This is a genomic window from Bacillus sp. 7705b (assembly GCF_002289525.1).
GTDB lineage: Bacteria > Bacillota > Bacilli > Bacillales > Bacillaceae > Bacillus > Bacillus halotolerans.
In genome coordinates, this window is sequence record NZ_NSDH01000026.1 from 1 (window position 1) to 57,671 (window position 57,671).

The window sequence follows — 57,671 nt, forward strand, 5'->3', positions numbered from 1 at the left end:
TATCCAGGTGCTTTTTTATATGCTCAAAAAACGGTGTTCATCCTCGTCATATCGTATTGGGGCATGTCCGTATTCTTGTAAATCAAACTCGGTTCTAAGGGGTTCTTCTATCGCAAGGCTGTAGATTCTGCTTGCTTTAATATCCAGATCGAGAGCAGGGTGGGAAAAGGAGGCCAGCTTGCTGACAAGCGGAACGGACAGCTCCTTTTTCTTTTCTGATAAAAAGGCCTGTCCTTTTTTCGTCATCCCAAGTAGTCTGATATAAGGCACCTCCTCGACATTGAGCAGACGGTGAATCTCCTGTTTTTTCGTTCTCGTTAAAATGTGTGTACTCATCCGCTGAAGCCTCGTCCACGTATATCGCTTTGTTTTCAGAAACTCCATAAATTCCTGATAGGAGCTGGCTTTTCTGATTGAACGGAGAATTCTGTTCTCCAGCCCTTCCTCAACCTCGTATATTTGCTGTAATTCTAAGGCTGTGAGAGTCGAAAGACTATATTTTAAGTAAGAAAAATAGCTTTCTGGTGTATGCCACAGCCCGAAAGACTTGCGGTAATCCGCTAATTCCCGTGCAGCTGCTGCGGGAAGAAACGTAACGCAGTCTTCAAAAGGCTTTTCAATCAGGGCTTTTCTGATGCTGGTCGCGCTGGCGATATGGCTGTCTTCATCAGGAAGGTCGGCATCATGATAATCCGAGGAGATTCTCGATGTCGTATAGGGTTTCATTTCATATCCGCCGGAAAGAATCGATTTCACATAATGGTACCCCAAAATATTGTTCGGCTTCGACATATCAAGTCCGTTTTCTGTATGTAAAATCGATTTGAAGGCGATAGCAGCAGCAGATGGATAACTGGCACCCTTTTTAAGCTCTTCTTTGATACATTGATCAAACGAATCTTTATGCTCATCCATTACCTTTGCGGTTTCTAAAAACGGCTCAATTTGTCCGTTCTCACTCCCGAAAAACAGTGCCTCGCATCCCAGTTTGTTCAAAGTGGAGACGCTGCCGTGTGCAAAAATCTCCGCTTTTTGCACCGCGTAAAGATAAGGCAGTTCGATTACGAGGTCGACTCCGCTTTGAAGCGCCATTTTTGTGCGGGCCCATTTGGATACAACAGCAGGCTCCCCGCGCTGCAGAAAATGTCCGCTCATCACCGCAACAGCTGTGTCACATCCGGTTTGCCGCTTGGCTGTTTGGGCATGATAAAGATGTCCGTTATGAAAGGGATTATACTCAACCACCAATCCGACAGCTTTCATATTTTTTCCGCCTTTCTTGCTATGTTTAAAAACGTATGGTACATTTGCAATTGAAAACTCTTACGTCTTTTTTGATTTAAGTGTATGCATAGTATATTCAGCTGTCAACGATGCTTGGCTGGCAGCATTATGCTGTAAAGAAAAAATATTGACAAAAACATTCTTAAAAGCTATAATCATGTTTGTTGCTTTCCTGAGGTGATACAAATGAAATGGACGATTTATCAGTTGCATCAAATGAAAAAACCGAGTTTTGAGTTTGATGAGACAGTTGAGTTACATGAGCTGACAAAGCTGAATTCTGACATTCGCCGCATTTCTCCTGTAAGGGTGAAAGGCAGAGCGGATATCAAATCTAAGCAGGTTTCGTTTGATTTTACGATCTCAGGCGAAATGATTTTGCCATGCTCAAGAACACTCGTTGATGTTCCGTATCCATTTACAATTTCGACAAAAGAACTGTTTATATTTCATCAGACGGATGATATAGAAGATGATGACGTTCACACTGTTGAGGACGATACTATCGACTTAACTCCGATCGTGAAAGAAGAAATTCTTTTAGAAATCCCTATGCAAATCTTTTGTGAATCTGAACAAGAAAAAGGAGCTGCTCCTCAAGAAGGAAAGGACTGGCAAGTCATTTCAGAGGAAGACAAGAAGAACAAAGTCGATCCGAGACTTGCAGCCCTTGAAAAGCTCTTAAAACAAGATGATGAATCTTAACTCTTTAAGGAGGTGGGAATAATGGCTGTACCTTTTAGAAGAACTTCTAAAATGAAAAAAAGATTGCGCCGTACACATTTCAAACTTAATGTACCTGGTATGACAGAATGTCCGTCATGCGGAGAGATGAAATTGTCTCACCGTGTATGCAAAGCATGCGGATCATACAACGGCAAAGACATAAATGTAAAAAGTAACTAATAAGAAAAGCGCAGGGTGAAAACCCTGCGCTTTTTCTTTTTTTCTTCCTGTCAGCTTGAGAAAATTTGTGAGTGCAAATAGTCTATCTAATCTATTACCGGCATATGTATGAGATAAATAAGCTGACATGGAGGGAGATTGATTTGACCATTACAAGACAAGATGCTTGGACACAGGATGAGGATTTGCTGCTGGCAGAAGTAGTGCTTCGTCATATTCGCGAGGGCGGAACACAGCTTTCTGCCTTTGAGGAGGTCGGAAGGGCACTGACCAGAACAGCCGCTGCCTGCGGATTCAGGTGGAACTCTTATGTGAGAAAGCAATACCAATCAGGCATAGAACTGGCAAAAAAACAGCGGAAAGAACTAAGGAAACAAATTGGGGTTCATTCCGTCAATATGCCGAATTCCGTCAAGCAGGCTGCCCCGGCAGCTTCAGAGGGGAAAAGAGATTTGTCCATTCAGGATGTGATTGAGTTTCTCGAACAGTTTAAAGAAGCGCCGTCCGCGCAAGAATTCCACGTTGAAAAGGAAAAAATGAAGGAGCAAATTCAGTCGCTGCAAAAAGAACTTGAGGATTTACGGAGTGAAAACCAAACATTGAGAAACCAGCTGGAGATGACAGAAGAGGACTACAAGGCACTGATCGATATTATGGATCGAGCCAGAAAAATGGTTGTTTCGAAAGAAGACGGGAGACTGAAAAAAACAGCTCAAGAAACGTAATGAACCCTCAAATGAACCGGCCCTAGAGTCATCAAAGGCCGGTTGTTTCATGTTTATGCTGATTCACCCGGTGTCATTTCACCATCCATATCCGGATGCCAGATGAGCGGGTTTTCCCCTTTGTCCCGCGCCATGTCATATTTGACTGGTTCAAAGTTCATTTTACTAAAAAACTCTGCTGATTTAATCCGAGAATTTGTTCGAATCGGCATTCTGAATGATTTGGCGAATTCAACCAATGCTGTACCGTAGCCCCTGTTTTGATAACCTGGAAGGACCTCAAGCTTCCAAAGCTCTAAGTAATCCTGATGTTGGTCGAAGTAAGGATTTGATTTGCCATTAACTTGATACAGACTCATTCGCGCTACCAGTTTATCCCCGAAATAAATCCCGTAAAAAGGCGAAGTGCTGTCATTTTCAATGATATTATCTTGAAGATCTTCAAGCATTGAGAGCTCTTGTATACCGTATTCTTTGAATTTCTTGAATTCTTCAAGCGTTTTATAGTTGACGAGCAGACGTTCTACCTTAATCAAATTAATCTCCCCCTTTGTTGTTCTCTACATATATTGTAAACGCTTTATTTAAAAAATCCAAATATTTAAACTTTAATTTAAGTGTTTTGAAATCTCTGTGAAGTATTTTTTTCATACTTCTGCTATGATAATACGTAAATGTTAAATTGGGTGTGACATCATGAAAATTGGAATTATCGGCGGGGGCTCCGTCGGTCTTTTATGTGCCTATTATTTATCTTTGGATCATGAGGTGACTGTTTTGACAAGGCGGGATGAACAGGCCGCAGCGATTCAATCGGAAGGGATTCAGCTTTATAAAGCCGGAAAAGCGTTCAATGCTCATTGCAGCGCGGGCACAGCTATTGATTCATGTTTTGACCTTCTTGTCGTGACAGTGAAACAGCATCAGCTTCAGACTGTTTTCCCGATGCTTGAACGAATCAAAAAAACAAATATTTTATTTTTGCAAAACGGTATGGGCCATATACACGGCCTTAAAGACTGGGGTGCTGACCATTCCGTTTATGTTGGGGTTGTTGAGCACGGAGCTGTAAGGAAATCGGATACAGCCGTTGAACATACAGGCATTGGTGCGATAAAATGGAGCGCGTTCAAGCAAGCTGAAACAGATCTCCTGAACGCGGTGCTTCAGCATAACCATTCCGAATTCCCAATTCGCTATGAGATGGATTGGTATCGCCTGCTGACGGGCAAGCTGATCGTAAACGCCTGCATCAATCCGTTAACTGCGCTGCTGCGTGTGAAAAATGGAGAGCTGTTGACTGTGCCTGCTTATTTTTCTTATATGAAGCTCGTTTTTCAAGAGGCGTGCAGCATTTTGCGGCTGGAAGATGAAGAGGCGGCCTGGGAGCGTGTACGTGCAGTTTGTGAGCAAACGAAAGACAATCGCTCTTCCATGCTGGTCGATGTGGCCGCCGGACGGCAGACGGAGGCTGACGCCATCCTCGGATATTTGCTGAAAGAAGCACAGCTTCAAGGCCGCGACGCTGTTCACCTTGCGTTTTTACATGGCAGCATCAAAGCTTTGGAGCGAAACCCAAACAAAGTCTTTTGAGCTTTTCTGGTAACATGCTATACTCATTTCGGATAACTAACTATTTATTGGAGAAAGGAAGTTCTAGAAGATGCAGCTAACTGAACTTTCCATCAAAAATCAGAATGTGTTTGTACAGCACTATATAGATGGTAAAGAAGAAATGTCTTCTTTTTTTGATTACAGCATTCATCATAAGGATATGTGGCAAGAAAGACTGAAAGATTTATCCTCGCGGGTTTTCGCAAGAGAGGAATTGACAGCCTATTTATCCTCTTATCACAACAAATTCGGCTCAAGTGCCATGCAGCATTCTATTGAGAAGCTGAAGGATCCGTCAAGTGTTGCTGTTGTCGGCGGACAGCAGGCAGGGCTTTTAACAGGACCGCTTTACACCATACATAAAATCATCTCAATTATTGTTTTAGCAAAGGAAAAGGAAGAACAGCTGCAAGTGCCTGTTGTACCGATCTTTTGGGTTGCCGGAGAAGACCATGATTTGGATGAAATTAATTTTGTCCACACGTCAGAAGAAAGCGGTCCGGTGAAAAAAAAGCTACCGCAGTCTTACTGGAAAAAGTCATCTGCCGCCAACACACCGCTTGACCAAGACAAATGCGCCGCATGGATAGACGATGTGTTTGCGGCTTTTGAAGAAACAGACCATACGAACACACTTCTAGAACATGTGAAACGATGTTTAAGGGAATCTGTTACGTTTACTGATTTCTTTGAACAGCTGATTGCGGATCTGTTTCAAGAGGAAGGCTTAGTATTGTTAAATTCCGGAGACCCGGGAATTAAAAAGCTGGAAACCGCCATGTTCCAAAAGATCCTCCGTGACAATGATGAACTTGCACACGCTGTTTCTAAACAGCAGGACTTCATGCGCGGAGCGGGCTACAAGCCGATTATCGAGTCTGGAAAAGAGCAGGCAAATCTGTTTTATGAATATGAAGAGGAACGCTTTTTAATTGAGAAGGACAACGGCCGCTTTGTGATTAAGGAGCTTGATCTGGCATGGTCGATGGATGAACTTTATACGCATATGGAAGAACATCCTGAACGCTTCAGCAATAATGTTGTAACGAGACCGTTAATGCAGGAATTTTTGATTCCTACCTTGGCATTTATCGCGGGCCCCGGTGAAATCAACTATTGGGGTGAGCTCAAACAGGCTTTTGCAGTGATGGGCTTTAAAATGCCTCCTGTTATGCCGAGGCTGAACATCACGATAGTCGAGCGCCATATTGAGAAAAAACTGGTTGAACGAAAGATATCATTACAAGAGGCGATAGAAGGCGGGACGGAAAACCAAAAAGAAAAATACTTTGAACACCAGATTCCGGAAGAGTTTACCGCGGTGATTGAGCAAGCAAAAAACCAGATTGAAGCAATTCATAAAACCGTCCGGCAGGAGGCGCTTAAGGTTGATCAGAGCATGGAGCCTTTGCTCCTGAAGAACGCGGCGTTTATTCAGGACCAGCTTCAGTTTTTAGAGCGTACAGTGACAAAACGAATTGAAGAAAAAGAAGGCTATGTCTTAAGGGATTATGAGAGAATCCAAAATAGCATTAAACCGCTGCTCGCACCGCAAGAGCGAATTTGGAATATCATGTATTATTTAAACAGGTACGGTCCAAAATTCTTCACATCATTCAAGAATCTGCCATTTTCTTTTCAAAATCAACATCAAGTTGTCAAACTTTGAAATAAAGTTTTAAAGAACCCTGAATAGTTCAGGGTTTTTTTTTATGTATAAACAGTGTAAAATGAAGTTGTGGAGAGAAGTGGTGGATAGTGGTGAGTTAAGGAGAGAAAGTGGGGCAAAAGATCATGTTTATGGGTGAATACCAGCATACAATCGATGCGAAAGGCCGCATGATCGTACCCGCTAAATTCAGAGAAGGCCTCGGTGAGCAGTTTGTGCTGACAAGAGGACTTGATCAATGTCTCTTCGGCTACCCTATGCACGAGTGGAAACAGATTGAAGAGAAATTAAAAGCTCTTCCTCTCACAAAAAAAGATGCCCGCGCATTTACCCGTTTTTTCTTTTCAGGTGCGACAGAATGCGAACTGGACAAGCAGGGCAGGGTGAATATCGCATCATCTCTATTGAATTACGCAAAACTGGAAAAAGAATGTGTTGTTATCGGGGTTTCGAATCGAATTGAATTGTGGAGTAAAGTAATTTGGGAACAATACACAGAAGAGCAAGAAGATTCATTCGCTGAAATTGCTGAAAACATGATTGGGTTTGATATATAATGAATCTTCGTGTATAACACTCTAAAAACAATTTAAATTCATCCTGATAAAAGGTGGGACCAACACAAATGTTTCAACACAAGACAGTACTTCTTCGTGAAACCGTTGACGGCCTAAATATTAAACCGGACGGTACATATGTAGACTGCACACTCGGCGGAGCTGGGCACAGTACATATTTATTACAGCAGTTATCAGAGAAAGGGCGTTTAATCGCTTTTGACCAAGATGACACGGCATTACAGCATGCAGAAGAAGCGTTGTCCGATTATCAAGGACAGCTTATTCTGATTAAAAGCAACTTTAGGTATTTAAAAGAATGTTTACATGAACACGGCATTACTGAAGTAGACGGTATTTTATTTGATTTAGGGGTGTCTTCCCCGCAGCTGGATACACCGGAAAGAGGATTCAGTTACCATCATGACGCACCTTTGGACATGAGGATGGACCAGTCGGCCACGCTTACGGCGAAAGAGGTCGTAAATGAGTGGCGCTATGAGGATCTTGTCCGTATTTTCTTTAAATACGGTGAAGAGAAGTTCAGCAAACAGATCGCCAGAAAAATTGAGGAGGCAAGAAGCAAATCTCCTATTCAAACTACGGGCCAACTGGTCGATCTAATAAAAGACGCGATTCCCGCTCCGGCCAGAAGGAGCGGAGGACATCCCGCAAAACGCGTGTTTCAGGCAATCAGAATTGCTGTGAACGATGAACTGAAGGTTTTTGAAGAGGCTTTGGAGCAAGCGATTGACGTGTTAAAGCCGGGGGGCAGGGTATCAGTGATTACCTTCCACTCACTTGAGGACAGAATTTGTAAATCTACGTTTAAAGAGAAGTCGTCACTTCCGGAACTTCCTCCGGGTCTTCCTGTTATACCGGAAGAGTTTGAACCGGAGCTCAAGCTTATCACAAGAAAACCGATCACGGCATCTGAAGAAGAGTTGGCAGAAAACAATCGTGCTCGTTCTGCGAAGCTTCGAATTGCTGAAAAAAGAAAATAACAATACGCGAACGCAAACTTAAAAGGAGGTCATCAGCCTATGAGCAATTTAGCTTATCAACCAGAGAAACAGCAACGGCATGCGATCAGTCCTGAGAAAAAAGTGATTGTCAAGAAAAGGGCTTCCATTACACTCGGAGAAAAGGTGCTTCTCGTCCTCTTCGCTGCGGCAGTGCTGAGCGTATCGCTTTTGATCGTATCGAAGGCATATGCGGCTTACCAAACAAATATAGAGGTGCAAAAGCTTGAGGAGCAAATTTCTTCCGAAAACAAGCAGATTGGTGACCTCGAAAAAAGCGTTGCTGATTTAAGCAAGCCGCAGCGCATTATGGATATTGCGAAAAAGAACGGCTTGAATTTAAAAGATAAAAAAGTGAAAAACATACAGGAATGATTCAAATGCCAAAAAAGAATAAATTTATTAACAGAGGAGCGGCGATTCTAAGTATTTGTTTCGCTCTCTTTTTCTTTGTCATCCTTGGGAGAATGGCATATATTCAAATAACCGGAAAAGCCGACGGTGAAGTGCTTGCGACAAAAGCGACAGAGCAGCATGAAAAGAAACGGACAATCGAAGCGAGCCGGGGCTCTATTTTAGACCGAAATGGAAAAGTGATTGCTGAGGATACAGCTACGTATAAGTTGATCGCTGTTCTTGATGAAAAAATGACAACTGACAAAAAGCATCCGCAGCATGTCCAGAACAAGGAAAAAACAGCGGAAGAACTGTCTACAGTGATAGATTTGGACAAGGCTGAAATCCTTGATATCTTAAATAAGAAGGGTGCAAAACAAGTTGAGTTCGGGTCAGTAGGCCGGGATATTACCTATTCCCAAAAACAGAAAATCGAAAAGCTGAAACTTCCGGGAATTTCATTTTTGCGCGATACAAAGCGGTACTATCCGAACGGCATATTTGCGTCCAACTTAATCGGCTATGCCGAGGTTGACCAAAAAACAAATGAAATTACGGGCGCGATGGGCTTAGAAAAAGTGCTGGATCAGTATTTGAAGGAGCGGGACGGATACGTAACATATGAAAGTGACAAATCCGGCTGGGAGCTCCCGAACAGCAAAAATAAAATTACAGCGCCAAAAAATGGTGACAATGTATATTTAACCATTGATCAGAAAATTCAAACCTTTTTAGAAGACAGTATGACAAAAGTGGCGGAAAAGTATAAACCGAAAAAAGTCATGGCCGCAGTTGTTGATCCGAAAACGGGCAAAGTGTTAGCAATGGGTCAGCGTCCAAGTTTTGACCCGAATACGCGTGATGTGACGAATTACTATAACGATTTGATTTCATATGCGTATGAGCCCGGGTCAACGATGAAGATTTTCACACTCGCTGCTGCCATACAGGAGAATGTGTATAACGGCAATGAAAAGTACAAGTCCGGAACATATAAAGTTGGCGGAGAACCTGTAAAAGACCATAATGATGGTGTAGGCTGGGGGCCAACAACGTATCATGACGGTGTTGTAAGGTCTTCAAATGTTGCTTTTGCCAAACTGGCTAATGAAAAATTGGGCTATTCCCGGTTTAATGAGTATCTTCATAAGTTCAATTTCTATCAAAAAACAGGTATTGACTTGCCGGGTGAAGTATCAAGTAAAATCAATTTTAAATATGAATTTGACAAAGCATCGACTGCATATGGCCAAGCCTCTGCTGTTACACCAATTCAACAGCTGCAGGCTGCAACTGCAATAGCAAATGACGGTAAAATGATGAAACCCTATGTCATAGACCATATTGTTGATCCTGACAAGAAAAAAACCATTTATCAAAATAAACCTCAGTCCGCCGGTACCCCAATTTCTGCGGATACCGCTAAAAAGGTTCGTAATATTTTAGGTGATGTCGTTACATCTGATATCGGTACTGGACAGCCATATAAAATTGAAGGTTTTGATGTGGCTGTTAAAACCGGAACAGCGCAAATTGCCGGACAGAACGGTTATCTATCTGGACGCGATAATTACGTATTTTCCGTAATGGGAATGGCGCCTAAAGATGATCCTGAGCTGCTGATCTATGTTGCAGTGCAGCAGCCGCAATTAGAAAATGATGAAACAGGTTCTAATCCAGTATCTGAAATCTTCAACCCAACAATGAAAAACAGCCTGCACTACCTGAACATTGAACCGACTGAAACGTCTGATTCAAATAAGGAAGAAACGAAAGCGCAGGCGATGCCTGACTTAACAGATCAAACTGTAACAGGTGCTCAAAAGAAAGCGAAAGACGAAAACCTCACACCGATTGTGATCGGAAGTGATATTGCAGTAAAAGAGCAATATCCAAAAGCGGGTGAGGAAGTTTTGACCAATCAGAAGGTCTTCCTGAAAACGGGGGGCAAAATCAAGATGCCTGATATGACAGGCTGGTCGAGAAGAGAGGTTCTTCAATACGGCGATTTGGCAGGAATTCATATTGAAGTGAGCGGACAAGGTTACGCTGTGAGCCAAAGCGTTAAGAAGGACAAAGAAATAAAAGACGGAACCGTGATCAAGGTGAAGTTTAAGAATCCTGATTAAATAGAAAGAAAGCTTACCCCGTCGGGTGAGCTTTCTTTTTTTATATCTCCAAAGAGGAGCGCCGTTCTACCTGTCCACACGCAGGCATAAAATGAAACAAGCCTAAATAAGGAGTGAACGGTGCCTTGCGCGTCTCGAATGTAACGGTTAGAAAACGTTTATTATTTGTTTTGCTTTTTGGAGTGATCGTATTTCTGATCATTGATACAAGGCTGGGGTATGTTCAGTTTGTCATGGGAGAGAAACTGACTTCTCTGGCGAAGGATTCTTGGAGCCGGAACCTGCCGTTTGAGCCGGAACGGGGAGAGATCCTTGATCGGAACGGCGTTAAGCTTGCCACAAATAAAAGTGCACCGACCGTATTTGTCGTGCCGCGCCAAGTCCAGAATCCGCTGAAAACGAGCAAACAGCTGGCTGCGGTGTTAAATATGTCTGAAGAAAAAGTATATAAGCACGTCACGAAAAAAGCATCGATAGAAAAGATTACGCCAGAAGGGAGAAAAATTTCAAATGAGAAGGCAAAAGAAATCAAAGCGCTCGATTTAAAAGGGGTGTATGTAGCGGAGGATAGTATCCGCCATTATCCGTTCGGCAGCTTTTTATCTCATGTGCTTGGGTTTGCCGGTATTGATAACCAAGGACTTCTTGGGCTTGAAGCCTATTATGATGATGATTTAAAAGGAGAAAAAGGCTCTGTTAAGTTTTATACAGATGCCAAAGGGAAGAAAATGCCCGATGAAGCGGATGACTACACGCCTCCTAAGGATGGACTCGATATGAAGCTGACTGTGGATTCGAAGGTGCAAACCATAATGGAACGAGAGCTTGATAATGCTGAAGCTAAATATCATCCAGACGGTATGATTGCAGTCGCAATGAATCCGAAAAACGGAGAAATACTTGGAATGGCAAGCAGACCTGACTTTGATCCGGCTGATTACCAATCTGTTGACCCGTCCGTTTACAATCGGAATCTCCCTGTATGGAGCACATACGAGCCGGGTTCTACCTTTAAGATTATTACACTTGCGGCGGCTCTGGAGGAGCAGAAAGTCAACCTGAAACGTGACCAATTTTATGATAAAGGGCATGCAGAAGTAGACGGAGCAAGACTGCGCTGTTGGAAAAGGGGCGGCCACGGGCTGCAAACGTACCTTGAAGTTGTGCAAAACTCCTGTAACCCCGGCTTCGTTGAATTGGGCGAGAGATTGGGCAAAGAAAAGCTATTCAAATATATAAAAGGCTTTGGATTTGGCCAAAAAACCGGGATTGACCTGCAGGGGGAAGGAACAGGGATTTTATTTCCGCTTGACAGAGTAGGCCCGGTTGAGCAAGCGACAACCGCCTTCGGACAGGGAGTATCCGTCACGCCGATTCAGCAGGTTGCAGCCGTTTCTGCCGCTGTTAACGGCGGCACGCTCTACACACCTTATATAGCAAAAGAGTGGCTTGATCCGGTAACCAAAAAAACTGTCAAAAAACAATCGCCAATCGCCAAGAAACAAGTCATTTCTAAGGAAACATCAAAACAAATCCGCTATGCTTTAGAAAGCGTCGTTGCAGAAGGCACCGGACGCAATGCGTTTGTCGAAGGCTATCGTGTCGGCGGAAAAACAGGAACAGCACAAAAGGTTAAAGATGGAAAATACCTCGAAAACAACCACATTGTATCATTTATCGGTTTCGCTCCGGCTGACGACCCGAGTCTTGTCGTCTATGTCGCGGTGGATAACCCGAAAGGCACGATTCAGTTTGGCGGAACCGTTGCAGCGCCTATTGTGGGAAGTATTATGAGAGACAGCCTGCCGGAGCTTGGTGTTAAGCCTAGGAAAAATCAAATCGAAAAAAAATACCAATGGAACGACACAAAAACAATAGAAGTTCCGAATGTTGTAGGGATGTCTGTCTCAGATCTTGAGTCACTCTTGGTGAATCTGAATATAGATGCTTCCGGAAAAGGAAGCAAAATCGTCAAACAATCACCAGCTGCAGGAACAAAAGTAAAAGAGGGCTCTAAGATACGTGTTTATTTGACTGAAGAAGATGAAAAGGAGGCAGCCGATTGATTCGGGCTGCCTATTATTTTATTGCAGAAAAATGCTGATATCTTTCAAGATTAGCTGGATGTATCCTTTTTTTTACGCTAAAATATGAACTGTATGCTTAAAAGTCATTATCACATTATTTGATGTGACTTCAATGATAAAAAGAACGAATAGAATGTTGAGAGGTTTGATACGATGAAACTTACAAAGCTGCTTACATACTTAACAACCGAACCTTCTGTAAATGACTCACAAGACCCTGAAATAACTTCAATTGAGATGGACTCCAGGGAAGTAAAGAAAGGGAGTCTTTTTGTATGTGTAAAAGGGTATACGGTAGATGGCCATGATTTTGCGCAAAAAGCAGTTGAAAACGGCGCAGCGGCTATTGTGGCTGAAAAGGAGCTCGATGTGGATGTGCCTGTCATCATTGTCCGGCAGTCACTGCGGGCGCTCAGCGTTTTGTCTGATGCGTTTTACGGACAGCCGACAAAGAAACTGCAGCTGATCGGAATAACGGGCACAAACGGAAAAACATCAACGACCCATATGGTTGATGAGATTCTCAAAAAAGCGGGGAAACGAACAGGCTTAATCGGCACGATGTACATTAAAATCGATGACGAAACACTTCCTGTTAAAAACACGACACCGGAAAGCGTCACGTTGCAGCAAACATTTAAAAAAATGAATGACAAGCATGTCGACACGGCCATCATGGAGGTTTCTTCTCACGCTTTGTCACTGGGACGGGTTCACGGCTGTGATTATGACATTGCCGTGTTTACGAACTTAACACAGGATCACCTTGACTATCACAAAACGATGGATGAGTACCGACAGGCAAAAAGCCTGCTGTTTTCTCAGCTTGGCGGGGCATTCAACCATGAAAATCCCAAACGGGCTGTTTTAAACGCGGATGATGAGGCAAGCGCTTATTTTGAAAAGGTCACTGCGGCACATATTTCTACATATGGAATTAAAAACAATGCTGATGTAATGGCGAAAGATATCAAAACTACTGCACAGGGCACAAGTTTTGAACTGGTGACGAACAAAGGCACTAAGCACATCACGATGTCGCTCGTTGGACAGTTTAACGTGTATAACGTGCTCGCGGCTGTTACGACATGTATTGCGGCAGGCATTCCGTTTGAAACCATTACAGAAGCTGTGGAAGAATTGCATGGCGTAAGAGGCCGTTTTGAACTGGTTAATCAGCAGCAGGAGTTTCCGGTTATTGTTGATTACGCGCATACGCCGGACAGCCTTGAAAACGTGCTGAAGACATGCAGAGACATGGCGGAAGGAAAGCTTTTTGTTGTTGTCGGCTGCGGCGGAGACAGAGATAAGACGAAACGCCCGAAAATGGCGAAAATCGCTGTTGAGCTGGCTGACGAACCGATTTTCACTTCAGATAATCCAAGAAGCGAAGATCCGCGTGCCATTTTAAGAGATATGGAAGCAGGGGTAGAGAACGAATACTACCACAGCATTGCAAATCGCGAGCAGGCGATCTTCTTTGCCATTGCCAACGCCAAAAAAGGCGACGTTGTCCTCATTGCCGGGAAAGGCCATGAAACCTATCAGCAGATTGGGAACGAAACCTTTGACTTTGACGATGCTGAAGTGGCAGCAAGAGCGATTGTCGAACTGAATAAAAATAAGACGAATTCATAGGAAAGAGATGTTATTGAATGATGGAGCTTGAAAAGATTTTTCATATGGAAAAAAATCATGAATATGATAACTACGTATGTCGTTTGAAAGAAACAGGAGGAGAAAAGGACAATGCTTGAGCAAGTCATTCTGTTTACAATTTTAATGGGTTTTTTAATCAGTGTTCTGCTCTCTCCGATTCTTATTCCGTTTTTAAGAAGATTAAAATTCGGCCAGAGTATTAGAGAAGAAGGACCGAAATCACACCAGAAAAAATCAGGGACACCGACAATGGGCGGAGTCATGATCATACTGTCTATCATTGTGACAACTATTGTGATGACACAGAAGTTTTCAGAAATAAGTCCGGAAATGTTCCTGCTGCTGTTTGTCACGATCGGTTACGGTTTACTCGGCTTTTTGGATGATTACATCAAAGTCGTAATGAAACGAAATCTCGGTCTGACGTCAAAGCAAAAACTGATCGGACAAATTATCATCGCAATTGTGTTTTATGCGGTGTATCATTACTACAATTTTGCGACGGATATCCGCATTCCTGGGACTGATCTGTCATTTGATCTTGGATGGGCTTACTTTATCCTTGTGCTATTTATGCTTGTCGGCGGATCAAACGCCGTCAACCTGACTGACGGTCTTGACGGTTTATTATCAGGGACGGCAGCTATTGCTTTTGGCGCCTTTGCCATCCTGGCTTGGAATCAATCCCAATATGATGTTGCTATTTTCTCAGTCGCGGTTGTCGGAGCGGTGCTGGGCTTCCTGGTATTCAATGCGCATCCAGCCAAAGTGTTTATGGGAGATACAGGATCACTTGCATTGGGAGGAGCAATCGTCACCATTGCCATTTTAACGAAATTAGAAATCCTGCTGGTCATTATCGGCGGTGTATTCGTCATTGAGACATTATCCGTTATTCTGCAGGTCATCAGCTTTAAAACGACAGGTAAACGAATCTTTAAAATGAGTCCGCTTCACCACCATTATGAGCTTGTCGGGTGGTCTGAATGGAGAGTTGTTGTAACATTTTGGGCTGCGGGACTTTTGCTTGCCGTATTAGGAATTTACATCGAGGTGTGGTTATAAGTGGAAAACGATCTATTTTTGCAAAATCAGCATTTTTTAGTCCTTGGGCTCGCGAAAAGCGGGTTTGCGGCGGCGTCTATTCTTCATGAAAAAGGTGTTTATGTTACAGTCAACGACCAAAAGCCTTTTGATGAGAACGAACCAGCCCAGAAACTTTCTGAAAAAGGGGTCGAAGTTGTCTGCGGAGAGCACCCTGTTTCTCTGTTCGATCAGCATCAGATTACTGTACTGATCAAAAACCCGGGAATTCCATATGAAAATATTATGGTTCAGGAAGCAGAAAAAAGAGGCATCCCGATTTGGACAGAAATTGAGCTTGCCTACCATCTGACTAATGCCAAATTTATCGGGATTACCGGATCGAATGGAAAAACGACAACGACAACGCTGATTTATGAAATGCTGAAGGCAGACTCTCAAAAGGCGCTGATCGCCGGAAACATCGGTACAGTCGCAAGTGAGGTTGCCTATCACGCTGATGGAGATGAATGGATCGTAACGGAACTTTCGTCATTTCAGCTGATGGGAACGCACGACTTCAGGCCTGAAATCAGCCTGATTTTAAACGTGTTTGATGCCCATCTGGATTATCATCATACGAGAGAAAACTATGAAAAAGCGAAACAGAAAGTGTATCTGCATCAGAAAGCTTCAGATAAAGCAATTGTCAATCAGGATGATGAAACAGTCGTCCGCCTGGCTGAAGCCGGAGAAGCCGGAATTGTTCCTTTTTCAGTACACAAACAGCTTGAACACGGCGCTTATGTAAAAGACGGCATGATTATGTACAGCGGCGAAGCTATTCTTCCTCTGGAAGAGGTTGTGCTGCCAGGTGCGCATAATCTGGAGAACATTTTAGCTGCGATTGCGGCAGTGAAAACGGCTGGAGCGTCCAACGAGGCCATCAAAAAAGTGCTGACAAGCTTTACCGGCGTCAAGCACCGTCTCCAGTATGTCACAACGGTGAAGAACCGTAAGTTTTATAATGACAGCAAAGCAACAAACGTTTTGGCGACAAGCAAGGCGCTTTCGGCTTTTGAAAAACCTGTCATCCTGCTTGCAGGCGGACTGGATCGCGGAAACGGCTTTGACGACTTAAAGCCTTATATGAAGCATGTCAAAGCGGTGCTTACATTCGGACAGACAGCACCGAAACTCGAACAGCTCGGAAATGAGCTGGGAATACAACATGTCAAACGTGTCGATAATGTTGAACAAGCAGTATCTGCGGCGTTTGCGCTCTCAAATGAAGGAGATGTCATTCTGCTTTCACCTGCGTGTGCGAGCTGGGATCAATTCAAAACATTTGAAGAACGCGGTGACATGTTTATAGACGCCGTGCATATGCTTAAGTAAGGGCTTGTCTTGGAGAAATCGGCAGCCCTAATGACTTTAAGCTTGGGGTGTCGATTGATTTGACTACTAAAAAAACATCGCCTGATTTGTTATTGGTCATCATTACGTTATTATTATTAACAATTGGATTAATTATGGTGTACAGTGCGAGTGCGGTATGGGCGGATTATAAATTTGACGACTCATTCTTTTTCGCGAAACGGCAGCTGCTGTTTGCGGGCATCGGAGTTATTGCCATGTTCTTTATTATGAATGTTGATTATTGGACATGGCGGACATGGTCTAAATTGCTGATGGTTATCTGTTTTTTCTTGCTGGTGCTTGTTTTAATACCAGGCGTAGGCATGGTGCGGAACGGCTCAAGAAGCTGGATCGGAGTCGGCGCATTCAGCATACAGCCTTCAGAGTTTATGAAGCTTGCGATGATAGCATTCCTTGCTAAATTTCTCTCTGAAAAGCAAAAAAACATTACATCATTCAGACGTGGATTTGTCCCGGCGCTCGGCATCGTGTTTTCCGCATTTTTGATTATTATGTGCCAGCCTGACCTCGGAACAGGAACGGTAATGGTCGGTACTTGTATTGTCATGATTTTTGTAGCCGGTGCGCGAATCGCCCATTTCGTCTTTCTCGGGCTGATCGGCCTGAGCGGATTTGTCGGGCTGGTACTGTCGGCTCCATACCGGATTAAACGGATTACCTCTTACTTAAATCCGTGGGAAGATCCGCTTGGCAGCGGCTTTCAAATCATTCAATCGCTTTATGCGGTAGGGCCTGGCGGATTGTTCGGAATGGGGCTTGGCCAAAGCAGACAGAAATTCTTTTATCTGCCCGAACCGCAAACGGACTTTATTTTCGCCATCTTGTCAGAGGAGCTTGGGTTTATCGGCGGGTCGCTTATTTTACTTCTGTTCAGCGTGCTGCTGTGGAGAGGAATCAGGATCGCGCTCGGTGCACCAGATCTATATGGCAGCTTTGTCGCTGTGGGGATTATTTCAATGATCGCGATCCAAGTTATGATCAATATCGGCGTTGTGACGGGCCTTATTCCGGTAACTGGCATCACGCTGCCGTTTCTAAGCTACGGAGGTTCATCGTTGACCCTGATGCTGATGGCTGTCGGCGTGCTGCTGAACGTGAGCCGGTACTCGAGGTATTAATGAATTTTATTAGTAAAGCGATCCTATGAAACAGGAAGCTGGGAAACAATTGAAGCGATAACCCTGTCCATAAAAACAGGGTTATCGTTATGTTATAGAGAAACTGAGACTGGGGGAAGAGTTATGCGAATTGCAATAAGCGGAGGCGGCACAGGGGGACACATTTATCCTGCGCTTGCCTTTATCAAAGAGGTGCAGCGCCGCCATCCTGATACGGAATTTTTATATATCGGAACAGAAAACGGATTAGAGAAAAAAATTGTAGAACGGGAAAATATACCGTTTCGTTCCATTGAAATTACAGGTTTTAAAAGAAAGCTTTCATTTGAAAACGTAAAAACGGTGATGCGTTTTCTAAAGGGCGTTAAAAAAAGCAAATCGTATTTAGCGGAATTTAAGCCGGATGCCGTGATTGGAACCGGCGGTTATGTGTGCGGACCGGTTGTATACGCTGCTGCAAAAATGGGGATTCCGAGTATCGTTCATGAACAAAACAGCCTGCCGGGCATCACCAATAAGTTTCTTTCAAAATATGTTAATAAAGTAGCAATATGTTTTGAGGAAGCAAAATCACATTTTCCAAGTGAGAAAGTTGTATTTACGGGAAACCCGAGAGCCTCTGAGGTCGTCTCAATAAAGACGGGCCGCTCAATGGCTGAATTCGGACTCTCTGAAGAGAAAAAAACCGTATTAATCTTCGGCGGAAGCAGAGGCGCCGCACCGATTAACCGAGCGGTCATTGATATGCAGGATGCGCTGAAAACAAGAGCGTATCAAGTACTGTATATTACGGGCGAGGTTCACTATGAGAAAGTAATGACTGAGCTGAAAAACAAGGGTGCAGCTGACAATATGGTCACAAAACCGTTTCTCCATCAGATGCCAGAATATTTAAAGGCAATTGATGTGATTGTAGCAAGAGCGGGTGCGACGACCATTGCGGAAATTACGGCACTAGGAATCCCAAGTGTGCTGATTCCAAGTCCGTACGTAACGGCGAATCACCAGGAGGTCAATGCGCGATCTCTCGGTCAGCATGATGCTGCGATTGTGTTGAAAGAAACAGAACTCAGCGGGGAAAAGCTGATTGAAGCGCTTGACCGGATTGTGCTTGATGAACAAACATTAAAGGATATGAGCGAACGGACAAAGTCACTCGGTGTTCCTGATGCGGCTGCCCGTTTATACAGCGTACTCGAAGATTTGAAAAAATAATAGAAAAGCAAATGGAATGCGGAGGTTTACGATGGAGAAAGTGATACAAGAATTAAAAGAACGCGAAGTCGGCAAGGTGCTTGCAAATGAACCGCTCGCAAATCATACAACAATGAAAATCGGCGGTCCTGCGGATGTATTGGTCATTCCAAGCAGTGTAGATGCTGTCAAGGACATCATGGATGTTGTGAAAAAATATGAAGTAAAGTGGACAGTCATCGGCCGCGGGTCAAACCTTCTTGTATTAGATGAAGGAATCAGAGGCGTGGTCATCAAGCTGGGCGCGGGTCTTGACCACTTGGAGCTTGACGGGGAACAAGTCACTGTCGGTGGCGGTTATTCAGTCGTGCGTCTTGCTACATCGTTGAGCAAAAAAGGCTTGTCGGGATTAGAATTCGCTGCCGGAATTCCGGGATCCGTCGGAGGAGCTGTTTATATGAATGCAGGCGCTCACGGGTCTGATATGAGTAAGATCCTTGTCAAAGCGCATATTTTATTTGAAGACGGCACGATCGAGTGGCTGACAAATGAGGAGATGGAATTCACCTACAGAACGTCCGTATTGCAAAAGAAACGTCCTGGTGTTTGTCTTGAAGCCGTTCTGCAGCTTGAACAAAAAGATAAAGAATCAATCGTTCAGCAAATGCAAAGCAATAAAGACTACAGAAAGAATACACAGCCGTATTCAAGCCCTTGTGCAGGAAGCATATTCAGAAACCCGCTTCCAAACCATGCCGGCAATCTAGTGGAAAAAGCAGGCTTAAAAGGATATCAAATCGGCGGTGCGAAAATATCGGAAATGCACGGGAACTTTATCGTCAATGCGGGCGGAGCATCAGCAAAAGATGTGCTTGATCTGATCGACCATGTGAAAAAGACGATCCGTGAAAAATACGAGATTGAGATGCACACAGAGGTTGAAATCATCGGTGAAAATCGCTGATTCAAGTTCTGAACTGAAGCTGTTCATATGATATACTGTAAGCAAACGACAAACGGCATCATAGTATGCCGTTTGTTTTGGAATAGGCAGACTTTTAAGGCTGTTTCATTTGAATGAGGTGAACAGGCAATGAATCCGGGGCATGACCGAGAAAAAATCGTAAATATTGAAGAACGGATCCCTAAAATTAAAGAGCAGAGAAAACAGAAGGCAAACCGCCGGCTTATTTCATTTATTATGCTCTTTTTTATGATGGTGCTGATCATCGTGTATCTGCAGACACCGATCAGTAAAATTTCATCAATCTCTGTTACCGGCAATGAGAATGTTTCCAAAAAGGAAATTATTGATCTTTCCGATATCAAAAGCGGAGATACTGAATTTTGGAGTCTGGATAAGAAAAAAACAGCAAAAAAGATTCAGCAAAATAAATTAGTAAAAAAAGCAGAAATCAGCAAATCCCTTCCTAATAAAATCAACATTGCGATCGAAGAATATAAAGCGATTGCTTATTTAGAAAAAGACAATGTGTATTATGAAGTCCTTGAAAACGGTTCAGTTTTGCCAGACGAAGTAACGCCGGATGATGCGGGACCGATTTTGGTGAATTGGACAGACGCTAAAAAACGTGTTCAGATGGCCAAGCAGCTCGATGCTTTGTCAAATTCTATAAAACAATCGATTTCAGAAGTGTATTATACTCCTGTCAAAATGGATCAAAACCGGATTAAATTATATATGAACGACGGGTATGTCGTCACTGCATCCATCAAAACCTTTGCAGACCGAATGAAAACGTATCCTTCTATTATTTCACAGCTCAGCGGCAGTAAAAAAGGGATTATTCATTTAGAAGTTGCAACCTATTTTGAGGAGTTTGGAAAAAGCGATTCGTCTGCCAAAAAGGAAGATGAAAATTGAGGGGCAAATCAGCCGTCCTTCTTTCTTTGATTATGCTTATCGCCGGCTTTTTAATTTCTTTTTCTTTTCAGACGACAAGAGAAAACCACAAAAGCATGACAGAGACGGAAGAATGGAAAAAAGAATATGCCCTGCGGGATGAACTGCTGAAACAAGAGAAAGAAAACAAGGACCTTGAAAAAGAACTGTATCAAAAGCAGAACAAAGTCCGTCAGACTGAAAATAAGATGAAGAACGAAAAAACAGAATACTATAACGTCCTGGAAGATGTAGAAAAGTACAGAATGTATATTGGGGAAGTCGGTGTACAAGGAGAGGGCGTTCAAGTGACTTTGGAAGATGCTTCTTACATACCGGAAGGAGAGAACGTGAACAGCTACATCGTTCACGAAAGCCATCTCTTTCAAGTCATAAATGAACTGTATATATCTGGTGCGGCAGCCGTCTCCGTCAACGGCCAGCGGCTGACCCATGATTCCTACATCAAGTGCAACGGGCCGGTCGTAACGGTGGACGGGGTGCAGCACCCCGCCCCGTTTGTCGTTTCTGCCATCGGAGATCCTGATGTCCTGCTTCCTTCGTTAAATATAGCAGGAGGCCTGATCGATCAGCTTTCTATGGATCATATTTCTGTTACCGCAGAAAAAAAGAAAAATGTACAAATGGAACCCATTCTGAAAACGAAGGAATGACTGGAAAAGCGGGTGAAGTGATTGAAAATAAAGCGTTCCTTCATTAGCATCAGCGTGCTTATGGTTATATTCGGCCTTATGATATCTGTTCAATTTAATTCTTTAAAGCATCCACAAGTCCGAGATACAAGAGATATGTGGGATATAAGAGAAGAGCTTACATCAGAGCAGAAGAAGCAGGAAGAGCTGCTGGCTGAAATTAAAAAGTATGATAAATTGCTGAATACCTATACACAAAACAAAGAATTGACAAAAGAAACAGCGCTCAATAATACATTACAAACCTTAAAAAAAACAGCCGGCATGACCGATATAACAGGTAGCGGAATTGTCATCACCCTTTCTCCGCTTTTTTCTGAAAGCGTAACTGGAGAGGCGATCAAAAATCCACCGCCGGATTTACTAAAGAAGCTGATCAATGAACTCAACTCCTATGGTGCTGAGCATATCTCAATAAATGAGCGAAGAGTTGTGAATTCTTCAGTGATACGGGACATAAACGGCACAACAAAAATAGACGGATACAGCCTTGATGATTATCCTTTAACAGTAAAAGTGCTTGCTGAAGATCCGGACAAGCTGTACAGCAGGGTAAAGGGGTCCGATTTAGAGGATATCTTTGCTTCTGAAAATGTAGCGTTAAAAGCAGGTAAATCTGACAGCAGCCTGACTTTAAAAGCTTATGACAGAGCAGTGGACGTACAACAGCTAAAACCGCTGAAAGACTAAAAGGGAGGAGAATTGTCATGTGGCTGCCCGTGCTTGGACTCGTGCTCGGAATAACGATCGGATTGATGACAAACTTAACGATACCGAGTGAATACTCAAATTATTTATCACTTGCGGTGCTTGCTGCACTTGATACTCTAATCGGCGGAATCAGGGCGCATTTACAAGGTACATATGATGAAATGGTATTTGTTTCCGGTTTCTTTTTTAATATTATATTGGCAATAAGTTTAGCTTTTCTGGGAGTCCATCTTGGTGTAGACTTGTATTTAGCAGGTATATTCGCATTTGGAGTCAGGTTATTTCAGAATATAGCCGTTATAAGAAGAAATCTACTAACAAAGTGGACTCTTTCTAAAAAAAATAAAAAAAATGTGATATAAAAGAGGATATACATAGGATATAACGAATATTTTCAATAAACATAAAATGTGAAAAGCACATAAGGAATATTCCGTTGTTATTTTTTGTTACACACTTGTAAAGCCACATTCATTGTATTGTTGTTCCGCAAATAATAGAATAGAAATGATCGAAATGTGAGGAGGTGCCATAGAATGAACAACAATGAACTTTACGTCAGTCTTGACATCGGTACGTCCAATACAAAAGTGATCGTCGGAGAAATGACAGATGATTCCCTAAATATTATCGGTGTGGGAAATGTACCGTCTGAAGGGTTGAAAAAAGGCTCAATCGTTGATATAGATGAGACCGTTCATTCTATAAGAAAAGCGTTTGACCAAGCTGAAAGAATGGTAGGTTTTCCGCTTAGAAAAGCTATTGTCGGCGTTAATGGAAATTATATCAATATTCAAGATACAAACGGTGTTGTAGCAGTTTCCAGTGAAAATAAAGAAATTCAAGTAGAAGATGTCCGCCGCGTCATGGAAGCGGCTCAGGTTGTTTCAATACCGCATGAACAGCTGATAGTCGACGTCATTCCTAAACAATTTATCGTAGATGGAAGAGATGAAATTACCGACCCGAAAAAAATGCTAGGTGTGCGTTTAGAAGTAGAGGGCACACTGATCACCGGTTCAAAAACAATATTACATAACTTGCTTCGCTGCGTTGAAAGAGCCGGTGTTGAAATAACTGATATTTGTCTACAGCCGCTGGCAGCCGGTTCTGCTGCTTTGTCAAAGGATGAGAAAAATCTCGGTGTGGCTCTCATTGATATAGGCGGAGGGTCAACCACCATTGCCGTGTTCCAGAACGGACACCTGACTTCTACCCGTGTCATTCCTCTCGGAGGCGAAAATATCACCAAAGATATCTCCATCGGATTGAGAACGTCCACAGAAGAAGCGGAACGTGTGAAAAAACAATTTGGACATGCCTACTATAACGAGGCTTCAGAAGATGAAGTATTTGAGGTAACCGTTATAGGCACCAATCAGAAACAAACATTTACACAGCAGGAAGCAGCGAATATCATAGAAGCAAGAGTCGAAGAAATTCTTGAGATTGCTTCGGAAGAACTTCGCAATATGGGAATTAGCGATCTGCCGGGAGGCTTCGTGCTGACAGGGGGACAAGCAGCAATGCCTGGTATCATGTCACTAGCGCAGGATGTGCTGCAAAACAATGTCAGAGTGGCGAGCCCGAATTATATCGGTGTAAGAGATCCTCAGTATATGACGGCAGTTGGCATGATTCAATTCGCCTGCCGGAATGCAAGAATTCAAGGCAGAAAAATTGGCTTCAAGATGCCTGAAGAAGCGATACAGGAAATCGCCGTCTCATCAGCAGAGGAACAAGAGCAGCATCATCACCAAAATGAGATGCAGCAACGGCCAAAAGGAAAACAAAAAACACAAGCCGAACATAACAAACAGAGCAAAATGAAAAAACTATTAAGCATGTTTTGGGAATAGATAGATAGTCATTCGGCAGATTAGGAGGATTTAGCATGTTGGAGTTCGAAACAAACATAGACGGCTTAGCATCAATTAAAGTAATCGGAGTAGGAGGCGGCGGTAACAACGCGGTCAACCGAATGATTGAGAATGAAGTGCAAGGAGTAGAGTACATCGCGGTAAATACGGACGCTCAAGCTCTTAACCTGTCAAAAGCGGAAGTGAAAATGCAAATCGGCGCAAAGCTGACTAGAGGATTGGGAGCAGGTGCGAATCCGGAAGTCGGGAAAAAAGCCGCAGAGGAAAGCAAGGAGCAGATTGAAGAAGCGCTAAAAGGCGCTGACATGGTATTCGTAACAGCTGGTATGGGAGGCGGAACAGGAACAGGTGCCGCACCGGTTATTGCGCAAATCGCAAAAGATTTAGGAGCATTAACAGTCGGAGTTGTTACAAGACCGTTTACGTTCGAAGGTCGCAAAAGACAGCTGCAGGCGGCGGGCGGAATTTCTGCAATGAAAGAAGCGGTGGACACGCTGATTGTGATCCCGAACGACCGTATTCTTGAAATTGTTGATAAAAACACGCCGATGCTTGAAGCATTCCGTGAAGCTGATAACGTACTCCGTCAGGGGGTTCAAGGTATTTCTGACCTGATCGCTACTCCTGGTCTCATTAACCTAGACTTTGCTGATGTGAAAACGATCATGTCAAACAAAGGATCTGCTTTAATGGGTATTGGTATTGCGACTGGAGAAAACCGTGCTGCAGAAGCTGCGAAAAAAGCCATTTCCAGTCCGCTTCTTGAAGCAGCAATTGACGGCGCGCAAGGCGTCTTAATGAACATTACTGGCGGAACAAATCTAAGCCTTTATGAAGTTCAGGAAGCAGCAGACATTGTCGCTTCTGCATCTGATCAGGATGTAAACATGATTTTCGGTTCTGTTATTAACGAAAATCTTAAAGACGAGATTGTAGTTACTGTGATTGCCACTGGTTTTATCGAACAGGAGAAAGATGTTACGAAACCCCAGCGTCCATCATTAAACCAGAACATCAAATCACATAATCAGAGTGCTCCAAAACGTGAGCCGAAACGAGAGGAACCGCAGCATCAAAACACAGTCAGCCGTCAAACCTCACAGCCGGCTGACGATACGCTTGATATTCCTACATTCTTAAGAAACCGCAATAAACGCGGCTAATTGAAAGGACAAAATCGTTTTCGATTTTGTCCTTTTTTATTTTTTCCTCTATCATTTCCATTCATCTCTCATGTCTTTTGCACTATGTCTTCCTACACATAACAACAAATCAACCTATTATACCTACTGATATTTCATGACGATATAATCATTTTCATTTATATGGAAATACGATGACAGAAAACGACAATATCTGTAATTGAGATTGTCTACAGTTAACGTACAGCGAAGTTTTGACAAACAAATTGAATGTTAAAGGAGGGACGACATTTTTTTACAAAGTGGTTTAAAAAAGGGGGATAAAAAATGAGGAAACAAACGAAAAACAGGCTGATCAGTTCTGTTTTGAGTACAGTTGTCGTCAGTTCACTGCTGTTTCCGAGTGCAGCCGGGGCAAGCAGCAAAGGTGCTGCTTCTTCTGTAAAACAGGAGCTTCAATCTTCTGAATCGATTCAAAACAAGATTTCCAGCTCATTAAAGAAAAGCTTTAAAAAAGACGAAAAAACTACCTTTCTGATCAAATTTAAAGATCAAGCTGATACCCAAAAAGCAGCAAAATCAGCTGTCAAAAAAGCGAAATCTAAAAAGCTGACCGCTGCTAAAACGGAATATCAAAAGCGTTCGGCCGTCGTGTCTTCGTTAAAAGTGACAGCTGATGAAGCTCAGAAAGACGTCTTGAAATATTTAAACAGCCAGAAAAATAAAGGGAACGCCGATGATATTCACTCCTATTATGTGGTAAATGGAATTGCTGTACATGCTTCAAAAGAAGTCATGGAGAAAGTGGCGCAGTTCCCTGAAGTAGAAAAGGTGCTTCCGAATGAAAAACGGCAGCTTTTTAAGTCATCCGCTTCCCCATTCAATATGAAAAAAGCACAAAAAGCGATAAAAGCAACTGACGGTGTAGAATGGAATATAGACCAAATAGACGCACCGAAGGCTTGGGAGCTTGGCTATGACGGAACGGGTACGGTTGTCGCCTCCATTGATACCGGGGTTGAATGGGAACATCCTGCATTAAAAGAAAAATATCGCGGGTTTCATCCGGAAAGCCCCAATGAGCCTGATCATGACATGAACTGGTTTGATGCTGTAGCGAACGAGTCAAGTCCATATGATGATCTTGATCACGGTACTCATGTAACAGGTACAATGGTTGGTTCTGAGCCTGATGGCACGAATCAAATTGGTGTCGCACCTGGTGCAAAATGGATTGCTGTTAAGGCGTTTTCTGAAGATGGCGGGACAGACGCTGACATTTTGGAGGCTGGTGAATGGATTTTAGCTCCAAAGGACGCAGAGGGCAACCCTCATCCGGAAATGGCTCCGGATGTCGTCAATAATTCTTGGGGCGGGGGCTCCGGCCTTGATGAATGGTACAGAGATATGGTCAATGCGTGGCGGGCGGCCGACATTTTCCCGGAATTCTCTGCGGGAAATGCTGACCTCTTTAACCCGGGCGGACCTTGTTCTATTGCGAATCCTGCCAATTATCCGGAAGCGTTTGCGACCGGAGCGACTGATATTAACAAAAAGCTTGGCGATTTTTCACTCCAGGGACCGTCGCCATACGATGAAACAAAGCCGGAAATTTCTGCTCCAGGCGTAAACATCCGGTCTTCAGTTCCCGGCCAGACATATGAAGACGGTTGGGATGGCACGTCGATGGCAGGACCGCATGTTTCTGCTGTTGCTGCGCTATTGAAGCAGGCAGACGCCTCACTTTCTGTCGATGAGATGGAGGATATATTGACAAGCACGGCTGAGCCATTAACGGATTCTACATTCCCTGACTCTCCGAATAACGGATACGGTCATGGTTTGGTGAATGCTTTTGATGCCGTTTCAGCGGTTACAGACGGTTTAGGAAAAGCAGAAGGGCAAGTTTCTGTCGATGGGGAAGATGAGGAGCTGCCTGGCTATCAGCATAAGAAAGTAAATGAAGCTTATGAAGGTGCCAGCCTTCCGCTTACCTTGACAGCTGAAGACAATGTGAGTGTGACATCCGTGAAATTGTCCTATAAGCTGGATCATGGCGAATGGAACGAGGTCAAAGCTAAACGAATCAGCGGAGATCATCTGAAAGGAACGTACCAGGCGGAAATCCCAAGTATAAAGGGGACCGCATTAAGCTATAAGTGGATCATTCAGGATTTTGGCGGCCATGTTGTAGAGTCTGACATATATGATGTAACCGTGAAACCTAGCATCACTGTTGGATACAAACAGGATTTTGAAACAGAACCAGGCGGCTGGCTTACGAGCGGAACAAATAATAACTGGGAGTGGGGAGTTCCGGAATCAGGCCCTAATGCAGCTGCATCAGGAGAAAAAGTATATGGGACAAACCTGACTGGAAATTATGCCAATGGAGCGAATATGAATCTCACTATGCCTCCAATTGACGTGCCTGATTCAGGCGGCCTGTTTCTTCAATTTAAAAGCTGGCACAACCTGGAAAATGATTTTGATTATGGCTACGTTTTTGTTTTACCGGAAGGCGAAACGAATTGGGAGCAGGCAGGGGTCTATAACGGAAAGACTTCAAACTGGACCAGCGAAGAAATTAATTTATCCGTATACAGAGGCCAAAACATTCGAGTGATGTTTAACCTTCAGTCTGATGAAAGCATTGCAAAAGAGGGCTGGTACGTTGATGATGTTCAGCTTTCAGACAAATCTTCCGGGAAAACAGCCAAAAAGAATAAGCTGGGCGTACAAAAACCGGCAGAAAAGCAAAAGAAAAAAGCGGTTAATCCAAAAAAGGCTAAGCCATCAACAAATACAGCTGCCAAAACAAAACATAGTGCTGATATGCAGCCGCAAGCATTGCCGCTCAGAGCACAGGTCAGTGTGGTTGAAACAGGAAAATCAACCTATTCAGACCAATCAACCGGACAGTACAAGCTGACGCATAAAGCAGGAGACTACACGCTTATGGCAGAAGCTTACGGCTATCAATCAAAAACGCAAAAAGTGTCTTTGCAGGCAGATCAGACAACCCAAGCTAATTTTACGTTAGAAGAAATAAAGAAAGGCACATTAAAAGGCACTGTCATCAATAAAACAACAGGAGAGCCGGTAAAAGGCGCTTCCGTCTATGTTATCGAGGATGCCGCGGTTGAACCGGCAACTACAAACGACAAAGGAGAATATACACTTGAGGCCTACGAGGGCTCTTACACCATTAAAGTGGCTGCACCGGGCTATTACAGTGATGAATTTTCCGTTGATTTAAAAGGTGATATCACGAAAGAAACTGTGCTGAAGCCTTTCGTCGGTTATCCGGGCGAGATCGGATACGATGACGGAACAGCGGAGAATGCAAATTCCTATTTCGCGGCCGGAAACGGCTGGGCGGTTAAAATGTCACTTGCTGACGGCAAGGAAAAAGGCATGCTGACAGGAGGGCTATTCAGATTCTGGGATACGGAGTTCCCTGATCCTGGCGGCACAGAGTTTAAGGTCGAGGTTTACGATGCTACAGGGAAAGATGGAGCACCCGGCAAAAAAATTGCGGGACCATATAACGCGGAAGCTCTTCGTAATGGCGAATGGACGAAAGTCGATCTCAGCTCGAAGGGGATTATGGTCGATAAAGACTTTTATCTTGTATATATCCAGTCAAAACCTGATCCATATTCACCAGGCTTGGCAATGGATGAAACCGGGCAGTACTCAGATCGCAACTGGCAGTATGTTAACGGAACATGGCAAAAAGGAGATAAAGAAGACGGCAACTATATGATTCGCGCGTTAGTCGATTATGAAGCTGCCGTACCTGTCATTACTTCTCCTGAAGATAAAGCATACACCAATATGGAGAACGTCACGGTAAAAGGAAAGGCATCTCCGGGGACGACTGTAACCCTTTATAATGGTGATAAAGAAGCAGGGGAAACGAAAACTGCCGAAGATGGCACGTTCGAGGCAGGAGTTTCACTCAGCAAAGGGGAAAACAAGCTGACAGCGGCTGCATCAATAGACTCCGGAACGACTGATGCTTCAAGTCCTGTCACGGTCACACTTGATCAAGACAAGCCTGAACTGACGCTCGACAATCCAAAGGATGGCGAGAAAATCAATAAAGAAGCGCTGACTGTTAAAGGCACTGTTTCAGATGACAACTTGAAAGAAGTAAAGGTTAATGGCAAAAAAGCAACGGTCACAGACGGTTCCTACTCTGCCCGTATCCTTTTGGAAAACGGAAGCAACGAAGTAAAGGTGACAGCCACTGACTTAGCAGGCAACAAAACGACGAAAAAAGCTGTCGTCAATGTGAATTTTGACCAGCCAGTCATTACCGGACTGATTCCTGGTGAGGACAAAACCTTAAAAGCCGGTGAATCGGTCAAAATCGCTTTTTCAAGCGCGAAAGGTGCAGATGCAACGTTTGTCATTCGCCTGCCGCTCACAAATGCAAGAGCGAATGTACAAAACGCTACCGAGCTGCCGTTAAGAGAAATTTCTCCGGGACGATATGAAGGCTACTGGACAGCAACATCTTCTATTAAAGCAAACGGAGCTAAGGTAGAGGTTATCGTTCGAGACGGTTACGGCAATGAAACCAGAAAAACAGCGAATGGAAAACTTTATATCAATACTGAAAAGTAAGTGTAAGAAAGCTGCCGCTCTTGGCAGCTTTTTTTCTATATACTCTCATTTATTCCCTCGACAAATTAAGCAGTTATCCCTGAAAAATTGTATGGGCCTCTCAACATTAATTGACAGACTTTCCCACAGAGCTTGCTTTATACTTATGAAACAAGAAGGGGAACAGCGTGATGCAAGAAAGAAAGGGGTCAGGTGTGAAAATCTATTTAGATGTCATTTGGCTGTTAAACTTTTGTTTTGACGCACTGTTGCTTTTACTGACGGCTTTTATTTTGAAACGCCATGTGAAAAAAAGAAGATTGATAGGCGGCGCGTTTATCGGGTCAAGTATTGTCCTTTTGATGTTTACTCCTTTCTCGCCGATCGTTGAGAACCCGGCCGGAAAGCTCGCTTTTTCGGTTGTCATTGTGCTCGTGACATTCGGTTTTAAGCGGTTTCGCTATTTCTTTCAAAATTTGTTTTCCTTTTATTTTGCTACTTTTCTAATGGGAGGGGGAATAATCGGAGCACATTCATTGCTGCAGTCAAACTCTATTGTCAGAAACGGTGTCATGATCACCAATCAAACCGGATTTGGCGACCCGATCAGCTGGATGTTTATCGTGGCTGGCTTTCCCGCAGTATGGTTTTTTTCCAAGAGAAGAATCGAAGATATTGAAACAAAAAACATTCAATATGAGGAACGAGTCAGGGTACAGGCGGACCTGGGCGGCCAAACACTGCACGCAAGAGGCCTGGTGGATTCCGGCAACCAGCTGTATGATCCGCTCACAAAAACGCCGGTCATGATTCTTCACATTGATAAGCTTGAACCAATTTTCGGAGAGGCTGAAACGATGATTATCCGAAATGCAGACCCGATGGAAGCGATTGAACAGCTTGATGATTCGTTTCGTTTTTTAGATAAAATGAGGCTGATCCCATATCGGGGAGTAGGCCAGCAGCATCAATTTTTATTATGTATCAAACCGGATCATGTAACGATTATGACAAAAGATGAAATGATTTCCGCGGATAAATGCTTAATCGGCATCAGCACGTCAAAGCTGTCGGCAGATGGAGATTTTGACGCGATTATTCATCCGAAAATGCTGTCCGGAAAGGCCATTAAGCACGTATCCTAATGTTCGCAAATGTCCGTTACTTATCATACTCATAAGACGTGACATTTAGAAGGGAGAGGAAGATGAAAAAACTTAAATTGCGGTTGACGCACCTCTGGTATAAGCTGCTGATGAAAGTGGGCTTAAAAAGCGATGAAGTGTATTACATAGGCGGGAGTGAAGCTTTGCCGCCGCCATTATCAAAAGACGAGGAGCAGGTTCTATTAATGAAGCTCCCAAGCGGCGACCAGGCGGCCCGCGCTATTTTGATCGAACGCAACCTGCGGCTTGTCGTCTATATCGCACGGAAATTTGAAAACACGGGAATTAATATTGAAGATTTAATCAGCATCGGCACCATTGGATTAATCAAAGCTGTGAATACCTTCAATCCGGAAAAGAAAATCAAGCTGGCTACATATGCCTCTCGCTGTATCGAGAATGAAATCCTGATGTATTTAAGGAGAAACAACAAAATCCGTTCAGAAGTTTCTTTTGATGAACCGCTTAATATTGATTGGGACGGCAATGAGCTTCTGCTTTCTGATGTGCTGGGCACGGATGACGACATCATCACAAAGGACATTGAAGCAAATGTGGATAAAAAGCTTCTAAAAAAAGCGCTCGAACAGTTAAATGAGAGGGAGAAACAAATCATGGAACTGCGTTTTGGGCTCGTCGGCGAAGAGGAAAAGACCCAAAAGGATGTTGCGGATATGATGGGGATTTCCCAATCCTATATTTCCCGTCTGGAAAAAAGAATCATTAAAAGATTGCGAAAAGAATTCAACAAAATGGTGTAAAAAATTTTTGCGGCTTAATCCCTTGATTCTACAAGGATTTCCCAATTATGACTATTTTTCGGTTTGAGTGCAGTGCATATTTTTCCCACCCGAGGAGATACTTAACGTTGTACAGCAGCTCCTGTAGGGAGGGAAAAAAGTGTCGAGAAATAAAGTCGAAATCTGCGGGGTGGATACCTCCAAATTACCCGTACTCAAGAATGAAGAGATGAGAAAGCTGTTTAGGCAATTGCAGGACGAAGGTGATGATTCAGCCAGAGAAAAGCTTGTTAACGGGAACTTGCGTCTTGTCTTAAGTGTCATTCAAAGATTTAATAACAGAGGGGAGTATGTTGATGACTTATTTCAAGTCGGCTGTATCGGACTAATGAAATCCATTGATAATTTTGATCTAAGCCACAATGTTAAGTTTTCAACATACGCTGTACCTATGATTATCGGAGAAATCCGCAGGTATTTGCGCGATAATAACCCGATACGTGTCTCGAGATCACTCAGGGATATCGCATATAAGGCACTTCAGGTAAGAGAGCGGTTAATCAGTGAGACAAGCAAGGAGCCGACGGCAGAGGATATCGCCAAAGTTCTTGAAGTACCGCACGAAGAAATCGTGTTCGCACTCGACGCCATTCAAGATCCGGTATCTCTTTTTGAACCGATCTACAATGACGGCGGAGATCCGATTTATGTCATGGATCAAATCAGTGATGAACGCAACAAAGATACACAATGGATTGAAGAGCTGGCTTTGAAAGAGGGCATGAGAAGACTGAACGAGAGGGAAAAAATGATTTTAAGAAAACGGTTCTTCCAAGGAAAAACGCAAATGGAAGTAGCTGAAGAAATCGGCATTTCCCAGGCACAGGTGTCCAGACTGGAAAAGGCAGCAATCAAACAAATGAATAAGAATATTCATCAATAGCATGCACGCCGAAAGCCTTTAAAACAATTTCTGTTTTAAAGGCTTTTCTATTTGGAAACGAGCGGTTTACGTTTTCGAAAAAGTAAGGTATCCTAGTCCGTACACAGTTTTGTGAAAATTAAAATAATTATTTGGCTTGGAAAGAGGAGGACCACAATGATTTTGCAGCTTGACAATGTCTCACTAAAACGGAATGGAAAATGGATACTAAAGAATATTCATTGGAAAGTAGAAGAAAAGGAGAATTGGGTGCTTTACGGATTAAACGGAGCTGGGAAGACCGCGCTGTTAAATATGTTATGCTCTTACTATTTTCCGACAGCAGGCGAGATGCAGGTGCTTGGTCATGTATTCGGAAAAACGGAGCTGGGAGATAAACTCAGACGAAAAATTGGCCTTGTCTCAGCGGGGCTTCAGCAAAAATTGTATCCGGCAGATTCAGCTTTTGAAATTGCTCTGAGCGGGGCATATGCTTCTATTGGCTTGTATGAAACACCAAGTGCGGAAATCAGAGAAAAAGCGATTGCCCTGCTCGAGGACTTAGGAGCCATTGATTATGCCGACCGCCGCTACGAAACTCTTTCTCAAGGAGAGAAACAAAGAGCTTTAATCGCAAGAGCGCTAATGGCTGATCCGGAGCTGCTTATACTGGACGAACCAGTTACAGGACTTGATTTTATTGCCCGGGAAAAACTGTTAGATACGATTACGCACATTGCAAGCAGGGAAAATGCGCCGTCTATTCTTTATGTTACGCATCATGCGGAAGAAATTTTGCCGATTTTTGATAAAGCCCTCTTGTTAAAAAAGGGAGAAGTCTTTAGGTCAGGACACATGAAAGACATGCTGACAGACGAATCACTTTCTTCTTTTTTTGATACGCCGATCCGTGTATTATGGAATCAGGATCGCCCGTTTTTAACAAGAGCTGAGCCGGTAACAAATGCATAACAACATACGATTCATCCTGGGGGTGCTTTCGAAGCTGAGAGAGACGCTGGTCTCAACCCTTATTGACCTGATCTGGATCATACCAGCGGAGGGAAGCGGTGAAAAAAAGCGGAGAATGCAGCAGCTTGCACTCTGCTTTCTTTATTAAGCCGTTTCATGAATATGAAACGGCTTTTTTCTATTAAAAATAGGAGCGGATAACATGATTGATCAAGTAGAATCTTTACTGAAAAATGCGGAAGAACAAAAGGACGAGCTCATTGAGCTTGCGAAAACGCTGATTTCTTTTAAAACACCGGCGCCGCCTGCGAGAAATACAGACAGCATCCAAACATGGATTGCACAGTTTTTGCTTGAACGGGGATTTTCTATCGACAAATGGGACGTTTATCCAGGAGATCCCAATGTTGTGGGTGTTTTAAAAGGAACAAATTCAGCCGCCTATCAAAGTTTAATCATCAATGGGCATGTCGATGTGGCAGAGGTAAAAGAGGGCGAGGAATGGGCGCATGACCCATTTTGTCCCAGTGAGAAAAACGGTTTCTTAATCGGCCGGGGCGCTTCAGATATGAAAGGCGGAATGGCCTGTGTGCTGTTTGCTTTAAAGCTGATTCGTGAAGCGGGCGTTGAGCTCCCGGGCGATTTGATTCTGCAATCGGTCATCGGGGAGGAAGTCGGAGAGGCCGGCACGCTTGAATGCTGCAAAAAGGGCTATCACGCAGACTTTGCAGTTGTGGCGGATACGAGCGATATGCATATTCAAGGTCAAGGCGGAGTGATTACAGGCTGGATCGAAATGAAAAGCAGTCAAACGTTTCACGATGGAACAAGACGGAATATGATCCACGCTGGCGGAGGAACCTTCGGGGCGAGCGCAATCGAAAAAATGGCAAAAATCATTTCTGGACTCGGTGAGCTGGAGCGACATTGGGCCATTATGAAAAGCTATCCTGGCTTTACCCCCGGTACAAACACAATTAATCCCGCTGTTATAGAAGGAGGCAGACATGCGGCCTTTATAGCGGATGAGTGCCGATTATGGATTACCGTCCATTTTTATCCCAATGAAACGCATGAAGAAGTGGCTGCTGAAATAGAAGATTACATCAACAGGCTGAGTGACAGTGATATTTGGCTGAGGGAAAACCGTCCTGTCTTCAAATGGGGAGGCTCTTCAATGATTGAAGAAAGAGGAGAAATTTTTCCGGCCTTGGAAGTTGATCCGGCTCATCCCGGCGTTTTAGCCCTTACGGCGTCACACGAGGAGATCAAACGGGAACGCCCGGTCATTGACGTATCTCAAACCGTAACCGATGGTGGATGGCTTTATAATGCCGGTATTCCAAGCGTAATATACGGACCGGGCGATTTATATAATGCTCATGCCGTTAATGAAGAGGTATCGATTGAGCAGCTCGTAAATTATACGAAAATCATGCTCACGTTCATCATAAGATGGTGCAGCCGCAAAAAAGAACAATGATCATGAAAATTTCTCCTTGCTGACAAGGTTCAGCCCGCCCGTTCATATACTAGAAAAAAGGACCGAAAAAGGACGTGATGGGATGATCAGCATTTCAGAATTTCAAGTAAAGGATGTCGTCAATGTCTCTAACGGAAAAAAATTAGGGAGCATCGGTGATATTGATATCAATGTCACCACAGGAAAAATTCAGGCGATTATACTAGGGGGAAATGGAAAAGTTCTCGGTTTTTTTGGAAAGGAAGAGGAAATGGTCATTCCTTGGCGAAATATAGTTAAAATCGGAGAAGATGTCATTTTAGTCCGATTAAGTGAATCCCACGCTTAACCTGCTTTTTTGCCGCTGATTGTCAAATGCCGGAAGTCTGAACTCTTCCGGCACATTTCATTTATGAAATATGTAAATCGGCGCTAAACGAATGCAGAAAGATGTGGTAAAATAAGTGGGAAATTACGCCTTATAAATGTTTGTCGAAAGGTTGGATCATCATGAATACATATCACCCATTCAGTCTCACCACCCCCTCGACACTCATGATACAAGACTGGAAACAAACGAATCAAAACGATGCAGAAGTCATTGCCGGATTTACTACGAAAAACGGCGGTGTCAGTCAAAAACCTTTTGAGTCGTTAAATACAGGATTGCACGTTCATGACAAAGATGCAGATGTGGTTAAAAATCGTGAATATATAGCCGATATGTTTAATATTGATTTGCAGTCTTGGGTATTTGCTGACCAGACACACGACAATCGCGTCCAAAAAGTGACGCAGAGGGATAGGGGAAAAGGCGCCCGTGAGTATCACTCAGCTTTTAAAGCAACAGACGGGCTCTATACAAATGATAAAAATGTATTTTTGGCATTATGCTTTGCTGATTGTGTGCCCCTATTCTTTTTCGATCCGGTGAAATCGCTTGTCGGGATCGCTCATGCCGGATGGAAAGGCACGGTCAAACAGATTGGCAGAGAAATGGTGAAGCAATGGACTGAACAGGAGGGCTCGAAGCTTTCTGATATATACGCTGTTGTCGGACCGTCTATCTGCGGTGCGTGCTATACGGTAGATGACCGTGTGATGAATGCTGTCCGCGCATTGCCGTTTTCAGCAGATCGCGCCGTGAATCAGACGGGGCAGGGGCAGTATCAGCTTGACCTGAAAGAGCTGAACCGACTCATACTGATTGACAGCGGTTTGGCAAATGAGCAGATTTCTGTCAGCGGTTTATGTACGGAAAGTGAGCCGTCACTTTTCTTTTCCCATCGGCGAGATCAGGGGAAAACAGGACGGATGATGTCCTTTATCGGAATGAAGGAGGCATAAAAGATCTTGCGTGTTGTTGATCATTTACGACATATAAACGAACGAATAAACGAAGCATGTAACAGATCGGGCCGCAGATCCGATGAAGTTACGGTTATTGCAGTCACAAAATATGTGTCGCCTGAAAGAGCACAGGAGGCGGTCGATGCGGGCATCACGTGCCTCGGAGAGAACCGGGACGCCGAACTGCTTCGCAAACAGGAAATCATTAAAGGAAATCCGGAATGGCATTTTATCGGCAGCCTTCAATCAAGAAAAGTAAAAGCTGTCGTCAATTCTGTTTCCTATATTCATTCCCTGGACCGGCTTTCATTAGCGAAAGAAATTGAAAAACGGGCTGAAGGTGCTGTCCAATGCTTTCTGCAGGTCAATACCTCGCTTGAGCCCTCTAAACACGGCATGAATAAAGAAGAAGTGATACCATTCATACAGGAGCTTTCCGGCTTTGGCAACATTGTTGTGGCCGGACTGATGACAATGGCTCCACTGACTGATGACCAAGATGAGATTAGAAGCTGTTTCCGAACGCTTAGAGAACTTCGTGATCAGGTTCAAGAGCTGAAACAGCCGAACGCTCCATGTACAGAACTGTCGATGGGCATGTCAAATGATTTTGAAATCGCGATTGAAGAAGGGGCTACTTATATTAGAATCGGCTCATCGTTAGTCGGAAATGAAACAGGGGGTGTACAGCAATGAGTATGAAAAATAAACTGAAAAACTTTTTCTCAATGGATGAAGAAGAATACGAATACGAATATATTGAAACTGAGCGGGATTCTCATGAAGAACAGGAACAAAAAGAAAAACCTGCTTATAATGCTGGTAAACCAGCAGCCAAACAGAATGTAGTAAGCTTGCAAAGTGTTCAGAAATCCTCTAAAGTGGTGTTGAGTGAGCCGCGCGTTTATGCGGAGGCGCAGGAAATAGCCGACCATCTGAAGAACAGGCGGGCAGTTGTCGTCAATCTTCAGCGGATACAGCATGACCAGGCGAAACGGATTGTTGACTTTTTAAGCGGCACCGTTTATGCCATTGGCGGCGATATCCAAAGAATCGGTTCAGATATTTTCCTATGCACGCCTGACAACGTAGATGTTTCAGGCACAATTTCTGAGCTCATATCTGAAGACGATCAGAGGTGGTAAAGCGAGATGATCCTTTATCAAGTTTTTTCGGTTTTAAGCTTATTAATTACAATATACTCATTTGCCCTGATCATATATATTTTTATGTCATGGGTGCCGAGTACGAGGGAAACAGCAGTCGGACGGTTTTTAGCGTCGATCTGTGAACCATACCTCGAGCCATTCAGAAAAATCATCCCTCCAATTGCAATGCTGGATATCTCGCCAATCGTGGCCATTCTGGTGCTGCGGTTTGCAACAACCGGCTTGTGGGGGCTTTATCGCATGATTGCGTTTTAAGGTGACAGTTTGATAGGGGGCTTGGCAGCAGCCAAGCCTCTTTACATAGAAGGGAAAGACGATGAGCGATATTTATCAGCACTTCAGAAAAGAAGAGCGTGCCTTTATCGATCAGGCGCTCGAATGGAAAAGAATTGTCCAGGAGCAGTACCGGATGAAGCTGACCGACTTTTTAGATCCCCGGGAGCAGGTCATTCTCGCTGCGGTCACGGGACAGGCAGATGTAGGACTGGCTTTTTCCGGCGGCTATGACAGAGCGGAGCGAAAACGGGCCATTTTATATCCTGAGTACATTACGCCGGAAGAATCGGATTTTGAGCTTCAGGCGTTTGACGTTCGCTATGCTGAAAAATTTGTGACGGTTGATCACCGGTCTCTCCTTGGTTCGTTAATGGGAATCGGTCTGAAGCGGCAAAAGTTTGGCGATTTAGTGTTTTCAGAGACGGCGGTGCAAATCATTGTCTCAGCTGATACAGCCGATTTTGTTGCGGCTCAGCTTACCCAAGCCGGAAAAGCTGCAGTCAAGCTTGAGAAAATTGACTTGTCAGACCTTGAAATTCCTGCACGAGATGTCGAAATAAGAGATGACACCGTTTCTTCTTTAAGGCTTGACGCGGTCTGCGCCTCTATGAGCAGGCAATCACGCCAGAAATCACAAACGCTGGTGAAAAACGGTCTCGTAAAAGTGAACTGGAAGGTTGTTGAAGACCCTTCTTACCAGGTTGCTGAAGGGGATATGCTCTCTATCAGGGGCTTTGGCCGCTGCAGCCTGACAAAAATCGAAGGGAAAACCAAAAAAGACAAGTGGAGAGTCACGTTTGAACGACAAAAATAGTCGGTTTTTCAGTTTTTTTCTCCATCTGTGCGAAATTTGTTTTATAATGTGAACTAGATAACCGTACTGAAATGTAAAAAATGGAGGTGGCATCATGCCATTAACGCCGAATGATATTCACAACAAGACGTTTACAAAAAGTTTTCGCGGATATGATGAAGACGAGGTAAATGAATTTCTGAGTCAAGTCAGAAAAGATTACGAAATTGTTCTCCGTAAAAAAACAGAGCTTGAAGCGAAAGTCAATGAGCTCGATGAAAGAATCGGACACTTTGCCAACATTGAAGAAACGCTGAATAAATCCATTCTGGTTGCCCAAGAAGCAGCTGAGGACGTAAAGCGCAATTCTCAAAAGGAAGCAAAGCTGATTGTTCGGGAAGCGGAGAAAAACGCTGATCGCATCATCAACGAATCTTTATCGAAATCAAGAAAAATCGCAATGGAAATCGAAGAGCTGAAAAAACAGTCTAAAGTGTTCAGAACACGTTTCCAAATGCTGATTGAAGCGCAGCTTGATCTTCTGAAAAATGATGATTGGGATCATTTGCTTGAGTATGAAGTCGACGCTGTGTTTGAGGAAAAGGAATAAATTCTCTGATTACCTTGACATTTTCTTAGCTTGTCGAATATAATACGTTCATAAATTCAGATGAAAAGACGATTGAAAGGGACAGTCATGTTTCCATCATGCCTTCATAGCGACCCGGAGATGGTGAAAGTCCGGGATGGCCGGAATCATGTAGATCAGCCCTTAAGTTTCCTTTCTGAACTCACAGTAGGTTAGGACGTTCATCACGTTACGATGCTCGAGAGGAAAAAGCGTAAGCCTGGCTTTTTCTAAAAGGGTGGTACCGCGAGATAAGCTTTCTCGTCCCTTATGGGATGAGAGGGCTTTTTTTATTTTCTGAAAAAATTGGTGGAGGAATGAAAATGGATTACAAAGACACGCTCTTAATGCCGAAAACAGATTTTCCGATGCGAGGCAACTTGCCAAACCGTGAGCCTGACATGCAAAAGAAATGGGAGGAGCAGGATATCTACAGTCTAGTACAGGAACGGACGAAAGACCGCCCTAAATTTGTTTTACATGACGGACCTCCGTACGCAAACGGCGATATCCACATGGGCCACGCGCTTAACAAAATTTTAAAGGACTTCATCGTCCGCTACAAATCAATGAGCGGGTACAACGCACCGTATGTACCGGGCTGGGATACACACGGGTTGCCGATTGAAACAGCTCTTACAAAAAACAAAAAAGTGAACCGCAAAGAAATGTCAGTAGCTGAATTCCGCAAGCTATGCGAAGAATATGCATGGAAGCAAATTGAGGGTCAGCGTGAGCAATTCAAGCGTCTTGGAGTCCGCGGCGACTGGGAAAATCCATATGTGACACTGAAACCGGAATATGAAGCGCAGCAAATCCGCGTTTTCGGTGAAATGGCAAAACGAGGCTATATTTATAAAGGCCTTAAACCGGTTAACTGGTCACCTTCAAGTGAGTCTGCTTTAGCTGAAGCGGAAATCGAATATCAAGACAAACGCTCAGCATCTATTTACGTTGCTTTTGGCGTAAAAGACGGAAAAGGCGTGCTTGAAAATGGCGAGCGCATCATCATTTGGACAACAACGCCTTGGACGATTCCTGCAAACCTCGGCATTTCAGTTCATCCTGATCTGGAATACAGCGTGATTGCAGTCGGTGATGACCGCTTTGTTGTCGCAAGTGCACTGGTTGAAGCTGTAGCTTCTGCATGCGGCTTTGAGCAGTATGAAGTGACAAGAACGATCAAAGGGAAAGATCTCGAAAATATTATCGCTGAACATCCGCTATACGGCAGAGATTCACTCGTTATGCTTGGCGATCACGTGACAACTGACGCCGGAACAGGCTGTGTTCATACAGCACCGGGACATGGGGAAGATGACTTTATCATTGGCCAAAAATACGGCTTAGACGTCCTTTGTCCGGTTGATGAAAAAGGTGTGATGACAAGCGAAGCTCCTGGCTTTGAAGGTATGTTCTATGATGATGCAAACAAAGTGATCACACAGCAGCTCGAAGAAAAAGGCGCGCTCGTGAAGCTTGAATTCATTACACACTCCTATCCGCACGATTGGAGAACAAAGAAACCAACCATTTTCAGAGCAACTGCGCAATGGTTTGCGTCTATTAAAGATTTCAGATCAGACCTGCTGGATGCCATTAAAGAAACCAAATGGGTTCCTGAATGGGGCGAGCAGCGTTTGCACAACATGGTTCGTGACCGCGGAGACTGGTGTATTTCCAGACAGCGTGCATGGGGTGTGCCGATTCCGGTATTTTATGCTGAAAACGGCGAGCCAATCATCACAGATGAAACGATTGAGCACGTTTCAGAATTGTTTAGAAAACATGGCTCAAACATTTGGTTTGAAAAAGAAGCGAAGGATCTTCTTCCGGAAGGCTTTACGCATCCTGGAAGCCCGAACGGCACTTTTACAAAAGAACAGGACATCATGGATGTTTGGTTTGATTCTGGTTCTTCCCACCAAGCGGTGCTTGAAGAACGCGAGGATCTCGTTCGGCCGGCTGATTTATACCTTGAAGGCTCTGACCAATACCGGGGCTGGTTTAACTCATCTCTATCAACAGCAGTAGCCGTAACAGGAAAAGCGCCATATAAAGGTGTGCTCAGCCATGGGTTTGCACTGGATGGAGAAGGACGCAAAATGAGTAAATCCATCGGTAACGTCGTCGTTCCAGCAAAAGTCATGAAACAGCTTGGCGCCGACATTTTGAGATTATGGGTGTCTTCTGTTGACTACCAGGCGGATGTTCGCGTGTCTGATGCGATTCTGAAGCAGGTTGCTGAAGTATACCGTAAAATCCGCAACACGTTCCGTTTCCTTCACGGCAACCTGTTCGATTTTGATCCAAAAACAAATGCGGTGGCTGTTGAAGATCTTCGTGAAGTCGATCAGTACATGCTGGTTAAGCTAAACAAACTGATTGATAAAGTGAAAAAAGCGTACGACGAGTACGAGTTTGCGGTTGTGTATCACAGCATCCATAATTTCTGTACAATTGAATTAAGCTCATTCTATCTGGATTTCGCTAAGGATATTGTATACATTGAGCACGCGGATCATCCGGATAGACGCAGCATGCAGACTGTATTCTATGAAACGCTGCTTGCGTTAGTGAAGCTTACAGCACCGATACTGCCTCATACCGCTGACGAATTATGGTCTCACTTAACATTTGTTGACGAGCAGAGCGTTCAGCTGACAGACATGCCGGAAACGATTGCGGTTCCAAACAGCGAAGCGACAGAAGATAAGTTTGACCGTTTTATGTCTCTTCGTGATGATGTGCTAAAAGCGTTAGAAACAGCGCGAAATGAAAAAATCATTGGTAAATCATTGGAAGCAAGCCTGAAATTGTATCCGAATAAAGAAAACAAAGAGCTATTAGCTTCTATTAAAGAAAATCTTTCTCAGCTGTTTATTGTTTCTGAATTAACCATCAGCGAAGAAAATGAAGCGCCAAACGATGCGCAAAGCTTTGAGACAGGGAAAATCGCTGTCGAGAAAGCTGAAGGCGAAATGTGTGAGAGATCCCGTGTGATTTCTAAAGATGTAGGTGCGAACCCGAAATATCCTACATTGTCACTGCGCAACGCTGAAATCGTTGAAAAGTATTATCAGAACTAATGAAAAGAGCCCGGCGCAAAAGCCGGGCCTTTTTTTGTGCCAAGAGTGACATCGTTTAGAATGGCAGGAAAAATCTTATGGGCTTTAGATCATCATTCACAGGTAACAATATAGGTATTACGTTAAGAGCAGGAGTTGTGATGAATGAATGATCAACTGACCGCAATTTATACGGAACTTCTTCTGATGAAAGAAGAATTACAGTCGAGATTATTTGAGTATTCTTGCTTTCAGGTTTCAACAAGCCCGCAAGCAGCAATCAATCATAAACAAAAAGCAACTCTGATCTATCATATTAAAGAAGAGCTTCAAGACGTTCTTCTCGCATTGTCGAAAATTGAGGACGGCACATTCGGATACTGTGAAGAAACTGGAGCTCCCATTCCTCTTTCAAAGCTGGCTGTGCTGCCGACAGCGCGGACAGCAAATGATTTTCTGTATTCAGTCCAATTTGAAAAAAAAACACTTCCTCTGTGGAAATCAACTGATATTGAATATGATCAGGCGCTGTATGAATAACAGCGCCTCTCCGATTAAGTCTGTATAGAGGCTGATATTTCTTTACTCCAGTGCTTTTTATTGATAAAATGCATAATGGACTAAAGTAACCGTATAATGGAGGAACGTTTGTGCTGTATTACGTTATCGCACTACTTATTATCGCAGCTGATCAACTGACAAAATGGCTTGTCGTCAAGAACATGGAACTTGGACAAAGCATACCGATCATTGATCAGGTATTCTATATCACCTCCCATCGCAATACGGGTGCGGCGTGGGGGATATTAGCCGGTCAGATGTGGTTTTTCTACCTCATCACAACTGCAGTCATTATTGGTATTGTTTATTACATACAGCGTTATACGAAAGGGCAAAAGCTTCTTGGTGTTTCCCTTGGACTCATGCTTGGCGGCGCCATCGGCAATTTTATCGATCGGGCTGTCAGACAGGAAGTGGTGGATTTTATCCATGTCATTATCGTCAATTACAATTACCCGATTTTTAATATCGCGGACTCTTCATTATGTGTCGGCGTAATGCTTTTATTTATACAAATGCTGTTGGACAGCGGGAAAAAGAAGAAGGAGCAATAGCATGAATCAATTTGACATAACCGCTTCAGAAGAACAAAAAAGTGAGCGGATTGATAAATTTCTGGCATCGACTGAAAATGGTTGGTCGAGAACCCAGGTGCAGTTATGGGTGAAGGACGGACAAGTTGTCGTGAACGGAAGCCCTGTAAAATCGAATTATAAAATTCAGCCGGGGGATCAGGTGACTGTCACTGTGCCTGAGCCTGAAGCGCTCGACGTGCTGGCAGAACCTATGGATCTGGATATTTACTATGAAGATCAGGATGTGCTGGTCGTCAATAAACCTCGCGGAATGGTTGTGCACCCAGCTCCCGGGCATCTTACGGGTACACTTGTAAACGGCCTTATGGCTCATTGTACGGACCTATCCGGAATAAATGGCGTGATGCGTCCGGGGATCGTACACAGAATCGATAAGGACACGTCTGGCTTATTAATGGTGGCGAAGAATGATATGGCGCACGAGTCACTTGTAAACCAATTGGTCAACAAAACGGTTACGCGGAAATATACGGCAGTTGTCCATGGGCTTATTTCTCACGATGACGGTACAATTGATGCGCCGATCGGGCGGGATAAGAAAGATCGGCAAAGCATGACTGTAACACGTGATGGAAAAAACGCCGTCACTCATTTTCATGTTCTTGACCGCTTCCAGGAATTTACGCTTGTGGAATGCCAGCTTGAAACAGGAAGAACGCACCAAATCCGTGTGCATATGAAGTATATCGGATTCCCGTTAGCAGGAGATCCGAAATACGGGCCGAGAAAAACGATCGATTTTAACGGACAGGCGCTTCATGCCGGAATTTTAGGTTTTCAGCATCCGCGCACTGACGAATATATCGAATTTGAGGCACCGCTTCCTGATGATATGTCTGCTTTAATCGAAAATCTGAGAAAAACCCGTTGACAGGACATCTCTTTTCTGAAATAATAAACGAAGCTGAATAGATTCTTTAAAACAGTCCAGAGAGGCTGAGAAGGATAACGGATTGACGGGATACGTGTATATGCACGCATCTTGTCCTAAAACCCCTCTCTGCCAATGGCAAGAGGGTTTTTTCTTCTAAATGAACTGTGAGGTGTCACATAATGAATCAAAAAGCTGTCATTCTCGACGAACAGGCAATCAGACGTGCGCTGACCAGAATTGCTCATGAAATGATTGAACGCAATAAAGGGATGAACAACTGCATCCTTGTCGGTATCAAGACAAGAGGTATTTACTTGGCAAAACGCCTCGCCGAACGGATAGAACAGATTGAAGGGAATCCTGTAACGGTTGGAGAAATTGATATCACCCTTTACAGAGACGATCTATCCAAAAAAACGAGCAATGAAGAACCGCTCGTGAAAGGTGCAGATATACCGGTAGACATCACAGATCAAAAAGTAATTGTCGTAGATGATGTTCTTTACACAGGAAGAACGGTCAGAGCCGCAATGGACGCCCTTGTCGATGTAGGCAGACCTTCCTCAATTCAACTGGCTGTGCTTGTTGACAGAGGACACAGAGAACTGCCGATCCGAGCAGATTACATCGGGAAAAACATCCCGACTTCAAAAGCTGAAAAGGTTATGGTTCAGCTTGATGAGGTTGACAAAAACGATCTCGTCGCCATTTATGAAAATGAATAATGTATCACCTTTTTAAACGCAATCCAGAGAGGTTGCAAAGAGGTGCACAGCGAAGCCCCGAAAGTATGCGGCCGGTCTTTGTATGCCTCTTTGCGTAAAAACAGCAAAGAGGTTTTTTTATACAGTTATTAAGTCATCCTAATATGAAAAGTCATCAATCAGGGGGAAAATCATCATGAGTAAGAAAAAAGTTAATTTAGGAGTCAGGGAAATCCCGAAACCTTTCTCTTGGGTTTCGTTCAGCCTGCAGCATTTATTTGCGATGTTTGGCTCAACGATTTTGGTTCCGAAGCTGGTCGGAATGAGTCCTGCTGTTGCATTGGTGACGAGCGGTATCGGAACACTTGCTTACCTTCTGATCACGAAAGGACAAATACCAGCGTATCTCGGTTCATCCTTTGCCTTTATTTCTCCGATCATCTTGGTAAAAGCGACCGGCGGACCCGGAGCGGCAATGGTTGGTGCGTTTCTGGCAGGGCTTGTGTACGGGCTGATTGCCTTGCTGATCAGACAGCTCGGAACAGGCTGGCTGATGAAGCTTCTCCCGCCTGTTGTCGTAGGTCCGGTTATTATCGTCATTGGACTGGGTCTGGCCGGCACAGCGGTAAATATGGCCATGTATGCTGATCCGAATGCCAGTGAGCTGGTTTACAGCTTAAAACATTTCAGTGTTGCAGGTGTCACTTTAGCGATCACGATCATTTGCGCGATTTTCTTGCGGGGCTTCTTAAGCTTAATCCCGGTCTTGATCGGAATCATCGGCGGATACTTGTTTGCCTTGACTCAAGGAATTGTCAACTTCCAGCCGGTGCTTGACGCGAAATGGTTTGCAGTCCCTGAATTTATCATCCCGTTTAAAGATTATACGCCGTCAGTGACACTTGGCATCGCCGCAGCAATGGTCCCTGTCGCATTTGTTACCATGTCAGAGCATATCGGCCACCAGATGGTGCTGAGCAAAGTTGTAGGACAAGACTTCATTAAGAAACCGGGTCTCCATCGCTCAATAATGGGCGACAGCGCGGCTACAATCCTTGCTTCCTTGATTGGCGGCCCGCCTACAACAACTTATGGAGAAAACATTGGTGTACTGGCCATTACGAGAGTGTTCAGCGTCTTTGTTATCGGAGGCGCGGCAGTGATTGCCCTTTGCTTCGGCTTCATCGGCAAAATATCTGCGCTTATCAGTTCAGTCCCGTCAGCGGTTATGGGAGGCGTTTCCTTCCTGCTGTTCGGCATCATCGCTTCAAGCGGCTTGAGAATGCTGATTGACAACAAAATTGATTATGAAAATAACAGAAACCTCATCATCACATCAGTCATCCTTGTAATCGGCGTAGGCGGCGCATTTATTCAGGTGTCTGAAGGAGGATTCCAAGTGTCAGGCATGGCGCTTGCTGCAATTGTAGGTGTCATCTTAAACCTGATTCTTCCGCAAGCGAAGGAAGAGCAGGCAGACACATCCGAACAACATCATATTTAAACCTTTTAATGAAAGTCCAGAGAGGCTTGGAAGGGTTATAAAGAGAAGAAAGCTTCACGCTGCTCCTCTATTTAACCGTACCCCGAGTCTATCCAAGACCGGGGTTTTTTCAGCCTTAAACAAGTTGAATTGAGAGGAGAAAGAAAATGAAGCATTTAACGACGATGAGTGAACTCAGCACTGGGGAAATCAAAGATTTGCTTCAAACTGCGCAAGACCTCAAAAACGGAAAAACAGACCATCAGCTGACAGGTAAATTTGCAGCGAATCTGTTTTTTGAACCAAGCACCAGAACACGATTCAGCTTTGAGGTAGCTGAAAAGAAACTGGGCATGAATGTCCTGAATCTCGACGGAACAAGCACCAGCGTACAAAAAGGCGAAACCTTATATGACACAATTCGAACGCTCGAATCAATCGGTGTTGACGTGTGTGTCATCAGACACAGTGAGGATGAGTACTACAAAGAGCTTGTCGGACAAGTAAATATCCCGATTCTGAATGCGGGAGACGGGTGCGGCCAGCATCCCACACAATCATTGCTTGATTTAATGACAATCAATGAAGAATTCAATACGTTCAAAGGCCTTACCGTCTCCATTCACGGCGACATTAAGCACAGCAGAGTCGCGAGGTCTAATGCTGAAGTGTTGACAAGACTCGGTGCCCGCGTTCTGTTTTCCGGTCCGCCGGAATGGCAGGATGAAGAAAATACGTTTGGCGCGTATGTCTCAATAGATGAAGCAGTAGAGACTTCGGATGTTGTCATGCTGCTGCGTATTCAAAATGAAAGACATCAGTCAGCTGTCAGCCAGGAAGGCTATTTAAATGAATTCGGCTTGACTGTAGAACGGGCTGAACGTATGAAGCAGCATGCGATTATTATGCACCCGGCGCCTGTGAACAGAGGAGTGGAGATTGATCACAGCTTAGTAGAAAGCCGAAAATCAAGAATCTTCAAACAAATGCAAAATGGCGTATTTATCAGAATGGCAGTGTTACAGCGAGCCTTACAAACCAATGCGAAAAGAGGAGAAGCAGCGTATGTCATATCTCATTAAAAACGGCTGGATACTTAACGAAAATGGTGAAAAAACAGAACAGGATATTCGAGTGACAGGAGAGGTCATCTCCGAAATCGGCAAGCTTGATGCAGCAGATGGAGAAACGGTTATTGACGCGAAAGGATTGCTCGTTTCACCGGGTTTTGTTGACCTCCATGTACACTTTAGAGAGCCTGGCGGAGAGAAAAAAGAAACCATTGAAACCGGCGCAAAAGCAGCGGCGCGCGGCGGTTATACAACAGTAGCAGCCATGCCGAATACACGGCCGGTTCCTGATACGAAGGAGCAGATGGAATGGGTGCAAAGCCGCATTAAAGAAACATCATGCGTCAGAGTCCTTCCTTATGCATCTATTACGATCAGACAAATTGGCGATGAGATGACAAACTTTGAAGCATTAAAAGAAGCTGGGGCATTTGCATTTACAGATGACGGCGTCGGTATACAGACAGCAGGAATGATGTATGAGGCAATGAAACGCGCAGCCGCGATTGACAAAGCGATTGTCGCACATTGCGAGGATAACTCCTTAATTTACGGAGGCAGCGTCCATGAGGGGACGTTTTCAAAAGCGAACGGGCTTAACGGCATTCCTTCTGTGTGTGAATCGGTTCATATTGCCCGTGACGTGTTACTGGCTGAGGCGGCAAACTGCCATTACCATGTATGCCATATCAGCACGAAAGAATCTGTGAGAGTCGTGCGTGATGCGAAAAAAGCGGGAATTCGGGTCACAGCAGAAGTTTCACCTCACCATTTACTGCTTTGTGATAAAGACATTCCCGGGCTGGATACAAACTATAAAATGAACCCGCCGCTGCGCGGTGCGGAAGATAGAGAAGCGCTGATTGAAGGACTTTTAGACGGAACGATCGACTTTATAGCAACCGACCATGCGCCGCATACAGAAGAAGAGAAAAACACAGAAATGAAGCTGGCGCCGTTCGGAATTGTCGGTTTGGAAACAGCGTTCCCGCTTCTTTACACACATTTTGTTAAAAACGGCAGCTGGACGCTGAAACAGCTGATTGATTATATGACAATCAAGCCTTGCGAAGCGTTTGGTCTCCCATATGGAACACTGAAAACGGGACAAGCAGCTGACATCACGTTAATCGACCTGGAAAGAGAAGCAGTGATAGACAAAGAAACATTCTTATCTAAAGGTAAAAACACACCATTTAACGGCCTTAACTGCAGCGGCTGGCCAGTCGCTACAATTGCAGCAGGAACGCTTGCTTATGAAGAAGGGAGACTTGTGAAATGAAAAGACGATTAGTACTGGAAAACGGAGCGGTATTTGAGGGGAAAGCCTTCGGGAGCTTGGAGCACAGCATGGGAGAAGTCGTTTTCAATACCGGTATGACTGGTTATCAGGAAATTTTGTCAGACCCTTCTTATTGCGGGCAGATCGTTACGTTAACATATCCGCTTATCGGAAATTACGGGATTAACCGTGATGACTTTGAATCCATTACGCCTTTTGTTAAAGGATTGGTTGTAAAAGAATTATGTGAACTGCCTTCCAACTGGCGTTCAGCTTACACATTGGATGAGTATTTAAAAATGAAAAACATTCCGGGACTGCAAGGAATTGATACGAGAAAGCTGACGAGAATGATCCGCACGGCAGGCGCGCTAAAAGGAACGTTTGCCTCACCTGATGAAGATATCGAAGCAGTACTGAAAAGACTGAACGAAACTGAACTGCCGAGAAATCAAGTATCCCAAGTGTCAGCCAAAACAGCATATCCTAGTCCGGGAAGAGGCAAACGCATTGTCTTGGTGGACTTTGGCATGAAGCACGGCATTTTAAGAGAGCTGAACAAACGGAAATGTGACGTCATTGTTGTGCCTTACAATGTAACAGCAGAAGAAGTCCTTCAGCTGAAGCCAGACGGCATCATGCTTTCTAACGGGCCTGGCGACCCGAAAGATGTGCCTGAAGCAATTGAAATGATAAAAGGTGTTCTTGGAAAAGTGCCATTATTCGGAATTTGCCTCGGCCACCAGTTATTTGCGCTGGCGTGCGGAGCCGATACTGAAAAAATGAAATTCGGTCACAGGGGCTCTAACCATCCGGTAAAAGAGCTTGCAACCGGAAAAGTTGCCTTAACATCCCAAAACCATGGATATACAGTTTCATCTATAAATGAAACAGAGCTTGAAGTCACACACATCGCGATAAACGACGATACGATTGAAGGGCTGAAACACAAAACACTGCCGGCATTTACGGTTCAATATCATCCGGAAGCATCACCCGGTCCTGAGGACGCTAATCATCTATTTGACAGATTTATCGAAATGATCGAAACAACAGAGAAAGAAGGGGAAGCGGTATGCCAAAACGCGTAGACATTAACAAAATTTTAGTAATCGGGTCAGGACCAATCATCATCGGCCAAGCAGCTGAATTTGATTATGCGGGAACGCAAGCCTGCCTTGCATTAAAAGAAGAAGGCTATGAGGTCATTCTTGTCAATTCAAACCCTGCAACGATCATGACCGATACAGAAATGGCTGACCGGGTTTACATCGAACCGCTGACATCTGAATTTCTGACGCGGATCATCAGAAAAGAGCGTCCTGACGCCATTCTTCCTACACTCGGCGGTCAAACCGGCTTGAATCTTGCGGTTGAGCTTTCTGAGCGAGATGTGCTGGAGGAGTGCGGCGTTGAGGTGCTCGGCACAAAGCTGTCTGCAATCCAGCAGGCTGAAGACCGCGACTTGTTCAGAACATTAATGAATGAACTAAATGAACCGGTGCCTGAAAGTGAGATTATCCACTCCCTGGAAGAAGCAGAAAACTTCGTCAGCCAAATTGGATTCCCTGTCATTGTCCGCCCGGCATATACATTAGGCGGAACAGGCGGCGGCATCTGCTCGAATGAAACCGAACTGAAAGAAATTGTTGAGAACGGATTAAAATTAAGCCCGGTTCACCAATGTTTGCTTGAAAAAAGCATTGCCGGCTACAAAGAAATCGAATACGAAGTCATGAGAGACAGCCAAGATCATGCGATTGTCGTTTGTAATATGGAGAACATTGATCCGGTCGGAATCCATACAGGAGACAGTATTGTCGTCGCACCGAGCCAAACGCTCAGCGACCGGGAATATCAGCTCCTGCGGAATGTATCTTTAAAACTGATCCGTGCGCTTGGAATTGAAGGCGGATGTAACGTACAGCTCGCTTTAGATCCAGACAGCTTCCAATACTACATCATTGAAGTGAACCCGCGTGTCAGTCGTTCATCTGCCCTTGCATCAAAAGCGACAGGCTATCCGATCGCAAAACTCGCAGCTAAAATCGCCGTCGGCCTTTCATTAGACGAAATGATGAATCCGGTGACTGGAAAGACATACGCAGCGTTTGAACCAGCGCTGGACTATGTCGTATCTAAAATACCGCGCTGGCCATTTGATAAGTTTGAATCAGCAAACAGAAGGCTCGGCACTCAGATGAAAGCGACGGGAGAGGTAATGGCGATTGGCCGCACGCTTGAAGAATCGCTGCTGAAAGCTGTGCGTTCACTGGAAGCTGATGTGTATCATCTTGAATTAAAAGATGCCGCTGATATTTCAGATGAGCTTCTCGAGAAGCGGATTAAAAAAGCCGGAGACGAGCGTTTATTCTACCTGGCTGAAGCGTACAGAAGGGGCTACACAGTTGAGCAGCTTCATGAATTCTCTGCCATCGACCTCTTTTTCCTGCATAAGCTGTTCGGAATCGTTCAGTTTGAAAAAGAGCTGAAAGCAAATGCGGGCGATACAGATGTGCTGAGACAGGCAAAAGAACTCGGATTTTCTGATAAGTACATCAGCCGCGAGTGGAAAATGAAAGAATCTGAGCTTTACAGCATGAGAAAACAAGCGGGAATCGCACCGGTATTTAAAATGGTGGATACGTGCGCGGCGGAATTCGAATCAGAAACGCCATACTTCTACAGCACATATGAAGAAGAAAATGAATCTGTTGTTACAGATAAGAAAAGCGTGATCGTACTTGGCTCCGGCCCGATTCGAATCGGCCAAGGGGTTGAATTTGACTACGCTACGGTTCACTCCGTGTGGGCAATTAAACAAGCAGGCTATGAGGCAATTATCGTCAATAATAACCCGGAAACCGTGTCGACCGATTTCAGTATCTCAGACAAGCTGTACTTTGAACCGCTTACGATCGAAGATGTCATGCATATCATTGACCTCGAACAGCCGATGGGCGTTGTCGTGCAATTTGGCGGACAAACTGCAATCAACCTTGCTGACGAACTTTCTGCACGCGGAGTCAAAATCCTTGGAACGTCATTAGAAGATTTAGACCGTGCGGAAGACCGGGATAAGTTTGAACAGGCGCTGGAAGAACTTCAAGTGCCGCAGCCGCTTGGCAAAACTGCGACATCGGTTGATCAGGCGGTAAACATCGCAAGCAACATCGGCTATCCGGTACTGGTGCGCCCTTCATATGTGCTTGGCGGACGGGCGATGGAAATTGTCTATCATGAGGAAGAGCTGCTCCATTACATGAAAAACGCAGTCAAAATCAATCCGCAGCATCCAGTCTTAATTGACAGATATCTGACTGGGAAAGAAATCGAAGTGGATGCGGTGTCTGACGGCGAAACCGTTGTCATTCCGGGAATCATGGAGCACATTGAGCGTGCGGGCGTGCACTCCGGAGACTCCATCGCGGTCTATCCGCCGCAGTCTCTGACGGAAGACATTAAGAAAAAAATTGAACAATATACAATCGCACTTGCGAAAGGGCTGAACATTGTCGGCTTGCTCAACATTCAATTCGTCCTGTCACAAGGTGAGGTATACGTGCTTGAAGTCAATCCGAGATCAAGCAGAACGGTGCCGTTCTTAAGCAAGATCACGGGCATCCCGATGGCGAACCTCGCGACAAAAGTCATTCTGGGGCAAAAGCTGGCCGAGTTTGGCTACAATGAAGGCCTGCAGCCTGAACAGCAGGGAGTATTTGTAAAAGCGCCGGTCTTCTCCTTCGCGAAGCTGAGAAGAGTGGACATTACGTTAGGGCCTGAAATGAAATCAACAGGAGAGGTCATGGGCAAAGATTCCACTCTTGAAAAGGCCCTCTATAAAGCGCTGATAGCTTCAGGAATTCAAATTCCTAACTACGGTTCCGTGCTTTTAACAGTGGCTGATAAGGACAAAGAAGAAGGGCTTGCCATCGCTAAACGATTCCATGCAATCGGGTATAACATTTTAGCGACCGAAGGAACGGCGGGGTATCTCAAGGAGGCGTCAATTCCAGCGAAGGTCGTCGGAAAAATCGGCCAGGACGGCCCGAACTTGCTTGATGTGATCAGAAACGGAGAAGCCCAGTTTGTCATCAATACGCTGACAAAAGGAAAGCAGCCGGCAAGAGACGGATTTAGAATCAGACGTGAATCAGTAGAAAATGGTGTTGCCTGCTTAACATCTTTAGATACGGCAGAAGCCATTTTGCGGGTGCTGGAAAGCATGACGTTCCGTGCCGATCAAATGCCGGCAATCAACACAAATCAGGAGGCGGCAATCACTATATGAAAAAAGCGTATTTGACGGTGTGTGCTAACCAGCAAATTGCAGACCGGGTGTATCAAATGGTTCTAAAAGGGGAGCTTGTCCAAGGGTTTACTGTCCCGGGACAGTTCCTTCACCTGAAAGTGAGCGAAGCGGTTACGCCTCTTTTGCGAAGACCAATCAGCATTGCTGATGTTAACTTTGAAAAAAATGAAGTCACCATGATTTATCGAGTAGATGGGGAAGGAACAAGACTCTTGTCGCTGAAGCAGAAGGGAGATCTCGTAGATGTCCTCGGGCCTTTGGGCAATGGCTTTCCAGTAGATGAAGTCCAACCCGGAAAGACGGCTTTGCTGGTAGGAGGCGGTGTAGGAGTCCCGCCTCTCCAAGAACTGTCGAAACGTTTAAAGGAAAAAGGCGTAAAGGTCATACACGTTTTAGGATTCCAATCGGCAAAGGATGTTTTTTACGAAAAAGAATGCCGACAGTACGGCGACACATATGTAGCAACAGCTGACGGAAGCTACGGGGAAACCGGGTTTGTCACAGATGTCATCAAACAAAAAAATCTTGAATTTGACATTCTCCTCAGCTGCGGGCCGACACCGATGCTAAAGGCGCTCAAACAAGAATACGCCCACAAAGAGGTTTACATTTCCATGGAAGAACGAATGGGCTGCGGTATTGGTGCATGCTTCGCCTGTGTGTGCCATACAAACGAAAGTGAGACATCCTATGTAAAGGTATGTCTTGACGGACCTGTATTTAAAGCTCAGGAGGTGGCGCTGTAATGCTAGAGGTGAAATTGCCGGGTCTGGATTTGAAAAATCCGATCATTCCCGCATCAGGCTGCTTCGGTTTTGGAAAAGAGTTTGCGCGTTTTTATGATTTGTCTTGTCTCGGAGCAATCATGATCAAAGCTACGACAAAGGAGCCCCGCTTCGGGAATCCGACGCCTAGGGTAGCTGAGACTGGCGCTGGTATGCTCAATGCGATCGGTCTGCAAAATCCAGGGCTGGAAAGCGTCTTAGAAAATGAGCTGCCATGGCTTGAGCAATTTGAAACGCCTATTATTGCCAATGTCGCCGGTTCACAGGTCGAGGATTATGTTGAAGTAGCAGAACTTATCAGCAAAGCGCCTAATGTCCATGCGCTTGAATTGAACATTTCCTGTCCGAACGTCAAAACAGGCGGAATTGCTTTTGGCACAAATCCTGCCATGGCTGCTGATTTGACGAAGGCTGTTAAAAAAGTGTCAGATGTGCCTGTATATGTGAAGCTTTCTCCGAATGTGGCAAACATCACAGAAATTGCGGTAGCGATCGAAGAATCGGGTGCGGATGGTCTAACGATGATCAACACATTAATCGGCATGAGGCTCGATTTAAAATCAGGAAAGCCAATATTAGCCAATAAAACTGGAGGGCTTTCGGGTCCTGCTGTAAAGCCTGTTGCCATCCGCATGGTGTATGAGGTCAGCCAGGCTGTCAGCATTCCGATTATCGGGATGGGAGGCGTTCAGACGGCCGAAGACGCATTGGAATTTCTTCTGGCTGGAGCAAGTGCGGTTGCTGTCGGAACAGCAAACTTCGTGAATCCTTTCGCATGCCCTGACATCATTGAGCAGCTCCCAGCTGTTTTACGCCAATACGGCTATGAATCTGTTGAAGAATGCATCGGAAGGAGCTGGAAGCATGAAAAACAACCTGCCCATCATCGCGCTTGATTTTGCATCAGCTGAAGAAACACTGTCGTTTTTAGCGCCTTTTCACAAGGAACCGTTATTTGTGAAGGTTGGAATGGAGCTTTTTTATCAAGAAGGCCCGGCTATAATTGCACAATTAAAAGAAAGAAACTGTGAGATCTTTTTAGATTTAAAGCTACATGACATTCCGACCACGGTGAATAAAGCAATGAAGCGGCTTGCCTGCCTTGGAGTCGATCTCGTCAATGTTCACGCAGCCGGAGGCAAAAAAATGATGGAAGCAGCCTTGGAAGGCTTAGAGGAAGGCACGCCGGCAGGAAAACAACGTCCGTCACTTATTGCGGTAACCCAGCTGACAAGCACATCTGAACAAATGGTGAAGGATGAGCTGCTGATCAGAAAGCCTCTCATCGACACGGTTGTACACTACAGCAAACTGGCGGAGAATAGCGGACTTGATGGAGTGGTGTGCTCTGTTCATGAAGCGAAAGCCATTTACGAAGCAGTGTCGCCGTCGTTTTTGACGGTGACCCCGGGTATCCGTACGTCAGCAGACACTGCGAATGATCAAGTCCGCGTTGCAACGCCTTCTATAGCAAGAGAAAAAGGGTCATCAGCAATTGTTGTGGGACGCTCTATTACAAAAGCTGCAAATCCGCTAAAAGCCTATGAAGCTGTCAAACTCGAATGGGAGGGAATCAAACAATGAAACAAATCATCGCAAAACATCTATTAGACATTCAAGCTGTATTTTTACGCCCGAATGAGCCGTTTACATGGGCGAGCGGCATCTTATCGCCAATTTACTGTGACAATCGCCTTACCCTTTCTTTCCCAGAGGTAAGAAATGATGTTGCTGCAGGCATCAGCAAGCTTATCCAAGAGCATTTCCCGAAAGCTGAAATGATCGCAGGAACAGCGACAGCAGGTATCCCTCATGCGGCATTGGCGGCTGACCGTTTGAACCTGCCGATGTGTTATGTGAGAAGCAAACCGAAAGCACATGGAAAAGGCAATCAAATTGAGGGTGCAGTTCAAAAAGGCCAGAAAACAGTTGTCATAGAAGATTTAATTTCCACAGGGGGCAGCGTACTCGAAGCTGCAGCAGCTCTGAAAGCCGCTGGCTGTGAAGTGCTTGGTGTGGTATCAATCTTTACGTATGGACTTCCTAAAGCGCAGGAAGCGTTTGCTGAGGCTGATCTTCCATACTACTCGTTAACTGATTATGACACACTGACAGAGGTTGCACTTGAGAATGGAAATATTCATTCAGATGACCTGAAGAAGCTGCAAACATGGAAAATGAATCCCGAGTCAAAAGATTGGTTTAAAAATTAAAAAATAAATTTCAGTATTGTGAAGGGCTTTAATGCCTTGCCATGATTGAAAACAGGCCCTTGGGTCTGTTTTTTTATTAATCCTATAAAAAAACTCGGGTTGACTTATGTTAGAATTGTGCTAAAATTTACTACAAATCTGAAAAACTTATCAAGAGCGGCTGAGGGACTGGTCCTATGAAGCCCGGCAACCTGCACAATGTGTAAGGTGCTACTTCCAGCAAAATGTATTCCATTTTGAAAGATAAGGGCTACATGCAGTTCCTGTCTTTCTTTCCGCCGGATTGAAAGTTTTTTATTTTAAGAGGGGCTGTTTACGGAGATAACAGCAGCCGCATCACATTACAATTGGGAAAGACAACCGGCAGAAAGCTACTGTTTGTTTGTCTCCGAAAGGAGGAAAGAAGAAATGTTAACGTACGATAATTGGGAAGAACCAACGATTACATTTCCGGAGGACGATCCTTATAAAGGGGCGCTGTCAGTTTTAAAATGGGCTTACGGCCATTACGGCAATCAGCTTGTTTATGCCTGCAGTTTCGGAATTGAAGGAATCGTTCTGATTGACTTAATCTATAAAGTGAAAAAAGACGCAGAGATTGTATTTCTCGATACAGGGCTTCATTTTAAAGAAACCTATGAAACGATAGAACGCGTGAAAGAGCGCTATCCCGGCCTCAATATCATCCTGAAGAAACCGAACCTTACTCTTGAGGAACAGGCGGAAGAACATGGTGATAAACTGTGGGAAAGAGAGCCGAATCAATGCTGCTATCTCAGGAAGATCGTTCCTTTAAGAGAGGCGCTTTCCGGCCACCCGGCATGGCTTTCCGGCCTGCGCCGCGACCAAGGGCCAAGCCGTGCCAATACGAATTTCTTAAACAAAGATGAGAAATTCAAATCAGTAAAAGTTTGCCCGCTTATCCATTGGACTTGGAAAGACATTTGGAGATACACCTCTCGGAATGAGCTGGACTACAATCCGCTCCACGATCAAGGGTATCCAAGTATCGGCTGCGCGCCTTGTACGTCACCTGCATTTACCGCAGAGGACTTGCGCTCAGGCAGATGGAACGGTATGGCGAAAACAGAATGCGGACTGCATGAATAAGGAGCTGTAAAATGGAATTAGCCGCTATTTTATTTAGCTTGTTTTTCGCAGTGAATATTGGCGCAAGCGGCGCTGCAGCTTCAATGGGAGTTGCTTACGGCTCTGGGGCCGTCAAAAAGAAAACCTACGCTTTGATCATATGTGCCGTTGGTGTTCTGGCCGGGGCTGTCATTGGCGGGGGCGAAGTTGTGAAAACCATCAGCTCTGGGATTATCCCGGAACAGACGATCACGCTGACGATTGTTTGCATCATTATCGGGGCTGCTGCACTGTCGCTTTTTACAGCTAATCTGCTCGGCATTCCTTTATCGACAAGTGAAGTCACGGTCGGGGCGGTTGTCGGTGTGGG

At 44.4% G+C, this 57,671-nt stretch carries 53 protein-coding genes, 1 pseudogene, 2 riboswitches and 1 other annotated feature (1 of these 57 running past the window's edge); of the genes and pseudogenes, 51 read left to right on the top strand and 3 right to left on the bottom strand.

Annotated elements, in window-relative coordinates; all coding sequences use genetic code 11:
• Positions 1–15: 15 nt before the first annotated feature.
• A complete protein-coding gene (locus CJU60_RS10740) occupies positions 16–1,263 on the bottom strand; it encodes a nucleotidyltransferase (RefSeq protein ID WP_095713788.1) in 1,248 nt (415 codons plus the stop codon).
• A pseudogene (locus CJU60_RS21655) lies at positions 1,260–1,443 on the bottom strand (hypothetical protein). Before CJU60_RS21655 ends, CJU60_RS10740 begins: the two are co-directional and overlap by 4 nt.
• A 27-nt stretch (positions 1,444–1,470) precedes the next feature.
• Here CJU60_RS21655 and CJU60_RS10745 point away from each other — a divergent pair.
• The 3 genes from CJU60_RS10745 to gerR all read left to right on the top strand — a co-directional run bounded on the left by CJU60_RS10745 (position 1,471) and on the right by gerR (position 2,915).
• A complete protein-coding gene (locus CJU60_RS10745) occupies positions 1,471–1,989 on the top strand; it encodes a YceD family protein (protein WP_024121301.1) in 519 nt (172 codons plus the stop codon).
• Between the two features lie 21 nt (positions 1,990–2,010).
• Positions 2,011–2,190, top strand: coding sequence for a 50S ribosomal protein L32 (gene rpmF / locus CJU60_RS10750; RefSeq protein WP_003154457.1), 180 nt, complete (start codon positions 2,011–2,013; stop codon positions 2,188–2,190).
• Between the two features lie 143 nt (positions 2,191–2,333).
• Positions 2,334–2,915, top strand: coding sequence for a sporulation-specific transcriptional regulator GerR (gene gerR / locus CJU60_RS10755; protein ID WP_024121302.1), 582 nt, complete (start codon positions 2,334–2,336; stop codon positions 2,913–2,915).
• Between the two features lie 53 nt (positions 2,916–2,968).
• On the opposite strand, the gene CJU60_RS10760 is transcribed toward gerR, so the two are convergent.
• Positions 2,969–3,451 (bottom strand): N-acetyltransferase, encoded by a 483-nt coding sequence (locus tag CJU60_RS10760; RefSeq protein WP_024121303.1) that lies wholly within the window; start codon positions 3,449–3,451, stop codon positions 2,969–2,971.
• 160 nt (positions 3,452–3,611) lie between these two features.
• On the opposite strand from CJU60_RS10760, the gene CJU60_RS10765 reads away from it, so the two are divergent.
• The 48 genes from CJU60_RS10765 to cysP form a co-directional block, all read left to right on the top strand.
• Positions 3,612–4,508, top strand: coding sequence for a 2-dehydropantoate 2-reductase (locus CJU60_RS10765; RefSeq protein WP_095713789.1), 897 nt, complete (start codon positions 3,612–3,614; stop codon positions 4,506–4,508).
• Between the two features lie 70 nt (positions 4,509–4,578).
• Positions 4,579–6,198 (top strand): bacillithiol biosynthesis cysteine-adding enzyme BshC, encoded by a 1,620-nt coding sequence (bshC, locus tag CJU60_RS10770; protein WP_095713790.1) that lies wholly within the window; start codon positions 4,579–4,581, stop codon positions 6,196–6,198.
• A gap of 125 nt (positions 6,199–6,323) precedes the next feature.
• A complete protein-coding gene (mraZ, locus tag CJU60_RS10775; protein WP_003221402.1) occupies positions 6,324–6,755 on the top strand; it encodes a division/cell wall cluster transcriptional repressor MraZ in 432 nt (143 codons plus the stop codon).
• Between the two features lie 68 nt (positions 6,756–6,823).
• Positions 6,824–7,759: a 16S rRNA (cytosine(1402)-N(4))-methyltransferase RsmH gene (gene rsmH, locus CJU60_RS10780; protein WP_044155985.1), complete on the top strand. Its 936-nt coding sequence runs from the start codon at positions 6,824–6,826 to the stop codon at positions 7,757–7,759.
• A 39-nt stretch (positions 7,760–7,798) separates the two neighbouring features.
• Positions 7,799–8,152: a cell division protein FtsL gene (gene ftsL, locus CJU60_RS10785; protein ID WP_003232200.1), complete on the top strand. Its 354-nt coding sequence runs from the start codon at positions 7,799–7,801 to the stop codon at positions 8,150–8,152.
• A gap of 5 nt (positions 8,153–8,157) precedes the next feature.
• Positions 8,158–10,302, top strand: a complete 2,145-nt coding sequence (pbpB, locus tag CJU60_RS10790; RefSeq protein ID WP_483294928.1) for a penicillin-binding protein 2B — start codon at positions 8,158–8,160, stop codon at positions 10,300–10,302.
• A gap of 125 nt (positions 10,303–10,427) precedes the next feature.
• Complete coding sequence (locus CJU60_RS10795; protein WP_024121311.1) at positions 10,428–12,368, top strand: stage V sporulation protein D; 1,941 nt, start codon at positions 10,428–10,430, stop codon at positions 12,366–12,368.
• Between the two features lie 174 nt (positions 12,369–12,542).
• Positions 12,543–14,027, top strand: coding sequence for a UDP-N-acetylmuramoyl-L-alanyl-D-glutamate--2,6-diaminopimelate ligase (locus tag CJU60_RS10800; protein WP_024121312.1), 1,485 nt, complete (start codon positions 12,543–12,545; stop codon positions 14,025–14,027).
• Between the two features lie 111 nt (positions 14,028–14,138).
• Positions 14,139–15,113 carry a phospho-N-acetylmuramoyl-pentapeptide-transferase gene (gene mraY, locus CJU60_RS10805; protein ID WP_024121314.1) on the top strand — a complete coding sequence of 325 codons (975 nt, stop codon included), beginning with the start codon at positions 14,139–14,141 and terminating at the stop codon, positions 15,111–15,113.
• Positions 15,114–16,469, top strand: coding sequence for a UDP-N-acetylmuramoyl-L-alanine--D-glutamate ligase (gene murD, locus CJU60_RS10810; RefSeq protein WP_024121315.1), 1,356 nt, complete (start codon positions 15,114–15,116; stop codon positions 16,467–16,469).
• Between the two features lie 59 nt (positions 16,470–16,528).
• Positions 16,529–17,629, top strand: a complete 1,101-nt coding sequence (spoVE, locus tag CJU60_RS10815) for a stage V sporulation protein E (RefSeq protein WP_003221421.1) — start codon at positions 16,529–16,531, stop codon at positions 17,627–17,629.
• A 123-nt stretch (positions 17,630–17,752) separates the two neighbouring features.
• Positions 17,753–18,844 (top strand): undecaprenyldiphospho-muramoylpentapeptide beta-N-acetylglucosaminyltransferase, encoded by a 1,092-nt coding sequence (gene murG / locus CJU60_RS10820; RefSeq protein WP_095713792.1) that lies wholly within the window; start codon positions 17,753–17,755, stop codon positions 18,842–18,844.
• Positions 18,845–18,875: 31 nt separating this feature from the next.
• On the top strand, positions 18,876–19,787 hold the full coding sequence (gene murB / locus CJU60_RS10825) for a UDP-N-acetylmuramate dehydrogenase (protein ID WP_024121317.1): 912 nt from the start codon (positions 18,876–18,878) through the stop codon (positions 19,785–19,787).
• A gap of 129 nt (positions 19,788–19,916) precedes the next feature.
• Positions 19,917–20,708 (top strand): cell division protein FtsQ/DivIB, encoded by a 792-nt coding sequence (locus CJU60_RS10830; protein WP_024121318.1) that lies wholly within the window; start codon positions 19,917–19,919, stop codon positions 20,706–20,708.
• Entirely contained in the window at positions 20,705–21,400 is a 696-nt protein-coding gene (locus CJU60_RS10835; RefSeq protein ID WP_095713793.1) for a DUF881 domain-containing protein, read from the top strand. Before CJU60_RS10830 ends, CJU60_RS10835 begins: the two co-directional genes overlap by 4 nt.
• A gap of 21 nt (positions 21,401–21,421) precedes the next feature.
• Complete coding sequence (locus tag CJU60_RS10840) at positions 21,422–22,129, top strand: DUF881 domain-containing protein (RefSeq protein WP_095713794.1); 708 nt, start codon at positions 21,422–21,424, stop codon at positions 22,127–22,129.
• Between the two features lie 17 nt (positions 22,130–22,146).
• Positions 22,147–22,512: a small basic family protein gene (locus tag CJU60_RS10845; protein WP_010334164.1), complete on the top strand. Its 366-nt coding sequence runs from the start codon at positions 22,147–22,149 to the stop codon at positions 22,510–22,512.
• Between the two features lie 174 nt (positions 22,513–22,686).
• The gene (gene ftsA, locus CJU60_RS10850) at positions 22,687–24,009 is read left to right on the top strand and encodes a cell division protein FtsA (RefSeq protein ID WP_024121323.1); all 1,323 of its coding nucleotides are present in this window, start codon (positions 22,687–22,689) and stop codon (positions 24,007–24,009) included.
• Positions 24,010–24,044: 35 nt separating this feature from the next.
• Positions 24,045–25,193: a cell division protein FtsZ gene (gene ftsZ, locus CJU60_RS10855; RefSeq protein WP_024121324.1), complete on the top strand. Its 1,149-nt coding sequence runs from the start codon at positions 24,045–24,047 to the stop codon at positions 25,191–25,193.
• Between the two features lie 306 nt (positions 25,194–25,499).
• Positions 25,500–29,807: a S8 family peptidase gene (locus CJU60_RS10860; protein ID WP_095713795.1), complete on the top strand. Its 4,308-nt coding sequence runs from the start codon at positions 25,500–25,502 to the stop codon at positions 29,805–29,807.
• A gap of 194 nt (positions 29,808–30,001) precedes the next feature.
• Positions 30,002–30,931, top strand: coding sequence for a sigma-E processing peptidase SpoIIGA (gene spoIIGA, locus CJU60_RS10865; RefSeq protein ID WP_095713827.1), 930 nt, complete (start codon positions 30,002–30,004; stop codon positions 30,929–30,931).
• Between the two features lie 62 nt (positions 30,932–30,993).
• Complete coding sequence (gene sigE / locus CJU60_RS10870) at positions 30,994–31,713, top strand: RNA polymerase sporulation sigma factor SigE (RefSeq protein WP_095713796.1); 720 nt, start codon at positions 30,994–30,996, stop codon at positions 31,711–31,713.
• 139 nt (positions 31,714–31,852) lie between these two features.
• Positions 31,853–32,635, top strand: a complete 783-nt coding sequence (gene sigG / locus CJU60_RS10875; protein WP_010334169.1) for an RNA polymerase sporulation sigma factor SigG — start codon at positions 31,853–31,855, stop codon at positions 32,633–32,635.
• Positions 32,636–32,791: 156 nt separating this feature from the next.
• A complete protein-coding gene (locus CJU60_RS10880) occupies positions 32,792–33,586 on the top strand; it encodes an ABC transporter ATP-binding protein (RefSeq protein WP_095713797.1) in 795 nt (264 codons plus the stop codon).
• A gap of 8 nt (positions 33,587–33,594) precedes the next feature.
• Positions 33,595–33,697: riboswitch (TPP riboswitch) on the top strand.
• 91 nt (positions 33,698–33,788) lie between these two features.
• A complete protein-coding gene (locus CJU60_RS10885) occupies positions 33,789–35,069 on the top strand; it encodes an acetylornithine deacetylase (protein WP_095713798.1) in 1,281 nt (426 codons plus the stop codon).
• An 82-nt stretch (positions 35,070–35,151) separates the two neighbouring features.
• Positions 35,152–35,397 (top strand): YlmC/YmxH family sporulation protein, encoded by a 246-nt coding sequence (locus CJU60_RS10890; RefSeq protein WP_010334173.1) that lies wholly within the window; start codon positions 35,152–35,154, stop codon positions 35,395–35,397.
• A gap of 161 nt (positions 35,398–35,558) precedes the next feature.
• The gene (pgeF, locus tag CJU60_RS10895) at positions 35,559–36,395 is read left to right on the top strand and encodes a peptidoglycan editing factor PgeF (RefSeq protein ID WP_095713799.1); all 837 of its coding nucleotides are present in this window, start codon (positions 35,559–35,561) and stop codon (positions 36,393–36,395) included.
• A gap of 6 nt (positions 36,396–36,401) precedes the next feature.
• On the top strand, positions 36,402–37,094 hold the full coding sequence (locus tag CJU60_RS10900) for a YggS family pyridoxal phosphate-dependent enzyme (RefSeq protein WP_095713800.1): 693 nt from the start codon (positions 36,402–36,404) through the stop codon (positions 37,092–37,094).
• The gene (gene sepF, locus CJU60_RS10905; protein WP_024121333.1) at positions 37,091–37,543 is read left to right on the top strand and encodes a cell division protein SepF; all 453 of its coding nucleotides are present in this window, start codon (positions 37,091–37,093) and stop codon (positions 37,541–37,543) included. The genes CJU60_RS10900 and sepF overlap by 4 nt, the downstream gene beginning before the upstream one ends.
• Before the next feature lie 6 nt (positions 37,544–37,549).
• Complete coding sequence (locus tag CJU60_RS10910) at positions 37,550–37,822, top strand: YggT family protein (protein ID WP_003221463.1); 273 nt, start codon at positions 37,550–37,552, stop codon at positions 37,820–37,822.
• A gap of 61 nt (positions 37,823–37,883) precedes the next feature.
• Positions 37,884–38,657 carry a YlmH family RNA-binding protein gene (locus tag CJU60_RS10915; RefSeq protein ID WP_095713801.1) on the top strand — a complete coding sequence of 258 codons (774 nt, stop codon included), beginning with the start codon at positions 37,884–37,886 and terminating at the stop codon, positions 38,655–38,657.
• A gap of 94 nt (positions 38,658–38,751) precedes the next feature.
• A complete protein-coding gene (divIVA, locus tag CJU60_RS10920) occupies positions 38,752–39,246 on the top strand; it encodes a septum site-determining protein DivIVA (RefSeq protein ID WP_010334179.1) in 495 nt (164 codons plus the stop codon).
• Between the two features lie 62 nt (positions 39,247–39,308).
• Positions 39,309–39,536 (top strand) — a binding site (T-box leader).
• 51 nt (positions 39,537–39,587) lie between these two features.
• Positions 39,588–42,353: an isoleucine--tRNA ligase gene (gene ileS, locus CJU60_RS10925; RefSeq protein WP_095713828.1), complete on the top strand. Its 2,766-nt coding sequence runs from the start codon at positions 39,588–39,590 to the stop codon at positions 42,351–42,353.
• A 144-nt stretch (positions 42,354–42,497) separates the two neighbouring features.
• The gene (ylyA, locus tag CJU60_RS10930) at positions 42,498–42,872 is read left to right on the top strand and encodes a sporulation-related RNA polymerase-binding protein YlyA (RefSeq protein WP_024121336.1); all 375 of its coding nucleotides are present in this window, start codon (positions 42,498–42,500) and stop codon (positions 42,870–42,872) included.
• 110 nt (positions 42,873–42,982) lie between these two features.
• The gene (gene lspA / locus CJU60_RS10935; protein ID WP_010334181.1) at positions 42,983–43,447 is read left to right on the top strand and encodes a signal peptidase II; all 465 of its coding nucleotides are present in this window, start codon (positions 42,983–42,985) and stop codon (positions 43,445–43,447) included.
• 1 nt (position 43,448) lies between these two features.
• Complete coding sequence (locus CJU60_RS10940; RefSeq protein ID WP_024121337.1) at positions 43,449–44,360, top strand: RluA family pseudouridine synthase; 912 nt, start codon at positions 43,449–43,451, stop codon at positions 44,358–44,360.
• Between the two features lie 182 nt (positions 44,361–44,542).
• Positions 44,543–45,088 carry a bifunctional pyrimidine operon transcriptional regulator/uracil phosphoribosyltransferase gene (gene pyrR / locus CJU60_RS10945; protein ID WP_024121338.1) on the top strand — a complete coding sequence of 182 codons (546 nt, stop codon included), beginning with the start codon at positions 44,543–44,545 and terminating at the stop codon, positions 45,086–45,088.
• 175 nt (positions 45,089–45,263) lie between these two features.
• Positions 45,264–46,571: a uracil permease PyrP gene (gene pyrP / locus CJU60_RS10950; RefSeq protein WP_024121339.1), complete on the top strand. Its 1,308-nt coding sequence runs from the start codon at positions 45,264–45,266 to the stop codon at positions 46,569–46,571.
• A 146-nt stretch (positions 46,572–46,717) separates the two neighbouring features.
• On the top strand, positions 46,718–47,632 hold the full coding sequence (locus CJU60_RS10955) for an aspartate carbamoyltransferase catalytic subunit (protein WP_095713802.1): 915 nt from the start codon (positions 46,718–46,720) through the stop codon (positions 47,630–47,632).
• Positions 47,616–48,902, top strand: a complete 1,287-nt coding sequence (locus tag CJU60_RS10960; RefSeq protein WP_095713803.1) for a dihydroorotase — start codon at positions 47,616–47,618, stop codon at positions 48,900–48,902. Before CJU60_RS10955 ends, CJU60_RS10960 begins: the two co-directional genes overlap by 17 nt.
• Entirely contained in the window at positions 48,899–49,993 is a 1,095-nt protein-coding gene (locus CJU60_RS10965; RefSeq protein WP_024121341.1) for a carbamoyl phosphate synthase small subunit, read from the top strand. Before CJU60_RS10960 ends, CJU60_RS10965 begins: the two co-directional genes overlap by 4 nt.
• Positions 49,978–53,193: a carbamoyl-phosphate synthase (glutamine-hydrolyzing) large subunit gene (carB, locus tag CJU60_RS10970; protein WP_095713804.1), complete on the top strand. Its 3,216-nt coding sequence runs from the start codon at positions 49,978–49,980 to the stop codon at positions 53,191–53,193. The genes CJU60_RS10965 and carB overlap by 16 nt, the downstream gene beginning before the upstream one ends.
• Positions 53,190–53,960, top strand: coding sequence for a dihydroorotate oxidase B electron transfer subunit (gene pyrK / locus CJU60_RS10975; protein WP_024121343.1), 771 nt, complete (start codon positions 53,190–53,192; stop codon positions 53,958–53,960). Before carB ends, pyrK begins: the two co-directional genes overlap by 4 nt.
• Positions 53,960–54,895, top strand: a complete 936-nt coding sequence (locus tag CJU60_RS10980) for a dihydroorotate dehydrogenase (RefSeq protein ID WP_095713805.1) — start codon at positions 53,960–53,962, stop codon at positions 54,893–54,895. Before pyrK ends, CJU60_RS10980 begins: the two co-directional genes overlap by 1 nt.
• The gene (pyrF, locus tag CJU60_RS10985) at positions 54,864–55,583 is read left to right on the top strand and encodes an orotidine-5'-phosphate decarboxylase (protein ID WP_095713806.1); all 720 of its coding nucleotides are present in this window, start codon (positions 54,864–54,866) and stop codon (positions 55,581–55,583) included. Before CJU60_RS10980 ends, pyrF begins: the two co-directional genes overlap by 32 nt.
• Positions 55,580–56,212, top strand: a complete 633-nt coding sequence (pyrE, locus tag CJU60_RS10990; RefSeq protein ID WP_303621304.1) for an orotate phosphoribosyltransferase — start codon at positions 55,580–55,582, stop codon at positions 56,210–56,212. The genes pyrF and pyrE overlap by 4 nt, the downstream gene beginning before the upstream one ends.
• A gap of 144 nt (positions 56,213–56,356) precedes the next feature.
• Positions 56,357–56,462: riboswitch (SAM riboswitch) on the top strand.
• Positions 56,463–56,620: 158 nt separating this feature from the next.
• Positions 56,621–57,322: a phosphoadenylyl-sulfate reductase gene (locus tag CJU60_RS10995; protein WP_024121347.1), complete on the top strand. Its 702-nt coding sequence runs from the start codon at positions 56,621–56,623 to the stop codon at positions 57,320–57,322.
• Between the two features lie 11 nt (positions 57,323–57,333).
• Positions 57,334–57,671: the 5' end (the start) of a sulfate permease gene (gene cysP, locus CJU60_RS11000; protein ID WP_024121348.1), read on the top strand. 727 nt of this gene lie beyond the right edge of the window; only the first 338 of its 1,065 coding nucleotides appear in the window; its start codon is at positions 57,334–57,336; its stop codon lies beyond the right edge, outside the window.

Coding starts and splice junctions, on each gene's coding strand:
- CJU60_RS10880 (WP_095713797.1), top strand. CDS start 32,792: ATGATTTTGCAGCTTGACAATGTCTCACTAAAACGGAATGGAAAATGG.
- sepF (WP_024121333.1), top strand. CDS start 37,091: ATGAGTATGAAAAATAAACTGAAAAACTTTTTCTCAATGGATGAAGAA.
- ftsZ (WP_024121324.1), top strand. CDS start 24,045: ATGTTGGAGTTCGAAACAAACATAGACGGCTTAGCATCAATTAAAGTA.
- ftsA (WP_024121323.1), top strand. CDS start 22,687: ATGAACAACAATGAACTTTACGTCAGTCTTGACATCGGTACGTCCAAT.
- pyrP (WP_024121339.1), top strand. CDS start 45,264: ATGAGTAAGAAAAAAGTTAATTTAGGAGTCAGGGAAATCCCGAAACCT.
- pgeF (WP_095713799.1), top strand. CDS start 35,559: ATGAATACATATCACCCATTCAGTCTCACCACCCCCTCGACACTCATG.
- CJU60_RS10885 (WP_095713798.1), top strand. CDS start 33,789: ATGATTGATCAAGTAGAATCTTTACTGAAAAATGCGGAAGAACAAAAG.
- pyrK (WP_024121343.1), top strand. CDS start 53,190: ATGAAAAAAGCGTATTTGACGGTGTGTGCTAACCAGCAAATTGCAGAC.
- ileS (WP_095713828.1), top strand. CDS start 39,588: ATGGATTACAAAGACACGCTCTTAATGCCGAAAACAGATTTTCCGATG.
- CJU60_RS10980 (WP_095713805.1), top strand. CDS start 53,960: ATGCTAGAGGTGAAATTGCCGGGTCTGGATTTGAAAAATCCGATCATT.
- CJU60_RS10860 (WP_095713795.1), top strand. CDS start 25,500: ATGAGGAAACAAACGAAAAACAGGCTGATCAGTTCTGTTTTGAGTACA.
- CJU60_RS10995 (WP_024121347.1), top strand. CDS start 56,621: ATGTTAACGTACGATAATTGGGAAGAACCAACGATTACATTTCCGGAG.
- divIVA (WP_010334179.1), top strand. CDS start 38,752: ATGCCATTAACGCCGAATGATATTCACAACAAGACGTTTACAAAAAGT.
- ylyA (WP_024121336.1), top strand. CDS start 42,498: ATGAATGATCAACTGACCGCAATTTATACGGAACTTCTTCTGATGAAA.
- CJU60_RS10955 (WP_095713802.1), top strand. CDS start 46,718: ATGAAGCATTTAACGACGATGAGTGAACTCAGCACTGGGGAAATCAAA.
- murB (WP_024121317.1), top strand. CDS start 18,876: ATGGAGAAAGTGATACAAGAATTAAAAGAACGCGAAGTCGGCAAGGTG.
- CJU60_RS10740 (WP_095713788.1), bottom strand. CDS start 1,263: ATGAAAGCTGTCGGATTGGTGGTTGAGTATAATCCCTTTCATAACGGA.
- CJU60_RS10765 (WP_095713789.1), top strand. CDS start 3,612: ATGAAAATTGGAATTATCGGCGGGGGCTCCGTCGGTCTTTTATGTGCC.
- murG (WP_095713792.1), top strand. CDS start 17,753: ATGCGAATTGCAATAAGCGGAGGCGGCACAGGGGGACACATTTATCCT.
- CJU60_RS10940 (WP_024121337.1), top strand. CDS start 43,449: ATGAATCAATTTGACATAACCGCTTCAGAAGAACAAAAAAGTGAGCGG.
- bshC (WP_095713790.1), top strand. CDS start 4,579: ATGCAGCTAACTGAACTTTCCATCAAAAATCAGAATGTGTTTGTACAG.
- rpmF (WP_003154457.1), top strand. CDS start 2,011: ATGGCTGTACCTTTTAGAAGAACTTCTAAAATGAAAAAAAGATTGCGC.
- rsmH (WP_044155985.1), top strand. CDS start 6,824: ATGTTTCAACACAAGACAGTACTTCTTCGTGAAACCGTTGACGGCCTA.
- mraZ (WP_003221402.1), top strand. CDS start 6,324: ATGTTTATGGGTGAATACCAGCATACAATCGATGCGAAAGGCCGCATG.
- mraY (WP_024121314.1), top strand. CDS start 14,139: ATGCTTGAGCAAGTCATTCTGTTTACAATTTTAATGGGTTTTTTAATC.
- CJU60_RS10830 (WP_024121318.1), top strand. CDS start 19,917: ATGAATCCGGGGCATGACCGAGAAAAAATCGTAAATATTGAAGAACGG.
- CJU60_RS10745 (WP_024121301.1), top strand. CDS start 1,471: ATGAAATGGACGATTTATCAGTTGCATCAAATGAAAAAACCGAGTTTT.
- pbpB (WP_483294928.1), top strand. CDS start 8,158: ATGCCAAAAAAGAATAAATTTATTAACAGAGGAGCGGCGATTCTAAGT.
- CJU60_RS10965 (WP_024121341.1), top strand. CDS start 48,899: ATGAAAAGACGATTAGTACTGGAAAACGGAGCGGTATTTGAGGGGAAA.
- CJU60_RS10800 (WP_024121312.1), top strand. CDS start 12,543: ATGAAACTTACAAAGCTGCTTACATACTTAACAACCGAACCTTCTGTA.
- sigE (WP_095713796.1), top strand. CDS start 30,994: ATGAAAAAACTTAAATTGCGGTTGACGCACCTCTGGTATAAGCTGCTG.
- CJU60_RS10960 (WP_095713803.1), top strand. CDS start 47,616: ATGTCATATCTCATTAAAAACGGCTGGATACTTAACGAAAATGGTGAA.
- CJU60_RS10890 (WP_010334173.1), top strand. CDS start 35,152: ATGATCAGCATTTCAGAATTTCAAGTAAAGGATGTCGTCAATGTCTCT.
- ftsL (WP_003232200.1), top strand. CDS start 7,799: ATGAGCAATTTAGCTTATCAACCAGAGAAACAGCAACGGCATGCGATC.
- CJU60_RS10910 (WP_003221463.1), top strand. CDS start 37,550: ATGATCCTTTATCAAGTTTTTTCGGTTTTAAGCTTATTAATTACAATA.
- CJU60_RS10845 (WP_010334164.1), top strand. CDS start 22,147: ATGTGGCTGCCCGTGCTTGGACTCGTGCTCGGAATAACGATCGGATTG.
- pyrF (WP_095713806.1), top strand. CDS start 54,864: ATGAAAAACAACCTGCCCATCATCGCGCTTGATTTTGCATCAGCTGAA.
- pyrE (WP_303621304.1), top strand. CDS start 55,580: ATGAAACAAATCATCGCAAAACATCTATTAGACATTCAAGCTGTATTT.
- CJU60_RS10915 (WP_095713801.1), top strand. CDS start 37,884: ATGAGCGATATTTATCAGCACTTCAGAAAAGAAGAGCGTGCCTTTATC.
- pyrR (WP_024121338.1), top strand. CDS start 44,543: ATGAATCAAAAAGCTGTCATTCTCGACGAACAGGCAATCAGACGTGCG.
- carB (WP_095713804.1), top strand. CDS start 49,978: ATGCCAAAACGCGTAGACATTAACAAAATTTTAGTAATCGGGTCAGGA.